Annotated in this window: 36 protein-coding genes and 4 CRISPR repeat arrays (1 of these 40 running past the window's edge); of the genes, 6 read left to right on the plus strand and 30 right to left on the minus strand. The window is 43.8% G+C overall.

Annotated elements, in window-relative coordinates; translation table 11 throughout:
- From FD04_RS08265 to FD04_RS08285, 5 genes are all read right to left on the minus strand, one after another.
- A partial coding sequence (locus FD04_RS08265) for a KxYKxGKxW signal peptide domain-containing protein (protein ID WP_156660427.1) occupies positions 1-4,919 on the minus strand: 4,919 nt, incomplete at its 3' end.
- A 518-nt stretch (positions 4,920-5,437) separates the two neighbouring features.
- The gene (xylB, locus tag FD04_RS08270) at positions 5,438-6,946 is read right to left on the minus strand and encodes a xylulokinase (protein WP_056948227.1); all 1,509 of its coding nucleotides are present in this window, start codon (positions 6,944-6,946) and stop codon (positions 5,438-5,440) included.
- 199 nt (positions 6,947-7,145) lie between these two features.
- Positions 7,146-8,492, minus strand: coding sequence for a xylose isomerase (xylA, locus tag FD04_RS08275; RefSeq protein WP_054700478.1), 1,347 nt, complete (start codon positions 8,490-8,492; stop codon positions 7,146-7,148).
- A 1,029-nt stretch (positions 8,493-9,521) separates the two neighbouring features.
- Positions 9,522-11,357 (minus strand): sensor domain-containing diguanylate cyclase, encoded by a 1,836-nt coding sequence (locus tag FD04_RS08280; protein WP_235805686.1) that lies wholly within the window; start codon positions 11,355-11,357, stop codon positions 9,522-9,524.
- Positions 11,358-11,436: 79 nt separating this feature from the next.
- Complete coding sequence (locus tag FD04_RS08285) at positions 11,437-12,618, minus strand: ROK family transcriptional regulator (RefSeq protein ID WP_235805675.1); 1,182 nt, start codon at positions 12,616-12,618, stop codon at positions 11,437-11,439.
- A 479-nt stretch (positions 12,619-13,097) separates the two neighbouring features.
- Between FD04_RS08285 and FD04_RS08290 the strand changes: the two genes are divergently transcribed.
- Both FD04_RS08290 and greA read left to right on the plus strand, forming a co-directional pair.
- Positions 13,098-13,652, plus strand: a complete 555-nt coding sequence (locus FD04_RS08290; RefSeq protein ID WP_056948229.1) for a cysteine hydrolase family protein — start codon at positions 13,098-13,100, stop codon at positions 13,650-13,652.
- A 12-nt stretch (positions 13,653-13,664) separates the two neighbouring features.
- On the plus strand, positions 13,665-14,132 hold the full coding sequence (gene greA, locus FD04_RS08295; protein ID WP_054700469.1) for a transcription elongation factor GreA: 468 nt from the start codon (positions 13,665-13,667) through the stop codon (positions 14,130-14,132).
- Between the two features lie 734 nt (positions 14,133-14,866).
- Here greA and FD04_RS08300 read toward each other — a convergent pair.
- The 5 genes from FD04_RS08300 to FD04_RS08320 all read right to left on the minus strand — a co-directional run bounded on the left by FD04_RS08300 (position 14,867) and on the right by FD04_RS08320 (position 20,877).
- A complete protein-coding gene (locus FD04_RS08300) occupies positions 14,867-16,147 on the minus strand; it encodes an O-acetylhomoserine aminocarboxypropyltransferase/cysteine synthase family protein (RefSeq protein WP_056948231.1) in 1,281 nt (426 codons plus the stop codon).
- 1,334 nt (positions 16,148-17,481) lie between these two features.
- Positions 17,482-18,132 (minus strand): ABC transporter permease, encoded by a 651-nt coding sequence (locus tag FD04_RS08305; protein WP_054700466.1) that lies wholly within the window; start codon positions 18,130-18,132, stop codon positions 17,482-17,484.
- Positions 18,132-19,064 carry an osmoprotectant ABC transporter substrate-binding protein gene (locus tag FD04_RS08310; RefSeq protein WP_056948233.1) on the minus strand — a complete coding sequence of 311 codons (933 nt, stop codon included), beginning with the start codon at positions 19,062-19,064 and terminating at the stop codon, positions 18,132-18,134. The genes FD04_RS08305 and FD04_RS08310 overlap by 1 nt, the downstream gene beginning before the upstream one ends.
- 11 nt (positions 19,065-19,075) lie before the next feature.
- A complete protein-coding gene (locus tag FD04_RS08315) occupies positions 19,076-19,705 on the minus strand; it encodes an ABC transporter permease (RefSeq protein ID WP_054700463.1) in 630 nt (209 codons plus the stop codon).
- Positions 19,702-20,877, minus strand: coding sequence for a betaine/proline/choline family ABC transporter ATP-binding protein (locus FD04_RS08320; protein WP_054700460.1), 1,176 nt, complete (start codon positions 20,875-20,877; stop codon positions 19,702-19,704). Before FD04_RS08320 ends, FD04_RS08315 begins: the two co-directional genes overlap by 4 nt.
- Before the next feature lie 876 nt (positions 20,878-21,753).
- Here FD04_RS08320 and FD04_RS08330 point away from each other — a divergent pair.
- Both FD04_RS08330 and FD04_RS08335 read left to right on the plus strand, forming a co-directional pair.
- Positions 21,754-22,161, plus strand: a complete 408-nt coding sequence (locus FD04_RS08330) for an organic hydroperoxide resistance protein (protein ID WP_056948236.1) — start codon at positions 21,754-21,756, stop codon at positions 22,159-22,161.
- 367 nt (positions 22,162-22,528) lie between these two features.
- Positions 22,529-22,939: an aggregation-promoting factor C-terminal-like domain-containing protein gene (locus FD04_RS08335; RefSeq protein ID WP_056948238.1), complete on the plus strand. Its 411-nt coding sequence runs from the start codon at positions 22,529-22,531 to the stop codon at positions 22,937-22,939.
- 112 nt (positions 22,940-23,051) lie between these two features.
- Here the strand turns inward: FD04_RS08335 and FD04_RS08340 are convergent, their stop codons facing one another.
- The gene (locus FD04_RS08340) at positions 23,052-23,474 is read right to left on the minus strand and encodes a hypothetical protein (protein WP_054700453.1); all 423 of its coding nucleotides are present in this window, start codon (positions 23,472-23,474) and stop codon (positions 23,052-23,054) included.
- Between the two features lie 326 nt (positions 23,475-23,800).
- Between FD04_RS08340 and FD04_RS08345 the strand changes: the two genes are divergently transcribed.
- Together FD04_RS08345 and FD04_RS08350 are read left to right on the plus strand one after the other, a co-directional pair.
- Entirely contained in the window at positions 23,801-25,171 is a 1,371-nt protein-coding gene (locus FD04_RS08345; RefSeq protein ID WP_056948240.1) for a sugar porter family MFS transporter, read from the plus strand.
- 158 nt (positions 25,172-25,329) lie between these two features.
- On the plus strand, positions 25,330-25,548 hold the full coding sequence (locus FD04_RS08350; protein ID WP_054700450.1) for a hypothetical protein: 219 nt from the start codon (positions 25,330-25,332) through the stop codon (positions 25,546-25,548).
- Between the two features lie 335 nt (positions 25,549-25,883).
- Positions 25,884-27,253: direct repeats of the CRISPR family, unit length 28 nt; unit sequence GGATCACCTCCGCATACGCGGAGAATAC.
- Positions 27,254-27,476: 223 nt separating this feature from the next.
- On the opposite strand, the gene FD04_RS08355 is transcribed toward FD04_RS08350, so the two are convergent.
- The 19 genes from FD04_RS08355 to FD04_RS08445 all read right to left on the minus strand — a co-directional run.
- A complete protein-coding gene (locus tag FD04_RS08355; RefSeq protein WP_056948242.1) occupies positions 27,477-29,996 on the minus strand; it encodes an AAA family ATPase in 2,520 nt (839 codons plus the stop codon).
- Positions 29,997-30,015: 19 nt separating this feature from the next.
- Complete coding sequence (locus FD04_RS08360) at positions 30,016-30,663, minus strand: hypothetical protein (protein WP_054700448.1); 648 nt, start codon at positions 30,661-30,663, stop codon at positions 30,016-30,018.
- Positions 30,664-31,032: 369 nt separating this feature from the next.
- Positions 31,033-34,063: a CRISPR direct-repeat array (repeat unit 28 nt; unit sequence GGATCACCTCCGCATGCGCGGAGAATAC).
- 107 nt (positions 34,064-34,170) lie between these two features.
- Positions 34,171-34,377 (minus strand): hypothetical protein, encoded by a 207-nt coding sequence (locus FD04_RS08365; RefSeq protein ID WP_054700447.1) that lies wholly within the window; start codon positions 34,375-34,377, stop codon positions 34,171-34,173.
- The gene (locus FD04_RS08370; RefSeq protein WP_156660428.1) at positions 34,374-35,630 is read right to left on the minus strand and encodes a DUF6883 domain-containing protein; all 1,257 of its coding nucleotides are present in this window, start codon (positions 35,628-35,630) and stop codon (positions 34,374-34,376) included. The genes FD04_RS08365 and FD04_RS08370 overlap by 4 nt, the downstream gene beginning before the upstream one ends.
- The gene (locus tag FD04_RS08375; RefSeq protein ID WP_054700442.1) at positions 35,548-35,934 is read right to left on the minus strand and encodes a phage portal protein; all 387 of its coding nucleotides are present in this window, start codon (positions 35,932-35,934) and stop codon (positions 35,548-35,550) included. The genes FD04_RS08370 and FD04_RS08375 overlap by 83 nt, the downstream gene beginning before the upstream one ends.
- A gap of 4 nt (positions 35,935-35,938) precedes the next feature.
- Positions 35,939-36,515: direct repeats of the CRISPR family, unit length 28 nt; unit sequence GGATCACCTCCGCATGCGCGGAGAATAC.
- Positions 36,516-36,544: 29 nt separating this feature from the next.
- Positions 36,545-37,435, minus strand: a complete 891-nt coding sequence (cas2e, locus tag FD04_RS08380; RefSeq protein ID WP_056948246.1) for a type I-E CRISPR-associated endoribonuclease Cas2e — start codon at positions 37,433-37,435, stop codon at positions 36,545-36,547.
- Positions 37,432-38,385, minus strand: coding sequence for a type I-E CRISPR-associated endonuclease Cas1e (gene cas1e / locus FD04_RS08385; protein ID WP_056948248.1), 954 nt, complete (start codon positions 38,383-38,385; stop codon positions 37,432-37,434). The genes cas2e and cas1e overlap by 4 nt, the downstream gene beginning before the upstream one ends.
- Positions 38,386-38,388: 3 nt before the next feature.
- Positions 38,389-39,051: a type I-E CRISPR-associated protein Cas6/Cse3/CasE gene (gene cas6e / locus FD04_RS08390; protein WP_056948251.1), complete on the minus strand. Its 663-nt coding sequence runs from the start codon at positions 39,049-39,051 to the stop codon at positions 38,389-38,391.
- Between the two features lie 12 nt (positions 39,052-39,063).
- Positions 39,064-39,753 carry a type I-E CRISPR-associated protein Cas5/CasD gene (gene cas5e, locus FD04_RS08395; protein ID WP_056948253.1) on the minus strand — a complete coding sequence of 230 codons (690 nt, stop codon included), beginning with the start codon at positions 39,751-39,753 and terminating at the stop codon, positions 39,064-39,066.
- On the minus strand, positions 39,734-40,813 hold the full coding sequence (gene cas7e / locus FD04_RS08400) for a type I-E CRISPR-associated protein Cas7/Cse4/CasC (RefSeq protein ID WP_162255760.1): 1,080 nt from the start codon (positions 40,811-40,813) through the stop codon (positions 39,734-39,736). Before cas7e ends, cas5e begins: the two co-directional genes overlap by 20 nt.
- Positions 40,803-41,411, minus strand: a complete 609-nt coding sequence (casB, locus tag FD04_RS08405) for a type I-E CRISPR-associated protein Cse2/CasB (protein WP_056948257.1) — start codon at positions 41,409-41,411, stop codon at positions 40,803-40,805. The genes cas7e and casB overlap by 11 nt, the downstream gene beginning before the upstream one ends.
- A 5-nt stretch (positions 41,412-41,416) precedes the next feature.
- The gene (locus tag FD04_RS08410; RefSeq protein ID WP_056948259.1) at positions 41,417-43,138 is read right to left on the minus strand and encodes a type I-E CRISPR-associated protein Cse1/CasA; all 1,722 of its coding nucleotides are present in this window, start codon (positions 43,136-43,138) and stop codon (positions 41,417-41,419) included.
- A complete protein-coding gene (locus tag FD04_RS08415; RefSeq protein WP_056948261.1) occupies positions 43,122-45,881 on the minus strand; it encodes a CRISPR-associated helicase/endonuclease Cas3 in 2,760 nt (919 codons plus the stop codon). The genes FD04_RS08410 and FD04_RS08415 overlap by 17 nt, the downstream gene beginning before the upstream one ends.
- Positions 45,882-46,115: 234 nt before the next feature.
- On the minus strand, positions 46,116-46,304 hold the full coding sequence (locus tag FD04_RS08420) for a hypothetical protein (protein ID WP_054700437.1): 189 nt from the start codon (positions 46,302-46,304) through the stop codon (positions 46,116-46,118).
- A 295-nt stretch (positions 46,305-46,599) separates the two neighbouring features.
- Positions 46,600-49,989: direct repeats of the CRISPR family, unit length 28 nt; unit sequence GGATCACCTCCGCATGTGCGGAGAATAC.
- Between the two features lie 212 nt (positions 49,990-50,201).
- Complete coding sequence (locus tag FD04_RS08425; RefSeq protein WP_056948263.1) at positions 50,202-50,591, minus strand: hypothetical protein; 390 nt, start codon at positions 50,589-50,591, stop codon at positions 50,202-50,204.
- Positions 50,592-50,886: 295 nt separating this feature from the next.
- Positions 50,887-52,698 carry a hypothetical protein gene (locus FD04_RS08430; protein WP_056948265.1) on the minus strand — a complete coding sequence of 604 codons (1,812 nt, stop codon included), beginning with the start codon at positions 52,696-52,698 and terminating at the stop codon, positions 50,887-50,889.
- Between the two features lie 405 nt (positions 52,699-53,103).
- A complete protein-coding gene (locus FD04_RS08435; protein ID WP_054700422.1) occupies positions 53,104-54,399 on the minus strand; it encodes a DNA cytosine methyltransferase in 1,296 nt (431 codons plus the stop codon).
- On the minus strand, positions 54,389-57,049 hold the full coding sequence (locus FD04_RS08440) for an SNF2-related protein (protein WP_056948267.1): 2,661 nt from the start codon (positions 57,047-57,049) through the stop codon (positions 54,389-54,391). The genes FD04_RS08435 and FD04_RS08440 overlap by 11 nt, the downstream gene beginning before the upstream one ends.
- Positions 57,049-57,671, minus strand: partial view of a ParB/RepB/Spo0J family partition protein gene (locus tag FD04_RS08445; protein WP_056948269.1) — the 3' portion only. The gene runs 625 nt beyond the window's last position; only the last 623 of its 1,248 coding nucleotides appear in the window; its start codon lies beyond the right edge, outside the window; the stop codon is at positions 57,049-57,051. The genes FD04_RS08440 and FD04_RS08445 overlap by 1 nt, the downstream gene beginning before the upstream one ends.

Genomic DNA, 57,671 nt, shown 5'->3' on the forward strand with positions numbered 1-57,671 from the left:
TCCTTGATCGTTACGTTAGTGCTTGGCGTTGTCTGGCCAGTTACCGTGTAATCATCATCCGTACCCTTAGTAATTTCTGCGCCAATCACATCATTAGGCATCGTAACTTGAGTCGTGACAGCAGCATCACCAGTACCAGCCGTAACATTCACAACTGCGCCTGGCGCTACATTGCCATCAGGGATAGTAGCTGTAAAGGCACCAGTCTTTGAATCTGCCTTAACCTTAATTGGTTGCTTATCAGCGCCAAGGATTGGGTCACCATTGACATCAGTCAAGGTTACCGTGGTACCAGGAGTTGCTGTTCCAGTCACATCATAGCCTTTATCAGTGTCATTATGCATAACAGTCACACCAGTCATATCTGATGGGACAACAACTGGTGAAGGTGTAGCATCATCATCCGTCAGGTAAACGGTTTCCCCTGGCGTTACAACACCAGCTGGAATGTTAACCGTCACTGAACCATTGCTGTCACTAGGACCAGTAACTTCGTTTCCGTCGCCATCCAAGATAGCCTTGCCATCTTTATCAGTCAATGTGACGATAGTGTTTGGCTTTGCCAATCCTGTCGCCTTGTAAGTGCCATCATTAGTGCCATCTGCGCCAGTGTTTGGCGTAATCTTAGCACCAGTAACATCATTTGGTAACGTCACTTTAGTTGGCGTAGTTCCTTCAGAGGTAACGTACGTCGTATCAGCTGGTTTAAACATTCCTGCTGGAATATTTAGTGTAACGTTACCAGCACTATCAGCGGTACCAGTAATTGCCTTACCGTCTTTACCAGTAACTGGATTGCCATTTTGGTCTGTCAAACTAACCGTGGCACCTGGTGCGGCGGTACCAGTAACGGTATAGCCGTCAGTTGTCGTGTCATGAGTTGTGCTTGTAACGGCAAATTGTTGTGGCACAGTAATCGTTTTAGCAGCACCACCCTTTGGTGTCACTGTAATCACGTCGCCTGGTTTAACTTCGTCATCAGCAGTACCAGCCGGCAAGTTCATTGAGAAGTCACCATTTGCATTTGAAGTAGTTGTAAGTGCCACTTTAGATGGTAACGTGATGGTAACCTCAGTATTTGCAGTTGCTTTACCAGTTAACGTGAAATTACCTTCAGAATTTGGTGTGATCTTTAAATCGTTCACTTCAGTCGGCACAGTTACCATCACTGCGTCCCCACCATCAGGCACGACTAGTAATGTTTCACCGGCTGTAACTGAATCACCAGGTACAGTCATTTTAACGGTGTAAACTGGGTTGCCGTTAGCATCGTTAATTTGGTTACCATCTGCATCTAGACTTGGGGTAACCGTACCAGTAGCAAACGTTTTAGAGTTATCAGCATTAGTAACTGAAACTTTCAAGGTCGTGTCTGGTGTGTCGCCACCAAAGCTGATGTCAGCTGTAACAGTGTAATCATCGTCATCTGGGTTCGCCGTCATTTTAGGATTTGAAGCTTCTGGCTTAACTGAGAGGACAACGTTACGGGCAACTGTGAAGGACTCTTGAGGGTCTTGCCCCAAATACATGTTATTGGCATCGACCGCATTGTCACCAGTTAGCGATGGGTTAGTCACAGCAACGTTATACAATTGAGAAGCCGTGACAGTTGTATTATCAGCAGTTGTTAAAGTTTGTTGCGGAACAACGTTTTGCAAGCCAGGTGTCAATGTAACGCCAGTTTGCACGGTAGTTCCCGTAATTTTGCCAATTTTGGTACCAACAAGGGCTTTATCATCTGCAGATAATACTGCTAATGGATCACCAGTATAACCATCAAACAATGTATCGGCCCCGGTCGACACACCGCTAGCATCCGTGGTCCAGTTAGTGTAGACAATCTTGCCCTTAACAAGGCTGGCAGTCCGATAGACGTTTACTGTGCCAAGGTCATGATCATTTGGCACTGTGACAGTAATTGTCTTGCCAGAAGCGTCCTTGGTCGTTACAGTCGTCACTGTCTTGCCAACACCATCTGCAGTATTGAGCACTGTGACATTTCGGGTACCACCAGGTAGATTATATGAAAGTACTTCATTTACCGTACCATTCAGATAGTTAGCGGTTAGGCCTTGTCCTTGACCTGGGTGAGTTGGTGTGAAGGTATCTGACTTCACTTGAATCTTGATGGTTTCACCTGCAGCAGTCAAATTCAAATTAATCGTTGAACCAGCTGGGTGAGCAGCATCGTCAATCAAATAGTTAGTAGGTACCACAACTGTGTAAGTCTTGGCGTCACCAACATTACCAACGATACTCGTGCTGCTGACAACATCGCCATCCGCAGTCACATAGTTAATGGTAGCAGTGGCTTTTTCAGGGGTAGCATTTTGCAAAAGCTCAAACATGTTTTGGTAATCAGCAATATTAATCGTGTACGGTGAAACTGTCCCGTAGTCTTGCGTACTGCCGATTTGACTAGTGTACCAACTCTTTGAATCATTTGTTGCTGCAGGGTTCTGCCATACAAATTGTCCGGCAGTACCGTCTGCGACAGTTTCCAATTCATTGGTGTAAGTACCATCATTCAATGCTTTTTGAGTAATCTGGTAACTCTTCATCTGACCGCCGTTATTGTAGTCATAAATGGCTTGGGTGACCGCTTTGTATTCAGCGTCGTAGATTGAGTTAATGAGACTGTTAGTTGGGCTCAATTTATCATTGTAATCCTTAACCTGACCATTCCACCCGTTGATAATGGCATCCGAACCTGTATTGGCTTCGCTTAGGTAGAACTGACTTGCATCTTCCTGTTGACCATTTACAGCAGCAGTCAAAGCTGCCTGCTTAATTTGGCTCAAATACTTATCAGACATGCGGTAGACACCATCATGAGATAGGGTCGTATTAGCAGTGCCAGTGTAAGTTGTGAAGTCCAATTTATTGGAAGTATTAACATTATTTGTGGTTGTAAACGTACCATTATTATCCGTAATGGAATTAGCAGCGTTCAAATAATCATTCAAATAATCGTTTTCACCGTCAATACCAGCCACATAATCAACACGTTCGATTGCGGCACGGATCGCGGTGTACACTTTTGTAACGTATTCTGAGAAAATTTCTTGTGGGAAGTTGATTGGACCTAACCAATCACCAATTTTAATAGCGCCTTGGTACCCATAGTTAAACCCATTCATAATGGTAAAGGTGATATCTGCAAATGTTGTGCCATCATTCAAGAATTGCACATCAAAGTCATTTTGACCGGCCAATGAGACCGGGTTACTCAAAATCGAACGTTGTAAATATGATTGAATCAATGGTTGGAATAACGGAATATAGTAATCCCAAACTTTGGTTAAATCATTCATATTCTGTGAAATCGCCTTAATCGCAGCAGCGTTGGTTGTGTATGCCAACGAAGTAGGATCACTCAGTGACGCGATTGCAGCTGCAGTTGCACCCGTGTAGATAGCATATGCACCTTTATAATCATCCGAAAGTTTTTTATTAACTGACGTTTCCCCAATTCCAAGTGTGTTACCGATTGGAAGTGGAATCGTCGTACCATCCTTGGCGTAATTGTATTGAATAGAATTAGCATACGAAGTAGCATTATCGCCCATGCCACCGGCCAAACTATCATAATAAACATCTGTAGCTGCAGCCCATTGCTTGATAAACGCCTTGTATCCCTCTTGGTACTGGGCGTCTGAATTATTAGAAGCCGTATTAATTAGCCATGAGCTAAAGTTAGTAACATCAATGCCATATGGCGTTGTTGTCTTGGCAAAGTTTGAAATATTAAGTCCAGTCACCTGGTTTTGATTTACGAGGTTAAGCAACCCGCCTTTGTCTTGTTGTTGAACGCCGGTAACATTGTAAAAAATGTCTTTTGAGACATCAGCGCCATTGGCAATTCGACCGACTTCATAGACCTTACCTAAATCAAAAAGGTCACCTAGCATTTGATAGCCAATAACAACACTACCAAGTGCATTACCAATCGACGAAAGCGTAGCATAGCCCTTGTTACCCTGTAAGTCTGCAGCCGCGGCCGAATAACCAGCCTTATATTGTGCGCTGGTTGGATCTGCAACAACCGCAGAAACCACGTTAATGGTTTGGGCAACGCCGGTCCGCTTATAAAGCGCAACAGCGGCAGCCTTAGCATCCTCGATTTGTTGGTTGCTAGGGTTAACCAAGGTCGTGACGTTTGGTGCCGACGTTACCGCGGCAGCTAACGTGGTATTCAGGGCAGCAACTTGTGCAGCTACCCCGGTGTTAGCCGTCTTAGCCGTATCAGAAGCAGATTGGGAGGTTGTTTCTGATGCTGTGTCGCCGGTCACTTGAACCGTATCAGTCACGATTGTTAAGCCATCAGTTGAGTTATCAACTGATTCAACAATCTGACCTGTGAGACCACTGGCTTGTGTTGAGGCATTTACAGCCGCCTTAACCGCATCATTACCAGTCTTAGCGCTAGTAGCTGTGCTCGTTGAATCAGCCTTCGTGATATCACTGGCTGTCTTAGCCGCACTACTATCGTTTGATGCAGCACTACTGTTGTCAGTTGCAGCAGTAGTCGTTTGTTTCGATTGATCAGCTGTTTGCGTAGCTGAAGAATCGGCACTAGCAGATGCAGTGTCGTTGGCATTAGTTGTAGCTGTTGCAGAATTTGCATCAGCTGCAGGTGTTGTTACTGCTGTACTGCTAGTTTTCAGTGCAACCGATTGTGCATTTGTGGTTGACGCTGAACTTTGAACCCCATCGGTACTACTTGTGTTCTCATCGCTAGTGCTTGAGGCCGTCGTGTCGGCTTGTGCGACTGACGTTCCCATCCCCAAGGTGGCTAACATAAACATCCCAGCAAAGAGCCAAACCGTTTTCGCTTTATACATCTTAAAGCTAGTTTGCTCTTTTTCTTGACGGATTAATCCGTTGTTCTTTGAGACTTTTCTATAGTCTTTCTCCAAAGTAAATTCCCCCTTTATGTAACTAAATATATCTTATAAATTATTAATTATCAACCATATTTGTCTAATGAAAATAATTCGGAAATCAGCGAAATTTTTTTCATAAATGTTACCTTAATTTTTAAAATCGGTGTTTGCTTACGGGCGTATAAAGCCCGGCGTTTCATAAATAAGTGCACGTGCACCTATTTCTTTTTAATTCTTTTAAGTATCCTGTTTTGTAAAGTTTTTAAAAAAATTTATTATATAGGGTTAACTAACACGCCAATTTAATTAACCCCATTAAGTTCTTTTTATATAAGTTAAACTAATTATCCTTTATTTATAGGTAAGTTATTAATTACTTACCTATACTTATTTTTAATTTTTCGGACATGTATCTCTACTTCCTCACAGAATCAGGCTACTCAAAACAATCATTTACAGATAAAAACGGCCCCATACAAATCCAGAATCAGGATCTATATGGGGCCGCTTTATACACTAATCTCTAGGCGCATTGCTTCGCACCTTATTTCCTAATCATTTTCCCGTCGATAGTCCAGTAACTCGTGACTGATCTCTTTGGTTTGTGCGTACACCTTTGCGTAGATTTTGTGTAATGTATCGTATTTCTTGGCATTTTCAGGGTTAGGCAGGTAAGCTTTGCCGAAGTGCACAAATTTCTCGGCACATTCTTGGAAATCTTTGAACCAGCCCAAACCGACTGCCGCCATCATAGCAGCACCCATGCCAGGCCCTTGCTCGTTGGTCAAGCTGACAACCTTCTTGTTGAAAATATCAGCTTGAATTTGGAGCCAGAGTTCACTCTTTGCGCCGCCACCAATGGCAACGACAGTGTCAAAATCATTGTTGTGTTCGTCATAAATATCCATGATGTCGCGGAATGAGAAGATGATACCTTCCAACACAGCACGAACAAAATCATACTTCTGATGGGTACCGTCTACACCAGTAAAGCTCCCACGAATGTCAGCATCCGCGTATGGTGCCCGCTCACCCACGATGTAAGGCGTGTACAACAAGCCGTTGGCCCCTACCGTTGATTTGGCAGCACTGGCCACCATGTCGTTAAATGAAACGTCTTGGGCAAACGTCCGCTTGAACCAGTTCAGTGAATAACCGGCAGCTAGCGTCACACCCATTGAGTAGTATGAATCAGGAATGGCGTGATCTTCGAACTGCAAGACACCATGGTAGTCAACAGTTGGGTCTTCCTCGTATTTCAAAACCACACCAGAGGTCCCGATACTTGAAAGGACCATGTTGGGTGACAGAATACCTGCACCAACCGCACCAGCAGCGTTGTCAGCAGCGCCACCGAAGACTTCCGTGTGCGTATCTAGGCCAGAGAAAATGGCGTAACTGTCTGAAATTTTACCAGCAGAATCAATTGACCGCATCAAAGGTGGGCACATGCTGGTTGGAATATCAAAGGCTTCACAGATTGTCTTACTCCAGTCACCGGTCTTCACGTCCAATAACACCGTCCCGGTTGCATCGGAATAATCCATGGCTAGGTTGCCGGTCATGCGGTAACGAACGTAGTCTTTAGGGAGTAAGAAAGTCTTAGCTTTTTCCCAAATATTTGGTTCATTTTCCTTTACCCATAACATCTTAGGGAGTGTGAAACCTTCCAGTGGCTGGTTCTTCGTAATTTCAACGAATTCATCACCAAGTTTGGCTTCGATTTCTTCACGCTGCTTCGTGGTCCGTGTATCGTTCCACAAAATGGCCGGACGTAACACTTGGTTGTTTTCATCCAGTAAAACCAACCCGTGCATTTGACCAGAAAAACTGATCCCTGAAATTTCTTCAGCCTTAATATGATCGTTCAAAATCAGACGCACAATGGCAACCGTTGTACCTGAAACCCAGTCTTCAGGGTTTTGTTCACTGTACCCAGGACGCGCCTGAATCAGTGGATAATCGTAACTTTGTTGGGCAACGATCTCGCCCTCGCGATTCATAGCGGAAACCTTAACGGCACTGGTCCCAAGGTCAACGCCTAAAACGTATTCGTTCATGATGGTGTACTCCTTTAATTATTGGTTAGTTTAATAATGTTTTTCAAATATGACTGACAGCCAAAATGAAAGTTTTCTTCTATTATATAAAATACTTTTCATGGTACTACTGCGCTATCACGATTGTAACGTAGCATAGTAATAGCAAAAGCAGCCAGCAGACAATGAGGTCTACTGGCTGCTTCGTCAAATCGTAAAATTATTTACCTAAAGTGTTTACGATGTAGTGGTTAATCGTGTCCTTAACTTGTTCCAAGTGATCTGAACTCGTAGCAGCACGTAATTCAGCTTGGGTCTTGTCAAGTGAGTAGTTTTCAAGGTCAGCCATAGTTGCCTTGCCTGATTCGATATCAGCACCGATACCACTCTTGTATGAGCTGTAACGATCGGCAACAAGGTTATCAAGGTAGCCGTCTTCTTGCATCTTAGCAGCAACACGGAGGCCGGCAGCAAAGCTATCCATACCTACGATGTGGCCGTAGAACAAGTCGTTAGCTTCAAATGATGAACGACGAGGCTTTGAATCGAAGTTCAAACCACCACGAGGGCCAATGCTACCTTCTTTGAGGACTTCTGTCATAACGGCAGTGGTCTCGTACAAGTTTGAAGGATATTCATCAATGTCCCAACCAATTAACTTGTCGCCTTGGTTAGCATCCAATGAACCAAGTAAGCCGGCTTCACGGGCAACGCGAACTTCGTGTTGGTAAGTGTGACCTGCCAAGTTGGCATGATTACCTTCAAGGTTCAACTTGAAGTCTTTGTCCAAACCGTATTCCTTCATGAAGGCAATGGTAGTAGCAGCATCAAAGTCGTATTGATGAGTCGTTGGTTCCTTTGGTTTTGGTTCAAGCAACATTTGTGCATCGTAACCAATTTCGTTAGCGTAGTCCTTTGACATGTGGAACAGCTTTGCAGCATGTTCTTGTTCAAGCTTCATGTCAGTGTTCCAAAGTGATTCGTAACCTTCACGACCACCCCAGAAGACATAGTTTTCAGAGCCGACACGCTTACCAATTTCAAGACTGTGCTTCAATTGAGCAGCTGAGTAAGCAAAGATGTCAGCGTATGGTGAAGTACCAGCACCGGCAACGAAACGAGGGTTAGTGAACATGTTTGAAGTGTTCCATAATACCTTCATCCCAGTGGTCTTTTGGTATTCAACGATCCGGTCAACAACTTTGTCCAAGTTAGCGTTGGTTTCACGTAAAGTGTCACCTTCTGGCGCTAAGTCACGATCATGGAAGGCTAAGTAATCAACACCGAGCTTACGGTAGAATTCAAAAGCGTAATCAACCTTAGCTAAAGCACTGTCCATTGGATCACTGTACTTGTCGTAAGGACGAATAGCAGTACCATCACCGAATGGGTCAACCAAACGTTGGTCAAATGTGTGCCAGTAAGCAACTGAGAAGCGAAGCCAGTCACGCATCTTCTTACCTGCGATTACTTCGTCAGGGTTGTAGTAATGAAATTCAGCACCTGAACCATTACCTTTGTTGCCAACGTATTCAATATTCTTCATGTCCCATAATTCTTCAGCCATTGAAACAGCCTCCTCAAAATTTTTTAAAGTTAAATTCAATTAGTTTGTTCAAACAACCAACTCACAAGTCATAGTATAGCGCTTACATCTAAAATTGCAACCCCTTCCATGTAAAATACTTTTGATTGTTTCGTTGAGTCCCTGTTGTTACGGGCTTTCAATGGACTAAAATTTTACTGAAACTTCTTTTCTTTGGGAGACTTGCTTATCAAGCTGAGGTTAACTATGCTAGTTTCGCATCACGGTCACTTCACTCCGGTCTAGCGACCTTTGCCGACTGCTCTGGGACCGTCTTCAACCGCTTCGCGTTTTACGACTCGTCTTTGAGCCTAGCAAACTTCGCTAGGCTCAAAGACGTCCAGTCTGACTAAGCGCGAAACGCGCAAAGTCAGACGTATCAGTGCAGCCAGCAAAGTTCACTAGCCCTCCGTTACGTTACATCATCAGTTGAGTGACACTGCTACATGACAGTACTTCACATTGATACACTTGGATCGTCAGTTATTGTTTTTTAATACAGTACCTATTGAAAAATAGGTGCATGCATAGAAGCTGATTAGCCATATATATTTCACCTTTTGAAGTGAATGGCACTAATCAAATGCACCTATTATTAAATAGGCACTGTATACTTTTGATGAACTTGAATACGCCATAATCATTGCTTAATCCAATAATTTACAACGCTATACTGCGATTAAATAAATTCACGCAATCTCTAACGTGGCTATAAATCACTACTACGTAAGCCGTAGCGTCGCCAGTCGTTGCTGGGAGCTGTGACAGTGGAAAATGTTGTTAGGTCGAAGTAAGTCACGGCCCCATCGTGGCTTGCTTCGGCCTTACAACATTGGACGCTCCTGAGACTTGCCCTTCAGGCTCAGGAGCGAGGCGGAAGACGCGTAGCGGCTGCAGCCGGTCCCACAGCCACAGGTCCCAGCAACGACTGGCGGCCGGAGGCGGCCTTAACACAACAACGCAAAAAGCACCCAATCTCAACAACAGAGATTAGGTGCAACGAACAACAACTTATTCAATTCGCGGCAAAACAGGTCGATCGAAGAAATAACCCTGCAGGTAATCCGCTAACTGATTTTCAACTAACCAGTCAACCTCCTGCTGGTTTTCAATGCCCTTAACAATCAGATACAACCCGTTTTGGTGAGCAACCTCTGACCACACGACCAGCGCATCGCGGACCTTTTGCTGATGGGTTTCCTGGGTTTTCAAACTGAATTTCAAACCATCAACGTAGTGTAACACGGCGTCAAATTCGTGTGCTTTAGATGTGGCCGTAATGGTATCAATCACCAGCTGAACCTGTAACTGGTGATACTTAGGTGCCAAGTCAATCAAAACATCGCGTGATGGCATCCGCTGCATTTCAATCACAATGTTGGCCAAACTAGGGTGTTGTCTTCTAAATGTTTCCAGCAAGACAAGGGTTTGCTCTGATTGAAACTGAAATTCGTTCAAGTTTACGATTACCGTGTCAAACTGGGTCTCTTTAATCAGGTAAGCTAGCATCCGCAATTGAGTCGCAACGGTCACGAAGAAGTAGCCGGGTTCCACCCACCGCTTGTGCGCATAATCGTAATACCGTACTAACAACTCACTTGCCATGCAATCTAGCTTACCATTCATGGGCTTAACCACCCGTTGCGGGGAGAACACATAGGTTGCCACAGTCGTATCGTGCTGTTTGCCACCCAGCGTCTGCCCGTCAATGGTGACCGCATCCCGCCCGTTTCGTTTGCTTTGATAAAGGCTATCATCTGCGCGACGATACAGATTTTCAACTGTATCCGACTCATGAGTCATCGCGGTTACCCCAATCGAAACCGTGACCTTCACATCGTAGCCACGGTAGTCGAAGCGTTGTTCACGAACTGCTTGCCAGATAGTTTGGACCATTGATCGAACTTGTTCGGCGGACCGATTCTGAAATAAAATGGTGAATTCTTCGCCACCGGTTCGGTACAAGTAGCGATCATCGCCACTCTCCTTGAGCACGTTCATTAGCGTTTCAGCTACACCAGACAACACCGCGTTACCCGCCAAATGCCCATAGGTATCGTTGATTTGTTTGAAGTGGTCCACATCCAGCGTTGCCAATGTTAAGGCTTCGTGATTTTGCTGGGCTAAATTAAATAAATGTGTGATTTCTTCCTGATATAGGGTGTAACTCTTAGCGTTAGTCAACGCGTCGTAGTTAGCTGAGTGGGCAATTCGCGCATTCACTTGGCCAACGTGGTAGCGGTGCACCCAGTAACTGGTGGCGACAATGTCCATCACCATAAACATTAGAATCGCTTGCCAAGCAATCTTAGTGCTCATTTCAATCCCGGCAGAAAAACGCGGGAGTAACAGCCAAAACGCCATCGCCATGTAAAACATCATCCCAATGTTGAACCAACGCCGGTAACGCAGACGCTTCCCGTACCACCACATCATGCCAACGCCAATCAGTAATAGCACGATTGAAATGGCAAACTGTGGTCGGTCAAAATTACCCGCATGGTGCATGGACCAAACCGCTAGTAGCGCAACTATGCGTGTCCCAAACTCCCACCAAGCCATATCCGTGTCAAACAAGGTAAATACCAGCAGGAATAGTCCCATGTTGTGAAACATCATCGCGTTAAGAACGACGTGATAACCCATTAAATGAAATAGCGTGCCGATTCCAATTGAGGCCAGTAGCAACAGCCAACGTCCCGCAAACCGTTTCATGTGACTGGTCTGTTGTTCAACAACGTGGCCTAGCTCTTGGTAAATCGAGATGAAGCCCGCCATAAATAGACTTGAAATGATAATTTGGGTCGCTAAAAGCGGCCAGGTGAGTAACTGCAGATTCATCGTCATATTCAAGTCAGCTGATCCCCCTTACACAATATGTAACGGCCGACCAAGCTCCCCATGAGCTTGCCTCGGCCGTTGGTGCTTAAAGCGCTTCTTGCGCTGCAAAATTCAGTTGGAAATCTTCCATTTCAAGGACTTCACGCGTTACCAATGCGCACCCGCCTAAGAGGGTCGCATAGTGCGAATTCTTAGTCACCTTGATTGGAATCGATGCCGAAGTCACCATCCGCTGGTACGCCATTTCAATACTTGGCATCAACTCTGGCAACGCCTCAATTAGCGGTGAGTTCAAGAAAACCGCGTCCGGATCAAAGCTGTTGGCGGTATTAATAATGATCTTCCCAACGTTATCCGCAAAGGCCGCTAACGCCCGCTTAGTGACATCATCGTCTTGCTTAAATAACTTCACCACGTCCTGGCGGTTTAGCGGAATATTAGCCTTTGCCTCGCTGATTTGGTTAATGATTGCATCTTCTGAACAGTAATCTTCGACCTTCTTTGGTGCTGACACGACGTTTGACCCAATTCGTAGTGAACGGCCAATTTCACCGGCTTCACCGTGAGTACCACGGTATAAGCGCTGGTTGATAATCAAACCGGCCCCGATGCCTCGGTGAATACTGATTGTCACCGCATTGTTCACCGTGTGGCCAGGATCGTTAAAGTCGCGTTCGTAAACAGCCGCTGCGTTGGCTTCGTTTTCTAGCAATACCGGTACTTGATACTTGGTTTCGAAATACTCAGCCAAGTTAACATCTTCCATATCCAAGAAAGGTGAGTAGGTCACTTGATTGTCATCCACAGTCCCATGAATCGCAAAGCTGATGCCTAACAAACCGTGACGGGTCTGATCGTAACCGGTGACCTTTTTTAGTTGTTCATCGATTAGCGGCAAAATTTCTTTAATGGTTAAATTTTTGACGTTCACCTGCGTGTACGCCATCACGTCGCCTGATAAGTTGTTTTGCATCACGTGCAAGTGGCGGTAGCCAAAGTCAAAATTCATAGTGTAGCCGTACCGCCGATTGATAGCAATCAACACGGGCTTGCGGCCACCAACTGTGGAAGCCGCACCCTCCCCAAGTTCTTCGACGTACCCCTGCTCCTTTAAATCGTTGTACAGTGAAGAAACAGTGGACTTATTAAGCGATAAATTCCGAGAAATTTCAATTCGTGAAATTGGTTGGTGATTGAAAACCTGTGCGAGCACAGATTGGATGTTTTGCTGATGCAACTGCATCCGGTTGCGAATTGTGTTCGGCACGCGAACACCTCCCTATATTGTTTGTTGTACTAATTATGTAGCACAGTTGTTTAGTCTATGTGAGTTAGTTCTGAACTGGCGCTGTTGCGTATCGCAAAGTGGCTTGGCCACGGTTAACAGCACGGTTGTCGAGCGATTAGTTACCCAAATCTGGTCGCTCACATATTGCATTATAAACGACTATTGGTTTAAGGGCGACCCCAACCGTTAAAAAGTTAGCCATTACTGACCCCCAAAAAAACGGCACATTAATTCATACCCCTAATTGTACACTAGCCAATGATTGGAACGAAGCCTCTTTCGATGAATCTAGTCCCGAACTTTTTGATTCTACCGAAAATAACTTGTCATTGACGAGCGTTTTGACTTGCCAGACCAACTTGTCATAGCGTATTGTACTGTTAACGTCACGTCATGTAGGCGTTTCTCATGATATTTTTTGTTTGAACATCAGTCTTAATTTCTCGGAGGGAATCAGAATGGCAGCTAATGAAGCACTATTGATTATTGATTACACCAACGATTTTGTTCACGATAAGGGGGCTTTGACCTGTGGCGGCCCCGGACAAGTTTTGGAACCAGAAATTATTTCACTCGCAGATGCAACTGAAGCTGACGGGGGCTGGGTAATTTTACCAACCGATGTCCATATGCCGAACGATCCGTATCATCCAGAATCAAAGCTCTTTCCCCCACATAATGTTCGTGGGACTTGGGGACGCGAATTCTATGGCGATCTCAAGCCATGGTTTGAGGCCCACCAAGATGACGGCCGCGTTTACATGTACGACAAAACGCGTTATAGTGCCTTTGCAGGGACCGATTTGGACCTGCGCTTACGTGAACGGCACGTGGACACCTTACACTTAGTCGGTGTCTGCACCGATATCTGTGTGCTCCACACCGCCGTTGACGCCTACAATTTAAATTACAAGATTATTGTGCACAAAGACGCTGTGGCTGCTCTGACCCCTGCTGGTCAGGACTGGGCACTGGATCATTTCGAACACGTGTTGGGTGCACAAGTCGTTTAAGGATGATTAGGGATGCAACCGTATTTTAACAAAGTCACACAACAAGGTTATGACAAAATCGCCGCGGAAATTGAGGCACTCAAGCAAGACCGCCCAGCTAAAATTGCAGCGTTATCGGCCGCTCGCGCCTTGGGCGATTTATCTGAAAACGCCGAGTACAGCGCCGCCAAACGCGATTTACGTCACCTCGAAAGCCGACTGCGCTTTTTAGACAAGCAACTCCGGTACGCACAAGTTTATGCGCCCACTGACAATGCCGTGATTGAAATCGGCAAACACGTGACGTTGCAGTTTCAAGACGATGGTTCTGAGGAAATTTTCGAACTGGTCGGTAATCCTGAGGCTGACATTGGCGCCAACAAGGTGTCGCTGTCGTCGCCGATTGGTAAGGCGTTGCTCGACCACACTGTTGGTGACGTGGTCACAATTGCTTCGCCCAATGGTGATTATCAAGTTAAGATTCTTTCAGTTACTTTGTAGCTCACTTTCTGGCTGTCTTTTTAGGCGGCCTTTTTTAGTCTAAGAAACACTTGCGTGTTCTGTCACTTCACTCCGGGTTAGCGGCCTTTTCCGGCTGCTGTGGGACCAGCTGCAACCGCTCCGCGTTTTCCGCTTCGGTTATGAGCCCAAAGTTCAGTCTCATAACCGTCCAGTACGACTAAGCGCGAAACGCGCTAAGTCGTACTTATCACTGCAGCCAAAAAAGGCCGCTAACCCTCCGTTCTCGTTACATAGTGCGCATAATGCTTCTATTAAATTAGAAAACCAGCCTAGAAATAATACGTACTAAGTCTTGTTTCTAGGCTTTGTCGAAGCTCATGGAAGACAACTATTCGACAAACTGTACACCGTTAAGTCCGATACTTGTTCATTAACTTCAGTAGCCGTAGTGCCAGAAGCAGACTGGTTGGCGGGTGGTGGCAGTGAAAAATGATGTTAGGGTGAAGTGACGCAAGAAATGTACTTCTTCTTGGGTTACTTCACCCTTACATCATTGGACGAATCAGAGACCTGCCTTTTGGGCTCTGGTTCGAGGGTGAAAACGCAAAGCGGTTGAACCCGGTCCCACAGCCACTACTCGCCAACCAGTCTGCTGGCGGCCGGAGGCGACAGTAATGAAAAAACGCCACGTAGCAAGATACCACGTGACGTTAAAAGTATTTCGTCAATCAATAGTTCAATCTGAGAAATCGGCACTTCAATTGACGCACTTCCTAAATTTTGTCTAGCGCTTGCTTAAGATCAGCAATCAAATCATCCGCATTTTCAATCCCAACCGAAATCCGAATTAAGTCCGGTGTGATCCCCGTTTGCTTCAATTGCTCTTCGTTTAATTGCGCATGGGTCGTTGAAGCCGGGTGAATGATCAACGAGTGGGCATCGCCAACGTTGGCGAGCAATGAGAACAAGTCCAAGTTTTCAATCAGTTTCTTGCCGGCTGCTTCGCCACCCTTTAGACCTAACGTGAAGATGGAACCGGTGCCCTTTGGAAAATATTTCTGAGCCAATGCATGGTACTTACTATCTTTCAAGCTTGGATAGTTGACCCACGCCACTTTAGGATGGTTGCTCAAAAATGCTGTGATTTTTTCGGTGTTGGCCACGTGGCGTTCAACCCGTAGTGATAGTGATTCAAGACCCTGAATCAATAAGAACGAGTTAAATGGACTGATGGCGGCCCCAGTGTCACGCAAAGTTTGGGCCCGAACCTTAGTGGTGAAGGCAGCTGGTTTCAGGTCGTTCCACACGATGCCGTTGTAGGTTGGGTCTGGCGTGGTGAAGTCCGGGTATTTGCCACTGGCTGCATAATCGAACTGGCCATTCTCCACAATGACGCCACCCATAGTTGTGCCGTGGCCACCGATGAATTTGGTGGCGGAATGGACGACAACGTCTACGCCGTGATCCAGCGGTTGAATGAGGTATGGGGTGCCAAACGTGTTATCGGCAATTAAAATGATGCCGTGTTCATGTGCAATTTTAGCAACAGCTTCGATATCAATGATGTTGATACCAGGATTGCCAATCGTTTCAATGTACAATGCCTTGGTATTATCGTCGATGGCTGCCGCGAAATTTTGTGGGTCATCTGGATCAACGAAGGTCGTTGTGATGCCTAATTTGGGTAAGGTGACACTGAATAAATCATAAGTCCCACCGTAGAGTGTGCTGGCAGCGACAATATTATCACCGGCATTGGCGATGTTTTGTACCGCAGCAGTTACGGCGGCAGCACCGGTTGCTAAAGCGACCCCGGCTGTCCCGTTTTCAAGGGCAGCAACCCGTTGTTCAACAACGGCAGTCGTGGGATTGGTCAAACGGGTGTAGATATTCCCCGCATCCGTTAACGCAAACCGACCAGCAGCTTCGGCCGCATCCTTAAAGACGTACGACGTGGTTTGGTAAATTGGCACGGCACGTGCACCCGTTTCATCAACCACTTGGCCAGCGTGAACCTGTTTCGTTTCAAAGTGCAATGCGTTATTTTCTGTCATAATGATAATCCCCTTTAGTCGTGTATTTTTATCAAGCTCGTTTGTCATATGTGTATAGCGTCCGAAATTCAAAAAAGCGTTCGCCCCATACCAGCATTTAGCTAGTATGGGACGAACGCTCGTGTTACCACCCATTTTCGCGATTCACTTGCATAAATCGCCTCAACGACACCTGTTGATGTCTGGGATCGTAACGCATCCTTGCGAGTTAACCGCGTGAACGGCCAACCTTCAATTTGGGTTCATTCGTCGACTTAACACTCTCCTGCCTTTCACTGGCCACAGGTCGCTTTGTGAGGTCTTATCGCTTACTATTCCCATCCGAATTTCATTTTCTAATTGCTATTTAATGTACACTTGATTCTTTTGTTCGTCAATAGTTTTTTTGAACTAATTTTTGTTGTTGGTAAAAAATACTACTCAGTGGGTTGTTTGTCGCCTACGGCTTTACGTCAGTCGGGTGGCGTGGTCACTGCTATGGGGCCGGGTCGAGCCCCAGAAACGGTCTCGACCCTCGAATTCAAGCCCCGCCTAAGGTCATTGCGGGTCTTAAATTCGTCCCCGACTGCGTTGCAGTCGTTTCACAGCAGCGACCACGCCACCCGACTGACCGCCTGCGGCTACAAAGAGTCATGCTTTTACATACTGAATTGAGTAGATTACTGACACGAAATTGGGAATTAGTCTGTTCTAGTTTGACCACCCTATTTTGAAAAATTGCAGACCGAATACATTAAGAATTACTCAATCACACAAAGCATTCATTTTCGTTGCTACTGTTGAACGCCTTCATTGAAGAATAAAATAGCCTAGATAACGAGTTCAAACAACTAAGGTATCATTTCACACTCATGTATCCATAAATCCACTACATGTAACGGAGGTGACCGGGCCTAGTTTACCTGTGGTGAAGGTGCCGTTAGCGGCTTTAGCGCTTACGGCACGGACGTTTCTGAGACTTGCGGGGTTGGCAAGGCTCAGAAGCGAGACGGAAGACGTGGTTTTCGGCTGCAGTCGGTCCCACTTCAGGTAAACTAGGCCCGGTCACTGGAGTGGGCGGATTGTGGGGTGGTGTTTACTTAGTGGTTAAAGTTGAGGGCTCGACTTTTACATAGCCGAATCGGGCTATACCAACCAGAGAGTTGCACATAACGAGCCCCTGCACAAAGCCAAATTCGGGCTTTATGCAGGGGGTATATACTCGACTTTTATATTGCCAAATCGGGCTACACAAAGCAGAAACTTGCACATAAGGCCCCCAAGCAATAATACCAAGTTCAGGTCTTATTGCTTGGGGGCCTTATGCTCCAGTTTCTAAACGCTTTGTTCCGCACCTAAGCCGTTGGATCAACCTTCTTCTCCACCCATGCCAGGGCGACATCAAGAATAATCGCCATGAGGGCAGTTGGTAACGCACCGGCTAAGATGATGGCGCTACCGTTAGTGGCATTGGTGCCTCGGATGATGATGTCCCCAAGACCACCGGCGCCAACGAAAGTCCCGATAGCTGTAATACCGATGGCGAGCACTAACGCATTTCGTAAGCCGGCCATGATCACCGACATGGACAGTGGCAGTTCAACTAACCGTAGCAGTTGTAACCGCGTCATGCCCATCCCTTTCCCAGCATCTAGCAGGCTAGGGTTCACGTTACGCATGCCCGTATCCGTGTTTTTAATAATTGGTAACAGAGCGTATAAGAACACAGTAACAATCACCGTGTTCACACCCAGGCCAAGACCAATCATGATGATGGACAGCATCGCCAGTGATGGAATGGTTTGAATCACGTTAGCAATCCCAATCACCGCACCACTCAACTTACCATGGTGGGCAATGAAGATGCCGATTGGAATTCCGACAATCGCCGCAATCAGCACCCCGTAAACTGAGATCAAGAAGTGCCGGCTAAATTGTGATAGCACGTACACGCCGTTGTGTTGGTAATAGTACAGGAGTTGTTCCCATAAATTCAAGTGTGCCATTAGTCGTCACTCCCTTCAAAGTAGTTGTGTTGTTCGAGGTACTGCTTGGCAACCACTTCAGGCTCCATCAAGTCGTTATCCACCTTGTAGTTCAACGTCTGCATGGTCTTCAAACTAATTTTGCCGTTTAATTTCGCAATAATTGGTTTCAATTCCGGGTGCTTCTTGAGCACCTTGTTAGTTGCCACTGCGCTGGCATCGTATGGTGGGAAATACTGTTTGTTATCCTTGAGCAATTTCAAATGATAACTATTGATTCGGCCATCAGTTGAATACCCTAAAACGGCATCCATCTTACCAGCTGCCACGGCGTCATAAACCAACCCAATCTGCATTGGGTGGACTTGACCAAAGGCAAAGCCATAGGCCTGTTTGAAGCCGTCATAGCCATCACCCTTCCGGTTCAACCAGATTTGGTCGATCCCGACGGACATCTTACTGGCCTGTTTCTTCATGTCACTCACCGTATTTAAGTTATACTTTTTAGCGGTTTGCTGCGTCACCATCCAAACGTAGGTATCTGCAAACCCGTATGATGGGAAATACGTCATGTGGTATTTCTTATCAAAGGTTTCACGCACGTGGTTGGTGGCGCGAGTTCGGTTACGGTCAACGTTCTCACCCATAATGGTGGTTAAGTCGGTTCCTACGAACCGAATTGATGAGATATCAGCTTGGTTATTCTTCAGAGCGTTAAAACTCACAGTCCCAGAACCCAGGTTATTGATAATTGTTGTGTGTAGTTTTGAATCATGTTGAATCATATCTTGTAGCATGTAAGCCATAATTTGCTGCTCAGTTGTGTTTTGTGACGCGATGCGAATCGTGTCGCTACTGCTGCCGGATAGACCGGGGAAGCCACAACCGGCTAAACCAATGACGCTCACCAGGGAGAAGCCCAACATGAGCAGCCATCTTTTGATGTGTTTCATGTTATCTCCTCCTATTCGTGGGTCGTCCTGGGCGTTAAGGCGACTTCTAATTTGCCGAGTAACCAGTCAACGATCAGTGCTAACAAAATCACTGGAATCGACCCACCCAAAATCAAGTCAGTTCGGTAGAGGTTTAACCCGTTAAAGATAAAGTCACCTAACCCGCCGGCACCAATGTATGACGCCAGGGCTGCCCAAGCAATGACGTAGGTCGCGGACAGACGAATACCAGCCATGATCACGGGACCGGCCAACGGCACTTCCACCTTAATGATGGACTGCCAGTTGGTCATCCCCATCCCCTTAGCTGCATCCTTCAGAGATGGATCAACGTCATTCATACCTAAATAAGTGTTACGCAATATTGGCAACAACGAATAGATGAATAACGCCACGATGGCTGGTGTGGCACCAATCCCAAAAATTGGAATCATGAAGGCTAACAGAGCCAGCGCCGGAATCGTCTGTAGCATACTGGCAATTGAAACCACCACGTTGGCAATTTTCTTAGCGCGGGTCAACAATACGCCAAGTGGTACGGCGACAATTACCCCGAGGCCAAGCGAAATCGCTGAGATGTACAAATGTTGCCACGTTTTACCCACCAATTGTAGTCCGTAAACGGATAAAAAGTGCATCATTTGGCATCACCACCTTGAGCCGTGGCATCCTCTCGTTCATCAGTTTTATCGGGTTCACCCCAAAGGGCATCGTAAACGATATCCACTAAGGCGGCCCGGGTCACGATCCCCACAAGCTTATGTTGGGCGTCAACCACGGGCACGTTCTTGAAGCCCCGTTTCAAAATCCGCTCAACCGTATCACGAATCAGCGAGTCGGACTTCACGTAAAAGACGTCGTTATGCATGACATCGCCGACACTGGTGGCTGTCTTAAAGTTGTAGTCGATATCTTCAATGTCGAGATAGCCCTTCAAGTTACCACCTTGGTCAGTGACCAGCAGCGAATCGACACGCCGGTCATGCATCATCTTCAGCGCTTCTCTCAGCAACTTATCAGGTGTGATCGAAGCCACGTTTTTCAACATAACTTGGCCAACGGTGGTGATACTTGGTCGCGCTTGAATCAGACGATCCTTACCAATCAAGTTCTCCACGAATTCGTTAGCTGGGTGCCGCAAAATTTCATCGGGTGTCGCCACTTGCATAATCTTGCCACCGTCCATGACGACAATCTTAGTCGCCAAAGTCAGGGCTTCGTCCATATCATGGGTCACGAAAACCACGGTTTTACCCAAGCGAGTCTGCAAGTCCTTAATTAAATCCTGTAGAGACTCCCGCGTAATTGGGTCCAACGCGCCGTATGGTTCATCCATTAAAATTAAATCTTGGTCAGCTGCCAAAGCCCGCACAACACCAATCCGTTGTTGTTGGCCACCTGACAGTTCTGAGGGATAGCGGTCGAGAAATTCAGTTGGTAATTCAACCAACTTGATCATTTCTTCAGCGCGCTGATCCATTTTAGCTTGTGACCACTTGAGTAACTTCGGCACAATCGTAATGTTTTGCCGAATGGTCATGTGCGGCATTAAGCCGATATTTTGAATCACGTACCCAATTTTACGACGCAATTGGACCGGATCCATGTCACTAATATCCTTACCGTTTAATTTAATCGTCCCAGAAGTCTGCTGTAACATCCGGTTAATCATTCGCATAGTCGTTGTTTTACCAGAACCTGACGTCCCGATAAAACAAACAAACTCGCCCTTTTCGATTTCTAAATTGAAATCATCAACGGCCACTTTACCGCCGCTGTAGGTCTTGTTTAGATGCTCCATTGATAAAAACATCGGTGTTATCCCTTCCTCTCCGTTTAAAACGTAAACAAGTGTCCTGTATGTCCACTCACTTCATTGTAACACGTTTAGTTTTTGGGCTTAATGGCTGGCCTTGAAATGATCGTTACTTCATTATAATAATTTTCTTTGTGCGTGATGGCTTTAGTAGTGACCAAAGTTGTAGTTGACGCCGCCTTCGGCCGCTGGTGGGAGTGGTTGGTTGCTGCGGGACCGGCTTCAACCGCTTCGCGTTTTCAGCCTCGCGCCAGAGCCTTGCCAAAACCGCAAGTCTCTGACCCGTCCAAGGTTGTAAGGCCCAAAACGGGTGCAATAACCCCGCACCCGCCTTGGACCTAACAACCTTTTTCGCTGCTACCAACCACCCCCACCAACGGCGCTACGGCTAACATTGTGTTGTATCGACCTCAAGAATTACATTTGGATACGCGAGATTGCGCATAATTGAGCCATGACCCTTTAATGTTTCTAACGTTTGATGTTATCACCATTTTTGATAAAATCGGAAATCAGTCCATTATTTTGCTCATCACCAGAATGACGTTTAAGCAACTTAATTATTCATTGTAACGGAAGCGGAAGTTATCAACCTTGGCCAATAGCAGTGACTAGTCCTTGTTAGCGCGCAGCGGTTACAAGGACTGGACGGGTTTGAGACTTGCGAACTTAGCGAGGCTCAAATCCGAGGCGGAAAACGCGAAGCGGTTGAAGCCGGTCCCACAGCAATTGGCCAAGGTCGATAACTGGAGCTGAAGTGACCTGCAAAAAGCAAAAAAATAAAAAATGTATGCGTTTACCTTGGCATTTTAAAGGTGTTACGTTATAATTAGATTGTACACAACCTAATTAATAAAAAGCGAGGTAATTTCAATGGCTAAAAAACTCTACACGACAACCATGACCAACACCGGTGGCCGTAGCGGTGAAGTTTGGTCCAACGATAAGAAGTGGGACTTTAAGATTGGCACTCCAGGCGTTGATAAGGATTCAACCAACCCTGAACAGCTGTTTGCAGCCGGCTACGCATCGTGTTTTAACGGTGCGCTTGAAATTGCCCTGCAGCAAGCCGGCGTTACGGCACAGCCCACTGTCCGTGCAAAAGTCTCGCTCTATCAAGAAGGTGACGGGCCTGACTTCCACGTTGGTGTTGAACTCTTTGGCCACATTGACGGCCTAGATGACGCAGAGGCTGAAAAATACATGGCGCAAGCAGATCAAATTTGCCCATATTCAAAAGCAACGCGCGGTAACATTGATGTAACATTAAGCGTTGAATAACATTGGTTTTCCCACTATAAGCTCATATTTAACCGATTTCGAGGGGAATGGGTTATCTATGAGCTTTTTAATTTTGATGAGGATTTCAAGCCAACCAGTAATAAATAACGGGTCCATACTGCGACGTTTTCATCGTTATCAATCTGGCCACGAAGTCGATAACCATGGCTTTCCAGCAATGTGCCTTAGCACTTGTTTTTCATGATTATTTCACTGCCATTTATTTCTTAAGATTTTCTCACGGCTCTTGCTCTTCGTGAAAAATTGTGCTTTGTTTCTCACATTTAACTCGCGCTTAACACAACTGAAACATTCCCCGTGTATGCTAATAGACAGTGAGATACACGAATAAGGGGATTTTAAATTTATGTCAAAAGCCAATATAAAAATTAAACTCGCATCATTATTATTAATCTTCGGGTTCGCCTTTGGAATGGCTACCGACGTGACCTCTAACTTTGAAGGTCAATCTCAAACGACAACGGCCCAAGCTTCAACTAAGGTGACCGCTAGCCAAGCTAAGCAAATTGCGAAGATCAACAGTTCATTATCTAAAACTCAGAAAAAAGCCAAAAACTGGATTGCCTACCGCGAATCTGGCTACAACTACACTGCTCGTAACGGAAACTGTTACGGTCGCTACCAGCTCTTAAAGTCATACCTACACGGTAACTTGGGTGCAGTCAACCAAGAAAAAGTTGCTAACGCATACGTTTCAGGTCGTTACGGTACCTGGACTAAAGCCAAGAAGTTCTGGCAAAGCCACCACTGGTACTAAACTGTACCCGTGGTCACTACGCAGTGTTGCGTAGGATTACCTACATAATTGAATCGCAAACACCCCGAATCGATACTGATTTGGGGTGTTTTTTGTGATGTTCAAATTTTGACTATCTTCTAAAAATAAAATTCGTATAACGAGGATTTGCAAAAGTTAAATCCTTTGCATAAATTTTATGGGCATTGTAATACTTAATCTTATACCGCCATGGAATACCACCCTCTGGCGCATTTCCATAAATCCGTCCGACCAAGTAGTAAGTATGCTTGCCTAAGTATTTATACTTCACTTTGTAAGTTGTATAAACATCGATGGCAAAAGCCGGCGTATAGCGCATCGCCTTTGTCCCAAATTTAATTGAGGCATGACTTGCGAGCCCTTCCTCATGAAATGTCTTGGCCTTGTAGGTTTTGTTCCGAAATACTTTAGGAATTCCCGTATGTACTTTGGCTGCACTGGCAGTTATTGTGCTGCCTCCCAAAACACCAAACATCCCCATACCGACCGCAAGTGTCACCATTATTTTTTTCATAGTTTTCCCTCCCGATAAACTCATATTACACTTTTAAGCGAGCATTGACACGACCAATTTAATTTTTTGATCACTAGTTAAGTCACAACTAATTGCGCTGGTATAACGCCAAAAATAATTTCACTCGCTCACTCGACTCGTTAAGCCCCTATACTAATACCCATCACGCCTTCACAATCTTGAAAACGGTTACTTTAAAAATCAGAAACCGCTTTCTTTTTCTGAAAGGAGTGCTATACTAATCCACGTTAGTTGCTCTAGTATACCAACTTGATACTCAAACAACCCCAACTCACACAATTTAATTCATAAAGGGGACTCATTTCATGCGAAAAGTATCGACTGGTTTTGTCTACTTCTTTGGTGCTTTGGGTGGCTTGTTGTTCGGGTACGATACCGGGGTTATCTCCGGTGCGATCCTGTTCATCCAAAAGCAACTGCACTTAGGCTCATGGCAACAAGGTTGGGTCGTCAGTGCCGTGTTACTCGGTGCCGTGCTCGGGGCCGCAATCATTGGCCCATCATCTGACCGCTATGGCCGTAAAAAATTACTACTGCTTTCTGCCATTATTTTCTTCATTGGTGCCTTAGGGTCAGCGTTTTCACCAGAATTCTGGACACTGATTGTTTCGCGGATCATCTTAGGGATGGCCGTTGGGGCTGCTTCAGCTCTGATTCCAACCTACTTGGCCGAATTAGCGCCCGCTGATAAGCGTGGGACCGTTTCATCGCTGTTCCAATTGATGGTCATGACAGGTATCTTACTAGCCTACATCACCAATTACACGTTCTCTGGTATGTATACTGGCTGGCGTTGGATGCTGGGCTTCGCTGCCATTCCAGCCGCCATTCTCTTCTTAGGTGGTTTGATTTTACCCGAATCACCCCGTTTCTTGGTTAAGTCTGGTCGTGACGAAGAAGCCAACGCCGTGTTGTTGAACATGAACAAGGGTGACAAGTCAGCCGTTGACGCTGAACTGGCCCAAATTCAACAACAAGCTGCCATCAAATCTGGTGGTTGGAGTGAACTCTTCAGCAAGTTCGTTCGCCCTTCCCTCGTTATTGGGATTGGCTTAGCCATTTTCCAACAAGTCATGGGTTGCAACACCGTGCTCTACTACGCACCAACCATCTTCACTGACGTTGGCTTCGGTGTTTCTGCCGCCCTACTTGCCCACATCGGTATCGGTATTTTCAACGTGATTGTCACCGCTGTGGCCGTGGCCATCATGGATAAGATCGACCGAACCAAGATGCTCATCGGCGGGGCCATCGGCATGGGCGTGTCACTATTCATCATGAGTTTCGCCATGAAGTTCTCTGGTGAATCTCACGCTGCCGCCATCATCTGTGTGCTAGCCTTGACCATCTACATCGCCTTCTTCTCCGCCACTTGGGGCCCCGTCATGTGGGTCATGATCGGTGAAGTCTTCCCACTCAATATTCGTGGGTTAGGCAACTCATTTGCATCCGTCATCAACTGGGGTGCTAACATGATCGTCTCACTGACCTTCCCATCACTGCTTGACTTCTTCGGTACTGGTAGCTTGTTCATCGGCTATGGTGTCCTGTGCTTCGTCTCTATCTGGTTCGTTAAGAAGTACGTCTTCGAAACCCGGAACCGTTCACTGGAGGAAATCGAAGCGACCTTACGTGAAAAGGACGATGAAGTCGAAAACACCGTTACCACTCATTAATCTCGTTAACCTTTTTTCTAAATAACCCAATAAGACCACCTAGTCTATGAGCTAGGTGGTCTTATTTTGTCTGAAATACTCTGTAGAAATGCCCTTTTTTCAGTGATGTGCGCATTGTTCATGGTACGCTTTTGTCATCATAACCACGAGGTGATTTCATGTTTCGAAAAATGCTACGCATCGCCTGGGAAGCGGTAGATACCCGTGTTCATCCAAAAGGCTTGATTCTTGAACAACTGATATTTTACAACGTGGCACTTCTGGTTGCCCCCTACTTTCCCGGCAGTAAATGGCCGCTGTTAATTACCATTACCCTAAGTCATTTTATTGGCTGGTACGATGTTTATTTGCAGTGGCGGGAGAAGCATGGCAAGTAGGCTGGCCATCCTGGTAGTATATGGCGTTCATTGTATCTAATACTGGGTTGTGCTAGGATTTGAGCTGTAGGTGGACGATTTACTTCCTTGTCGTCTATCCGCCTTTACCTTATTTAGTGGCACCGTTTTGGTTGGCGGTGCTATTACATGCACATTTGCCCGTAATCTCTTCGTTGGTTGGAGAGATTACGGGCAAATTTTTGTCTTACTGTTGAAGATGCTTCTGATGGTAAGAAAGACTGTAATTGTATTGTTGACCCAAGTCTGTCCCTTTAGATTGCCTCCGTATGTGCGGAGAATACTTGAGATAACGAACCTGGTCGAAGGTATTGATGGGATTACCTCCGCATACGCGGAGAATACATCGGATGACATTTTGAGCAAAGCAGCATGATGGGATCACCTCCGCATACGCGGAGAATACCTACAAGTCCCACCAAGAAGTGGCCCTGCGATAGGATCACCTCCGCATACGCGGAGAATACACATCGAATTTGATGGAGGCGGGATGAATGAAAGGATCACCTCCGCATACGCGGAGAATACTCAAGAAACAAGGACTCAATGATTTGATTCGTGGGATCACCTCCGCATACGCGGAGAATACATTCACTTTTACGTGCGATAACGAGATCAGTTGGGATCACCTCCGCATACGCGGAGAATACTTTAATTGAACACGTCAAAAAAATGGGGGTTCGGGATCACCTCAGCATACGCGGAGAATACTGTACTCATCAAACCATGATTGACGCTCATGTGGGATCACCTCCGCATACGCGGAGAATACATTAACTGCTTTGATAATGTGTTCAGCGACTGAGGATCACCTCCGCATACGCGGAGAATACATATTTCGATGCGACCTTTCACGATGGGTCGCAGGATCACCTCCGCATACGCGGAGAATACTTCCCAAACTCATCAGTAGTTAGTTCCTTGTTGGGATCACCTCCGCATACGCGGAGAATACAACATCAGTGGTGAAGCCATGAAATACAAGCTGGGATCACCTCCGCATACGCGGAGAATACCCCTTGGCCAGTGGGCTAGTCGCGCTGACGTAGGGATCACCTCCGCATACGCGGAGAATACACGCCTTACTTGCCGATACCCATGTACCGTTAGGGATCACCTCCGCATACGCGGAGAATACTATACGCGCAACACTTAGACCATAAAATTGAGTGGATCACCTCCGCATACGCGGAGAATACTTCATCTGAGCTTTAGTCATATCCGGTGTATAGGGATCACCTCCGCATACGCGGAGAATACCAAAATGAGCATGAATTCATTCTGGCATTCATAGGATCACCTCCGCATACGCGGAGAATACCAATCCATTTAAAAACTTCCACCCGATCAAAGAGGATCACCTCCGCATACGCGGAGAATACTAGATTATAGTGACATCAACGGCGACCTTAACAGGATCACCTCCGCATACGCGGAGAATACTGCAATTTGGTTCGGTGGTGAAGACAACATCAGGGATCACCTCCGCATACGCGGAGAATACCTCGCAGGAGTGATAGTAAATGAGGCCTAGCTAGGATCACCTCCGCATACGCGGAGAATACTGATTGAAATATTGCGAAAGCCAGTTTTATTTGGGATCACCTCCGCATACGCGGAGAATACGATTTAACGCCGATATCGTTCGTGACATGGCAGGGATCACCTCCGCATACGCGGAGAATACACTAAATAATCACCGTCACATCAGCATTTCTAAAATAGAATAAGCGTCTTTTTAATCACTTTACACTTTTATCATACCACCATGACTAAAAAATCTGTCATCTCGTTCATGAATGGACTTGTAAAAAAACATTTCATTTTGAATTTAAAAAACAGATTTACTAGCTAACCATTGTACGTAACGGTTAACTAGTAAATCTGTTTTAAGTTTCTACTAAAGTTGGTTATTCCCAGCTCATGCTATCAAATAGCAAATCATCAGAGATTGCAGTGACTTCTTCTGTATCTGGATGTTCGCCAAGCCAAAGTTTATGCTGTGCAATCAGCTTGTCAGCAAAGTTACGTGCCCAACGGCCGTTACTTCGTTCAGCATCCGGTAATTGCTTGTATTTATTAACGACGATGCTCTTAAGTAAACCGTCATTGAAAGTCCAATCCTTCTTTACGATTGCAACAACGATTTCAGCAATTTCTTCAGGAGTATAATCTTCAAATTCAAGTGTCAATGGTACACGTGAGCGTAAGCCCGGGTTAGCTTCCAAAAACTGATTCATTTCATCAGTGTAACCCGCGAAAATGGCAACGAACTTATCTCGATTGTTTTCAAGTTCAGTGATAAAAGTCTCCACTGCTTGCTTACCAAAGTCATTTTCAGAGTTCACCTGTGTCAGTTGATAGGCTTCATCTACAAAAAGAACCCCACCCATTGCATTTCGGATTGCCGTACTTGTCTGTGCTTCAGTTTGACCAACATATCGCCCGACTAGATCTGCTCGAGAGACCTCGCTAACTGTGTCCTTAGGTAAAATGCCCAAGTTATAGAACAGTTTTGCAATAATTCGGGCGACAGTCGTCTTACCGGTACCTGGTGCGCCAGCAAAGACCATGTGGTATGTTGGGCGATTACTTTCTGGTAATTTATCTTCAAGTAATTGTTCAACTCTAATTTGTTCAACTAAATCCGCCACATAATCCTTAACGCTGCGTAAACCAATCATGCCGTTCAACTCTGCAAGCAAATTATCAACTTCATTGGCCTTACTGTCATCGTCACCACCAGTTAAATCATCAATATCAGCATTCAAAATAGTATTGAGATCTCGTTGATCGTTGTCCATGGCGTTCATAGCAACCGTACGAATCAATTGATCATTAAAGTTTCGAACCCATCGACCGTTACTGTGGTCGACATCCGCTTTAAAAGCTTTTTTGACTGCTTCTTGATAATGGTCTTCGTCAAAAATAAACTGCTGACTACGCAGTCCCAGAACACCAATACGAGCAACCTCTTCCGGCGTGTAATCCTCGAAAGTAAAGACATTTGGTGCTCGCGAAGTTAGACCTGGATTCATGTTCATGAAATCTTGCATTTCTTTAGTATATCCCGCGAAGATAATCATTAAATCGTCTCGATGATCTTCCATATACTTCAAAATCGTATCAACGGCTTCTTGACCCCAGTTAGTCCCACCTTCTTGATAAAGTGAGTAGGCTTCATCAATAAAAAGTACGCCACCTAAAGCCGCATCCAATACCTTTTGCGTCTTTAACGCTGTGCCACCAACATTTTCAGAAACCAAATCTTGTCGACTAACTTCAACGTAATTGTTCTTTGGCATAACGCCATTCTCAAACATCGCCTTGGCCACAATTCTAGCAACAGTCGTTTTCCCAGTCCCTGGATTCCCAAGAAAAAGTGAATGTAACGATTGCGCAGTGGTCTTTGCACCCTGTTCTGCCCGTTGTTTAGTAAACGCTGCAACCTTGATAAAACTATCGATTTGTTTCTTTAGTTCAGTCAAACCAATCATTTCGTGTAACTGATCAATGGCTGGCTTTTCAGCAGGTTTGGGTTCTTCAGTAGGCGCTTCAGCTTCTGTTGGCGTCTCTTCAGTCTCCGGTTGCTCAGTTGGTTTGTCCGTCGGTGCTGGCTGTGGGTTACTGGTTTGTTTTTGAGGTTCTTTGATTTCGGCATTAGTGACATAAACATCAGAAGATTCCTCTGATAGAATCGTTAGCTCATGTAATGGATCAATATTGGTTTGTGGAATATTAATCCGACTCGCAATAACATGCGCATTAAAATTACCCTCAGGAAGTACAAGCCCATCAGCAGTAAGAACTGAACCGTCGGCAATTGCTGCGAAATACCAATCATCAATCGCATCGGCTAGATAAAGCGTGTCCGAAACAACCTCACTATGATCATCAACACCCAGAAAATGTCTTATCTGACTAGCTTTAGTTTCTAACCGTGACGCATTCACTTTTACAACTGATAAATCACTTTGTGAGGCTAGAGCATAACCACCTGCCGCAATGTAAAGACTCGTCCCTTTTTCTGAACTATGCTTGAGTTCACAAGCAGTAAAACCGGCGTTACCGCCATCTAAGTAAACTGTTGGATACTCATCACTATGATTGTTTGAGAAAACAACCCGCTTTGCAATTAACTGCGCGCCTGACTTGACCATACAGGTGTTATTGTCTGTCATTTCGCCAACTACAGTTAAATTTTCGAGCTTCAACGTGCCATTTTCTTTTACTGTAAATTTTGTATGAATAATAACGTCGCCAGGTGTATTACCATTACCACGAATTTCAATATTTTTAATGCTATAGCCATCCGTTGCTTGATATTCCCCAGGATCAATAACAACCACATCACCAGCCTGACTTGACGTTATTGCATCCTCAAGTGAGTGCTTTCCAAATCCCATTCCAACTGAAATTGCATGTCGCATTTTCTAACCTCCCAACTCTTTACAAATCCATTTTCTTAGCTTGACTAATCATATAAATTAAACCAATCACGCCAATGAAGACACTAAACAAGAACTTCATCATGAAAATGAACCAGCGAATCAGTGCGTAAATACCAATCCAGATGAGTGATCCACCAACTGCGCCAACAGAGTAACCGAAGAAGAAGGCCCATAAATTGCCACCTTTACCCTTTGAACCACGACCAATTTCTTGTAAAATCGTGACCGTAAATGGGTAGAACAGTGCATCTAAAATGAAAAAGCCATTAGTTGATGCGGTAACGTCCGTCACGATACTAATCATCATGAAGTAAGCAACAATAGCAAATGCATACTGTTTCAGCCAAAAGCTAACCGGTTGCATTGAAAAGATACTCTTCAACCAATGCCCAATTGATTTCCCTTCTGTATTAGCTTGTGGATGCACGCTATCAGTACCGAAGTTCGGTGTGTTGTCAGCTGATTCTGCAGGATTAACAGTGGTACCGAACTGTGGCTGATCTTGGTTAGGCGTTGATGTTGCCTCTGTATTTGCTGCCCCAGTCCCAAATTGTGGTTGTTGTGAGGAATTCGGCGTGACTGTTGGTTCAGTCGGCTTGTCCTCTGGTGAATCTGCGTTAATTCCAAACTTTGGCTTATTATCCATAACTCTATTTCCCCTTTTTTGAAAATCCCTAAGATTTGCTATTCATCCATTTTACCGCATTTGTTAAATATTTTTATCGTAAACTTAATTTTTAATTATTACAATTTGTTGACAGTTCACAATGCGACACTGAATGACCGAATTAGCTTTTAGATTTAACCGATTACTTTAATGTATTGATTTTTGATGAACCAAGCCGCACCATCTAGTTTTTTGTTAGATAGTGCGGCTGATGTTTAAAGAAACATAAAACTGTACGCAATCACAACAATCATAACCACCAAACATTTCTTCTGATATGCCACAGTCACAGTACTCACTAAATTACACCAACCTATAAAAGGCTAACTTATGGTGATTTAAGTGATGTATTTCCCTCCGCATGCGCGGAGAATACTTGAACGATATTGGTGTTGGCACTCGGTACACGGGATCACCTCCGCATGCGCGGAGAATACTTGAAAAAGTCATCGCTATCCACGGGGCTGACGGGATCACCTCCGCATGCGCGGAGAATACCACACCAGAAAAGCAACGGAACATGGCTACTGAGGATCACCTCCGCATGCGCGGAGAATACAACATTGGGGTATCCGTAGCCACATCAATCAGGGGATCACCTCCGCATGCGCGGAGAATACCACTTGCTTACCCCAACCACTTTTGAAATAACGGGATCACCTCCGCATGCGCGGAGAATACACTTTTTTGAACTTTTTTACCATCATATTTTAGGGATCACCTCCGCATGCGCGGAGAATACTTTATTAACGGAATTATAATAATAGGCTTCTCGGGGATCACCTCCGCATGCGCGGAGAATACATAACAACTCACAAGGTTATCTTAGATTTATTGGGATCACCTCCGCATGCGCGGAGAATACTTTACGGTTAAAATTGAGCGCCTACCAGAGCCGGAATCACCTCCGCATGCGCGGAGAATACGTTACCGTGATAATTTTGTTTGAGTTTGGCATGGGATCACCTCCGCATGCGCGGAGAATACGAACTACTTAACCAGAATGGACAACAACCAAAGGGATCACCTCCGCATGCGCGGAGAATACCCGTTTAAATAAAATTACAGTAAGTTACACCAGGGATCACCTCCGCATGCGCGGAGAATACAAATCGTTAAAAAATTAAATGATACTCACGTTGGGATCACCTCCGCATGCGCGGAGAATACCTTATTCTACCAAAAACGCCCCGTTTCAGGGCGGGGTCACCTCCGCATGCGCGGAGAATACCTAAAACCCTATTTAAAGTTGGTCAATCAGTCGGGATCACCTCCGCATGCGCGGAGAATACAGACTGAAATCACCATGCTGAGCAATTGGAGTAGGATCACCTCCGCATGCGCGGAGAATACAATGTGACCAAACCCAGACATAAGATCACTTCCTAGTTTTTGGGATCACCTCCGCATGCGCGGAGAATACGTCTGGACGGTCTGAACATTGGTAACCGGGTTAGGATCACCTCCGCATGCGCGGAGAATACTTTTAGAAACAAAATGAGCCGTAAGCCTCATTAGGATCACCTCCGCATGCGCGGAGAATACCCGGCCCATGCACCTTTCAGCCAACCAGTGATAGGATCACCTCCGCATGCGCGGAGAATACATAAGTTCCAATTGGTTCGGCACCTTGACTTGGGGATCACCTCCGCATGCGCGGAGAATACTATGGGCTATCTCGAAACTTCTCAGCCCACTGAGGATCACCTCCGCATGCGCGGAGAATACCGGAATGCGTCCCGGTGAAGTTGGCGGGTTACGGGATCACCTCCGCATGCGCGGAGAATACCGCTTGCCACGTTTAGTTTCGTACACGTAGATAGGATCACCTCCGCATGCGCGGAGAATACAGCTTTATCATGATTGGTTGGTTGAAAATGATGGGATCACCTCCGCATGCGCGGAGAATACATGAACGCCATCATTGACGCCGAACAACAGTTAGGATCACCTCCGCATGCGCGGAGAATACTCTTAAAAAACTTGGCAAGTGCTACAATGATGGGGATCACCTCCGCATGCGCGGAGAATACTTGTGCCAGTACCGGTAAGAGAATCCAACTGAGGGATCACCTCCGCATGCGCGGAGAATACTCGGTCAATTCGCTACCAAGTAACGCCAAAAAAGGATCACCTCCGCATGCGCGGAGAATACACGGTGGTAATGGTAAAGGAACGTTGTTAGAGAGGATCACCTCCGCATGCGCGGAGAATACTGACGGAAAGTGGCCGTGTTCATCAAGATTTGGGGATCACCTCCGCATGCGCGGAGAATACAGAGATTGATGAAGATGTTCGTGGAGTAATCTGGGATCACCTCCGCATGCGCGGAGAATACTGATTATGATACGTATAAAATCATTAAAACAGAGGATCACCTCCGCATGCGCGGAGAATACTTTAATGTATGAAACATTGCGGGTTAGGCGTAAAGGATCACCTCCGCATGCGCGGAGAATACTCATTTATCAACAAGGTGATTTTTGCCGAACCGGGATCACCTCCGCATGCGCGGAGAATACCCGTGTGCACCTTTCCAGTAAGTGTACGCGATAGGATCACCTCCGCATGCGCGGAGAATACCCTTTTGAGTGGTACTCATGCCTTTCATTTGCTTAGGATCACCTCCGCATGCGCGGAGAATACTGACCACGGCTGCAGTCACAAGTAAGTCGGTGTAGGATCACCTCCGCATGCGCGGAGAATACCTGAATTTTGCCAGTCATAAATCATCGTGTTAAGGATCACCTCCGCATGCGCGGAGAATACTTTGAATGTAGTGAGTGCTGACATCTTTAGTCGGGATCACCTCCGCATGCGCGGAGAATACTGCCCTGCAATAACTGGATAAGGGAATTGCACGGGATCACCTCCGCATGCGCGGAGAATACAGTTTCACACACAACCGAAGCTATCAAGCAAGGGGATCACCTCCGCATGCGCGGAGAATACTTGCTGTGACAGTGATCGTACCATCTGCTGATGGGATCACCTCCGCATGCGCGGAGAATACCTTCAACCATATCTTTATCACTCACACCATGCGGGATCACCTCCGCATGCGCGGAGAATACTGCACTGGCTCAACGTGGGCGATGCCATGAGCAGGATCACCTCCGCATGCGCGGAGAATACTGCAGCCACTTTTGCCACTCTTTGAAGCTGATGGGATCACCTCCGCATGCGCGGAGAATACATCTCTGTTTTGGCTTTGAAGACTGTTGGTAGAGGATCACCTCCGCATGCGCGGAGAATACTTGTCAAAGAAGAAGCTGGCAGTATCAAGTTCGGGATCACCTCCGCATGCGCGGAGAATACTTCACTTAGATCAAATCTTAGGTTCTGACTGGAGGATCACCTCCGCATGCGCGGAGAATACGCATTTAAAGTCGTGGGAGACTAACTCAGGTTGTTCTTTAAGGCCCGCAACACACGGAAAAGGGCATAAAAAAAACACTCACAATGGAGTGCTAAAGCAGTATGTTTTTAGTTATCTTGTTGAACGACATGGGTTACATCCTTACGCGGAACGTCAACCTGCACATAATCATCGCCTACTTGGAGATCAACAAGCAGACTATCCGTCGAGATTTCTAATACTGTACCCCACACCAGCTTTTTATGATATGGGAACTCAACCGCGTCCAGTTGAGTGATTAATTTTGTTGGGTCAAGCTGGTTATCAGTATTCATCGTTTTTTCTCCTTTACGTAAAGTGATATTAGTCGAGGAATGCCCTTTTCATTGACCATCCACGCAGTTCGAACCTTATGTCGTTGCCCGTTAGGTCCTTTTAGAGGAATATCCACTGAATAACGGGTACCCCATTTGTCGGTGGTACCTTGAACAGCGTTAAACTTACCGACATTAGCATAGATATTGTCGATTAGGTGTTGGTAATCAGCTTTAGTATAACCCAGTGCGCTCTTAAATACACGTGCCTTGTCCTTGCCTTTTAGGCTGCCAAAATTCAAAACATAATCTCTAATTTTGGGTGTTGGAATTGTTGCTTTCTCAAAGTTTGGTAGCAATTCATTCGCAACAAATGGCACCTTTATACACCGGCAATTTGGGTGTGTATCACCAGGAATTGATGGTACGTCATCAATATGATATGGTCCTCCACTGGCAATACCCGCACATAAACTACAGGCGGTTGGCTCAGCAAGCCAGGTTATCCATGTAACCTTTTGCATTCGGAACGTCGTCATATCTACTTCATCAACTAAACGAGCTGATTCAGTACGAACAATACGTTGAGTATTGTATCGTTCTTGAGCGATTCGGTCAGCTAAGGATTGACGTGGTTTAAACTGATCTTTGTTAGCATGTTTGGCTAAACCATCTTGGAGTTCAACTAAACTTGCGCCATGTTTCAGGTATTGGTTAACCAGGTTCTCCACATCATTTGCTAATCCGTCATGATTCGACCATAATCGTGAGCTCCACTGCTCCGTATTCGATGGGTCGGTAATGACACTGCTCACCTTTTTAGCTTGCTTAGATGTCAATTTATAAGCTTTTTTCATCCGCTTAATTTCTGCTTTGCCATCTTGGCTAGTGCGCGTAATTATTGTTCGCTGAGTCTTGGTGGTAGCGCCAAGCAATCCTAAACCGATAATCGCTGTGAGCATGTGCGATTTGTTAATGCCAGCCATCGCGCCGTATGCTTTGGCACGAATGGTGGCTTCTTCTGGCCAGTCTGACATATCCATTTGGCTGATTGCCTGCTGCCACTGCTTCAAGTCCCATGTAGAGACACGGGCACTGGCTTGTGCAATCGACAACCTATTCTTATCAGCATATTGCTGATAGAACTGTAGCAAATGGTCGCGAATATAGGCTAATGCCTCATCGTAATACTCATCTGTTTTCTTGTCCGTTTGGTTGTCCAGCCGAATCAGTTGATTCATCCGTTGCTTTTGCTGCACTATCGTCAGTGGCATTTGCTACACCACCCTTCTGTTGGTCAGTCAGGTAGCTTTGCACGACATTGGCTGTCGTTTGTTGGTCGTGTTCTTGCTGCTCGTGCAGTCGGTCAACTTCCTTTTGTGGATCGTCGATACCAGACAGGTAGCTCAACTTGGTTGGGTCACTGACTTGTCCGTTCAGAGTAGCCACAATCGTAGCTTCCTCACTCACATTGTGTGGAATTGATTGCTTATGGTCGAACGTCAGGTCAGTTACTTCACCAGACCAGTTGTTGTATGCAAACACAATTTTAAACAACTGGCGTAAAGCGCGGTCCATTTTGGGATCACCTCCGCATGCGCGGAGAATACCTCATACCAGAGCCAACCAACTCTTGCACGATAGGATCACCTCCGCATGCGCGGAGAATACAGCATGGGTGACAAGCTAAAGTACACGCAATTGGGATCACCTCCGCATGCGCGGAGAATACGTAAGACGAGTGATACTGGTAAAGGTGCTGCTGGGATCACCTCCGCATGCGCGGAGAATACAGGCTGATGAACAAGCTGATGCACCAACTAATGGGATCACCTCCGCATGCGCGGAGAATACAATTCTAGTGTCAATTTCTCATCCCCTTACATAGGATCACCTCCGCATGCGCGGAGAATACCTCAGATCACAAGCCTGCGTTGATCCTGAACCAGGATCACCTCCGCATGCGCGGAGAATACTCACTCGATTTGAGCTGACCAATGGGCTGTTTAGGATCACCTCCGCATGCGCGGAGAATACATAGATAAAGTTAAGGTTGTCGTCAACCTTTAGGGATCACCTCCGCATGCGCGGAGAATACTCCACCTATTTTTCTAAGGTTGGGACGTGGTGAGGATCACCTCCGCATGCGCGGAGAATACACTAAAAAATCCCTACAACCACGCCATTCTTAAATTTGCAAATTGCCATTTTCAATCAGTTTGGTCGCCAATTTCAATGTTGCTCTCGCATCCGAAAGTGCATGATGTGGTGACGGATTTTCAATTGAATAGTTTGATAAAGTCGTCATTAATCGATAGTTATCTAAAAATTGATTAGTTTTCTTTACCACTGGCAACAAATCGATTCTACGATTCGTCAATTCGGTTATGGCGTTTTTTTCAAATCCAGTCGTTAAAAATTCATCATCAAACCGCAAATTATACCCACAAATAGGTAAATCACCAACAAACTGCTTCAATTGTTCTAAAGCAGATGTTAATGATATGCCCTGTGAATCTAAATCATGATTTGATATTCCCGTCAACTCTGTAATGGCTTCCGGAACGTCTAATTTAGTTTTTACTAAAACATCAAAATCCTCAAATTTACCTGTCTTACCCATTTTTACAGCACCGATTGAAATAATTGCATCTTTTGTTACATCTAATCCAGTAGTTTCAACGTCCACTGCCACAAGTTCAACTACTTCGGTAGCATTCACTGCTTTGTTAACTTTCTTAGACATTTTCTGAGCCATTCGCCGCTTAGCTGCGTCACTAAAGCCGCGTTTTCTAGCAGTAGGTGCTTGTTTCAAATGTTTCATTAGTGGGACTCCATCAAAATCAATCACCTGATAATCATTTCGTGTTGTCCGAAATTGATAGCCAAATTCATTTTTAGCATTGTAAACCATGGTCGCTTGACCCTGCCCAATATCACGGCAAATTCGCTTCCAAACCAAATCTCTAACTTTAGCGCTCACATTCCCAACATAAACACCTGTTTGGACTTCCTGATACCATTTCGTTAAAACACCACGTAATGAAGCCGGCACTTTGGTCAAAGTAATGACAATCATTGGCTTTCGACCTTCTCTTCTTCGTGATACTGAACGCCAAATTTCTGCAGTCCTTCACGGTCGTCCCATAAGTTCATGGTTTCGACCGGTTCATCATCGGGATCTATGCCTAATATTGATTTCAAATCAGTCACCATTCGAACGAGTAACTTGCCGTCAACAAAAGCATCTCGCATTGCTAGACGCGTCAGTCGTCCAATATTGGCATTCTCTTCGGCGTTCTTCACGACTTCAAAAGCAACCGGAATGGAAACTTCCGCCTTATACAGGTCCGCAAAATCATAGACAAACGATAAATCGTGTCCTGTGTGTACAAAACCTAACCCAGCCGAGGCACCTAAAGCAACGATAACACTATAGCTTAATCCATACAGCGCCTGGTGTGCTGCGGTTAGCGCCTGATTAATTGGCGTACTAGAATCAAAGTCATCGGGCCGATAAGTCCTTTTTGTCCACGGCACCCCTGTTCTCTCCGAAGCTTCTTGATAAACTCGACGAACGCGTGCACCCTCTTTGCCACGTAATGCTTGCATACTATAATGTGAAACATCCTCGTTAGGAAATCGCATCTGATACATCTTACGGGCAACCATTAACCGCGAACGCTTATTAGAAACTAACTTTGCTTGAGCCTCAAGCAATAACGACGAATGACTTAATGCGCGACCGTGGGCATACTGTCGCACGCCACGTTCGCCTACCCAGATGACACTCATACCGGAATCGCCCATCAATTCCATTGCTCGGTGAGTCACCTCAACGCCGGGGCCCAGCATCAACACGCTAATAATTGCAGCGGGTACGAAAACCGTTCCCTGACTATCAGTTACTAAAATTGCGCTATCCTGTCGATTTAACCTTGCATGTTCCAGATACAAAAAAGTTGTCCGATTTCGAACTCTCTCTAATTCGGAAAGGTCAGTTTTCTTGGCACCAGCTTGATTTTTCATAAGCTATCCCTCCGGAATAACCGTCATTAATCCCATTCCAAACGCTTTTTCACGACCGATACCCTGTGTTAGAGCTTGTTTAAACAGTTCAAGGTCATCGATTTTTAATTGGCCCTCAAATGTCACTTGGCTAAGTCTGATACCTCGTCCCGATTTGCGATGCAGTGGGACTCGCTCACGACTGACAACATCAAAAGTAAAATTATCCGTTCCATCTGAGTTGGCTTGACCTAATACTTTAAATCCAGCTTTAGCAGACTTATTTACCAACCACTGTCGCTGTTGTTGAACAGTAACATGCGGATAAACTTTGCCGCGATCACTTCCGGGTTGCATAACTGCATAGGTCGGATTGGCGGTCAATCGAAATCTCATCGTCTGCCCCTGAACTAAGGATGCTAGAAAACGATCATATGATTTTATTTGTACGGTACCCTCAACGCCATACGTCACTAATTTTTGCGGATTGGGTTGTGAGTCACTTAGCACAAGCAAGTATTGCTTGCCATGTAGTGTATCAATTCGCCATAAATGCCGATTTCGAATACCCGCGGCCATCTCATCAGGAAAACTCTCTTCAACCCAATTATGATATGCGCCCAAATGCGTCAAGTCTTTAATTTTTTGACGATTTTTCATATCTATTTCTACTCTAGATAAGAACATAGCGACTCCTTTCTACAGGTATGACAATGGATCATGCTCTTGGTACATATGATTTTTGAGTTCAACATTCGTTCTAGCTTCACTGCGAAAACCATATCGACGTCCTCGCTGATCGAACGAAATCACCTGATCCTTGATGACGTAACTCCGACTTCCAGAAAGTAACTTAGCATCAGCAATTAGTTCTATTGAAATAGTTTCGTGATTATTATCTGTTTGATACCATTTTGCTGCTTGCCACTCTATCTCTCGCAATGCATCAACCGGATTTTTATCGGCAATTATGTGTGTCTTCAAGATCCCAGCTGGTGCGTTTGACCGTCTACCTAAATACAGTTGAAACTTTGGATGTTTTAATGCTGATTCAAGTTCATCTACAAACGCATCGTTTTCACTGCCAATGGCGACCACAAACACTGCGTCCTGCAAGTAATCCCGGTACGTGATTTTACGTGTGTCTTTTTTCCATTCTACCGTCTGAAATTCATGCAATACCTTACCAGGTTGATCAATACGCACCGCAAACAACAAGTCATTCAAGTCGGTAATACGTTCATCATCCCGATGATAACCAAGTGCAGCTGCCAGCATGCCAATTACCGCACTTTTTGAAGGATAATCATTGGTCGTTCTCCGCGTAAACGTCGCTTCGTTGCCAAACGACTGTAGTGGTGCCTTAAAATTAATCGCTAAAGTTTTCATCCTGCACCGCCTTCTTCAGACCGTCAGATACTTTGTTGAGCAAATCATCCACGTTAGTTGCCGAAACGACACCGTCAAGATCTTTAGCCTCAAATTTACTCAATACTGCGGTAAGTTCAGGCTTTTCAACATATTGGCTAGTTGAATCATATTCGGCCTCAAGTCTTTTAATTGAAGCCTCTACATAACCATCGTTTGACTTGACCGGTTTTTCAAACGCTGACACTAAGTTGACGGGTGTGTCCGTTCTCAAACTAACCATTACATAATTAGGTAGTGTTTTATTGGCATAACTATTTTGCTTACCCGTTGGCATCGAAAGTAAGAAGCTCTTAATATAATTCAGTGCACCGTCAATTGCAGCCTCTTCACCAATATTATGCATTAATTCATGCAAATTGAGGTTGGCATATCGGTACAAGGTGGCCGAATTGTACTCCGACGTTCCAAGCATTGCTGCACCGGTATTATCTTCGGGTTGATCATCATCTAGCGCAGTATAGTAATCAAATTCAGGAATAATTTCGTGCGTCGAAATGGCATGCGCAACTTGTGCAGATGCTTCAACATTCAATTCTGGATTATCAGCCACCATCCGACCAAATAACGCTAAGTCCAAGGACTGGTTACCTTTTAGTACAGCCTTGACTTCTTTTTTATCCAATTCATCGTGCGAGAGAGCGTACTTAGCTAACTGCTCCAACTGGCCACGACTGACCATCAATAGTGCACCAGTTTGACGGTCTTTAGTTAATTTAACCCCAGCTGTTTTGAACACTGCATCAACCTTTGCAGTCACATCATCTTCAGATAATGAACTATCTAAATCTGTAATACTTTCAGCCAACAATTTTGCGGCATTCTTGGTCCGTAAGCCTTCTGAGACCTTCTCCGCTTTAAATACATCTCGCATCGCATGTTTCCAACTTTGAGACGAAACTCGAGCACGAGTTACGCCACCGTACTGCGCAGTTTTTGGTGCACCAGTGTCGTCGCGGTTAATGTTTGAAGAAGGTACAGTTTGTAACACGTTAATATCCACATACAAATTACTCATGATCAGTTATCTCCTCTGCTTTTTGTTGACTATTTTCTGTCCGATAGTATTTTTGACCCCAACTCAACTTAATGCGGTTGGCGTATTCAAAGTTGGCCTGGAACCAATATAAATCCTCTGCAAGTCTTGGAAAATCAATGGTGCCGGTTTTGTCGTTTGACTTCACAATATTGCCCAGTGAAACCAAGCTATGAATGACACTGTCCACCGTAGTTGCCGACACTAACGTTTGAAAACGACGATCAAGCGCATCCGAGCTCTCAGCAGTACCACGTAACTTAGCTAATCTTGAAAAGAAATTCAAGTTTGAATTCGAATCATCTTTTTTCATTAAATAAACCGGTGTTTCTCGTCCTTGTTGCTGGTTGGCAAACAATCTCAATGCGGCAAAAATCGCAACTTCTGCATGTGTCGGCGTCCCATCTTCGCTTAAATACTTACGATCCAATGCAGCAAAGATGATTGGCCAAACCGGCTGAGCTTTTGGACTGGTGATTGTTGCCGCACCTCGTAAGCTTGCTAAAGCTGCTCGATTAAGATTTCCATCAGCATACAACCGTCCAATAATTCGTTGTGTTACTTTACCAATTTCAAAACTCATCTAACTCACCTTTTTCCCAATTCTAAATCTTGGCTAACCCAATAATTCAGTTGATTTTTGGCAGTAAAAATATTTTCCAACTTTCTATTATCGTTTTTATCAACAATCGTGATGCCTTTAATATCTCGTGGAGAGGCTTCCTTCATGAAAGCATCAGTTTGTTCATTTACAATTTTCCGCAACGCTTGTTGCCATTCCTCCGATTTCTTATCCCGATCATCCTGGTCCGTTAATGACTGTAGCCATGCCTTGAATGGCTGATTTAAGCGATCATAAAACTTCGCACTTTCAGTATTGGCAAAAGCTTTAGAATCAATATTTCGAATTTGCCCGATTTTAGCCACAAATCGCCAATAATCAGACCCGACTTTTTGCGTTCTATCAATCAAGCCCATAATTCGACCAGGCCAAAAATCGTCGCTGTCATCAAAAAGAATCCCAGCACTAACACTCATATCATCGACTACTTCTGCAACTGGTGCTTGGGATGTCGCGTTACCATCACTAATTAATGCTGTGGACACTAGGTTAATCTGCTGAGCATCTGGAATGATGTCCGCGTCATCCAAGGTATTTAACCACTTAACCAACCCCGGCTTAAACTGACTGTCTTCTTCACTCGTTTTAACGTATGACCCAAAATTACGCCACATTGCGATGCCAAGTGAGCGGAGGCCCTTAACGGCTGGTTTAAAGTTCTCAACCGTCGCGTGTTTATCACTTTTATCAATTTTCCAGACAGTCATCGGCTCCAAGAAGCAGTTGATACTACTAAACATCGGCAAACCTGCACTAAAAATGGTTGGTTGGTCTTCTTGCCACTCAATATGGATCACACGTGACCATGCCGTATACAGGAACGCTAAATTAGTAGGCGCTTGTGCCAACTTACGTTCTTCAACATACTTGATTACGGTGTCATATTCCCAAACTGGTTTTTGATTCTGATAAATCTGATCACCGTCTGTTTGCACAAGCACCAAATTTAACATCAAGGTATCAAATAACGTTTGACCTTTAGCGAACACCGGATTTAATCGATACAGCCAGCCAGCTGGGTTAGAAAATTTCTCTTCCATTTCAATTTTGGTTTTGTCCGTGACGCCGGTAAAGTTCTGATACGAAATAAGCCAGCGGACCAATTCTGGAATGGTGATTTGGTCCTTAAATTCAGCAACTTTGGGTGAAAAGATTGCTGGTGTATTACCACTCTCCGATACTTGCCGGTTAATTTGTTTGACCGAAACAGTACCGGTTCCAGTCGCAATCTTCTTTTTGGCGGGAACCAACTGGTCGTATTCGTCAGCGGTCACTTGATAAAACGGTGTTCCACCAAAAAAATCAAATTTTGACTGATACAGTTTCAGATATTGCACAACAACGTCAGAAAACTTACCAGATTGATATAAATCATCCCAAGTATCCAATAAATCATCAGGCTGGTAAGCAAAATCATCTACTGCAGCCTTAACCTGCATTGAGTCTGAGTCAAGTTCTAGCCAACTATACGGTTCATTGTTGGCGTCGAAACGTGAGTAGACCGTGTGCAAAACTGCCAGTAGCAGCCGCATAATTACTAAATCTTGGGTTTTCATCTCACCCGCTAATTGTCGATACTGTTGAGCATGTTCGAATAGCGTTGTGAGTGAAACCGTTTGTTCTTCACCGGTTTCAAGTTCAAGCACTTTAATCCAAGGATCTGTCACCAAATTAAATTGTTGTACCATCGTCACCCTCCCTTTCGTAGCTGAGTCCCCGTTCAATTGAATAGTGCAACTGCCAAGCGCCAAGTTGAGCGTCGTTGTTATCATCTAAAGGCAATGCAAGTGCGCCTTTCAGCCACTTACTAGCCTGCCAATCTGGGAAAAGACGACTGGTTCGGCGCTCTAATTCTTGAATCGCACTATCGATGTCTCTCGTCACTGCTGCCGGAATGCGAATTAACTGTGTCGCGATTTCCTTTGACTGGCACTCTTTCAAGGGTCTGCCGTCCAATAGAAAATTGCCATCTGACGTATGTTGAACAAGAATGACTTCCAATGTTTCTTGAATATCCCGAACAGCGGCACTAGCACGTTGTTCGCTTTGATCGACATTTTTTTGGCTACGGCTTAACCAACCGTGTAAATTATCACGTCGGCCAAATTTAGGTCGATCAATTCGAAACACTTTTGCTTTGTCTTCTTTTTGTTTCAAGTCGTGTTCAAAGTCCCGTTTAGCAGCTATGATACCGGATTCATCGGGGTCCTGATTAAAATTGTAAACCTGTTGCACCAATTTTGAAATATCACCAGGTAAATTAATTGACTTGTCTAATACTTCATCTGTCTTCATCAATAAGTATTTACCGTAAATCGACTCATTCGCATCACCATACTCACCCATCTTTTGAATACCCATTACAACAAGCTTTGGTTCTTGCAATTTAATCGGTCGTTCAATCTGACGACGATGCAATCGGCCGGCACGTTGTAGGATTAGATCCATCGGAGCAATATCCGTATACATCACGTCAAAATCTATGTCGAGTGATTGTTCAAGAACCTGGGTACCAATAACTACGAGTTTTTCAGGTCGTTTGCCTTTTTTCCCAATCAAGTTTTGTAAATATTGTTCACGCTTAACTCGCTCCGGTGCCAATAAGGCTGAATGAAGTAGCACACATTCAATATCTTCCGGTAAAATTGCCGCTAATTGTTGTGCACGTTTGACCGTATTTACAATAATTCCGGCCACTCCGCCACCATCAATATCAGTTAATACCTTTTGAATTAACGCTTCATCATCTATGTTCAGTCGTTGAACGTTTAACTGAAGTGGTTTTTGATCAGAAACACCTGGGAATTCGGTTGTTTGCTTAACCTGTTTACCATCCAAAATTGTAAGTAGTGGATAAGCTTCAGAATCACGCCAATTATCTGGGACCAATGATTCATCAACGTTGTTGAAATTAGCATTATATTTACCTTCGAAGTAAGCCTTCAACAGGTTATTGCGAGTCTGCTTAGGCAAAGTTGCTGACAGAATGACCACTGGTACGTGATAAATACCTAGCCAATTTAAAGCCCGGTATAAGAACTGGTCCATAAAGCAGTCGTATGCGTGAGCTTCATCGAGAATAACTACCTTATCACTCAGACCAATATGCCTCAAAAACAGATGTCGCTGTTTTAACCCCATCAATAATAAATTATCAACAGTACCCACACTGAATTTGGAGAGAATCGATTTTTTACCAGAAAACCAACTATTAATCGTTACAGCACCGGTATCTTGAACGTTGGCTGCGGTTGGAAGACTTTGGTAGTTCGGATTGAACTTCGATTTTCCATGCATCAAATTAATCGAAAAATTAGTGTCCTGCCGTTGCGCTTGCCAAGACAACCAGTCATCCACCCGATCAAACATTGCGTTAGAGGTTGCCTGAGTTGGTAGTCCGAAGAAAAGACCGTCGCTACCAGTTTTATAGGCGAGCTGTTCAGCTGCCACCAAGGCAATTTCAGTCTTGCCTAAACCCATCGGCGCCTCGACGACGATGATACCTGGGTCCTTACAATCATTAATGGCCGTTGTCATAGCTTTTTGAACAGGCCGAGGTGAAAATCCCCAGCGGGCTTCATAGGGATCCTGATTACCATTACTAATGTTTTGTGGTTGCCACTTGTCATCAAGTGACCAAGTTAACATTGCAGACTGAAAACGACTGGTTTCATCAATATCATCAAACGATTCGTCAATACCAATTAGTGGAAACATGACTTTATCAGTGTCATTGCCTAACCACTCACTGGAAGCTAACCAATCAGCAGTGATTAATAGCCCTTCTAAGATTACAGCCTGTGGTTGAGTCACATTGGGTACTTCGTCTACTGATTCATATCCAGCTTTTGATAGTGCCATTTCGACTAACGCACGTTGGACGTCTTGCCAAGGTTTTTGGATTTCAGGGTCCTGATCGCTCTGCCAATAATTGGCTTTATAGTCTTTGATTTGTTTTTTCGGCTTATTCTCATCTGGCATCCCGTGATGGGCCCCAATGATTGCACCGATTGATTCTGGTACGCCATATTCTTCTAAAATCGCCTCACCGGCTCTACCATGTGGTGACTGTTTTCTCGCTGCTAAATCCGTTTCGTCTAAACCGGTAAAACCACTCTGAATGAGTTGTTCAATTAAGCGACCATCAATTTCTTGCTCATGTCCATATGAGGGCTGCGTCTGAAATGATGGAAGCGCTTTCCCAAGATCGTGGCTGAAGCCGATAAATTTAACCAGTTTTTGAAGACTTTCTTCGTTTAAATTAGTCAATAGAAGTCTTTTTTGGCTATCACTGAGCCAATGATTAAATAGCCAATTGATGGTTAGTTCCGCATCCTCCAAATGAGTCAGTAGCGGGAGCCACAGTTGTTGCCCATCTTCCGTTCGTTTCTTACCCCAGAGTGCTTTGATTTGTTGATTGGTGTTTGCCATTTCGTTTGTCTTCTTTCTGGTAAATACAATGTTATCTAAATTTACCTAAAGCATAAACAACTATCGCTAAAATTTCAAGTATTTATACCTGAATTTCGTTAATAGTTGTTTTCAACACCTGCTAATGCAGGGAATACTTTCGCTCTAGTAAAAACAATTGGATCACCCTCGCACAGCGAGGAACAACATATCACAAAATGAGTATATCATTATTTTGATTAGGTTGACTAATTTTCAATAATCAATACCAGGTTCTATTACCGGTTCAAAGGGTTTTCCAGTTAAAAGCGCTTCACGAATGTGGTGCACAACATCGGTATCATTTAAATAAATTGGATAAGCAATGCTGAAAAATTCGCAGTACGCAAAAATTAATTGCTCGTCTGGAATTGCTGCTACTTCAGCGGGACTCATTGGCCGCATAGACCCACCTCCTTATTGAATTGTATGGAAAACACGATTCGTGTGCGTTTGCAGTGGTGATTGAATCGCCTCCGCATTTACGGAGAATACATTGCACTGGTTGTCTTCGCTACCCCACCTTTGGAATCACCTCCGCATGTGCGGAGAATACGAGCTTGCTCTTTTTGCGACGGTTTTTGGGGGAGAATCACCTCCGCATGCGCGGAGAATACCGCTAGACACCGCCAAGCTGACCACGATTGAGAGGATCAGCGGAGAATACATCTGGAAGCAGCTCAAAATGACCGCGAGGCTAGGATCACCTCCGCATGTGCGGAGAATACTTGATGTGGAGACCGTGAACGATTCCAGGCATAAGGATCACCTCCGCATGTGCGGAGAATACTCACACAAGCCAACTGAAACTGGTTCAATACTGGGATCACCTCCGCATGTGCGGAGAATACCGACCATGGACCAACCTACTACCAAAACCGTCGGGATCACCTCCGCATGTGCGGAGAATACACTTAATCGATTTGTTATTGGTGATGGTGAGCTTGGGATCACCTCCGCATGTGCGGAGAATACAGCTCGCCCAGATAGTGACGATGAGTTTTTGCGGGATCACCTCCGCATGTGCGGAGAATACTCGCTATGAAGATTAAAGAAAACACTGCCCTTAGGATCACCTCCGCATGTGCGGAGAATACTTGCAGGCCTGTCTAAGTTGGTTAAGTGCCTCGGGATCACCTCCGCATGTGCGGAGAATACACCCGAAAAGGCCGTCATGTTTAGCCAGTACCTGGATCACCTCCGCATGTGCGGAGAATACATCGACGCCAGCAAGCAAGTAGCTGGCAACTGGGGATCACCTCCGCATGTGCGGAGAATACCAGTGACTAAAATTCTACAAACTGAACGGTTTGGGATCACCTCCGCATGTGCGGAGAATACACTTTCGCAAACCAACGGCGGCCGCTACACGTAGGATCACCTCCGCATGTGCGGAGAATACTAATTGTGGTAGAACGAGTTTGAAGACAATTTGGGATCACCTCCGCATGTGCGGAGAATACCCTGATAGGTCTTACTGCTGGATAGCTTTTTCAGGATCACCTCCGCATGTGCGGAGAATACAATGGTACGAGAACTATTTAAGGAAAAAGTGTGGGATCACCTCCGCATGTGCGGAGAATACAAAAAGATACCGCCTAAGCCCAGTGCAACAGGGGGATCACCTCCGCATGTGCGGAGAATACCGCCTCAGCATCCTCATCAACCCAACCCATCGGGGATCACCTCCGCATGTGCGGAGAATACAATGAAAAGATGTTTCTTAGATAATATTTCCAGGGATCACCTCCGCATGTGCGGAGAATACTGAATCAACAAATTAGCCCGATGCCTGAGTTTGGGATCACCTCCGCATGTGCGGAGAATACTGTGTATCTTAGTCCGGTGCCAAGTTTGTTTGAGGATCACCTCCGCATGTGCGGAGAATACCGCAATGAACCAGATAATGAAAAGATTGTAGCAGGATCACCTCCGCATGTGCGGAGAATACGACCTAAATAAATACGGTACTGTTCCGGGAATGGGATCACCTCCGCATGTGCGGAGAATACGGCATTTGTACCCCAAATGTTCCCCAAGATATCAGGATCACCTCCGCATGTGCGGAGAATACTGCCTTCAAGTTCTGAATCGTATTTTAGTAGGTAGGATCACCTCCGCATGTGCGGAGAATACTTCTTTTTGCTTTTTACGCTTGATATACAGGCGGGATCACCTCCGCATGTGCGGAGAATACTTAAGTTCAAATAGTATTCAAAATCTTTAGCAGGGATCACCTCCGCATGTGCGGAGAATACTTTGAGTGGCACCAAATCACGACTGATCAATCGGGATCACCTCCGCATGTGCGGAGAATACTCACTGGCAATTCGCTTGCCAAGTCCGTTATCGGGATCACCTCCGCATGTGCGGAGAATACCAGGGCGAAGCTGACTTGTATTTCAAACTGTTAGGATCACCTCCGCATGTGCGGAGAATACATTGCCTTATGATGTTCAAGACGCTAATCGCAAGGATCACCTCCGCATGTGCGGAGAATACCTCAAGAACGTGTTGTCGTCCATCTCAAAGTGGGGATCACCTCCGCATGTGCGGAGAATACGTAAGTGTGTAGGGTATGTATGGTTGTGACGGGGGATCACCTCCGCATGTGCGGAGAATACAAATTACTGAAGAAAATTATAGCGATTATATTGGGATCACCTCCGCATGTGCGGAGAATACTTGAAAATGTATTAGTTTCAACTACGATTTCAAGGATCACCTCCGCATGTGCGGAGAATACTTCGAAAAAGATTCAAAATTTGATACATTTTGGGGATCACCTCCGCATGTGCGGAGAATACCTCAGTATGCTGCTAAACCGTTCGCTGCACTGGGGATCACCTCCGCATGTGCGGAGAATACACAGCGGGAAAAGATACCGTGACGGCGGCATTGGGATCACCTCCGCATGTGCGGAGAATACTAGAGAGGTGATGATAATGAGGCGATATACTTTAGGATCACCTCCGCATGTGCGGAGAATACACAGCGGGAAAAGATACCGTGACGGCGGCATTGGGATCACCTCCGCATGTGCGGAGAATACCGGTTATTGAGTGGCTGGAAGGAAGGTGAGCAAGGATCACCTCCGCATGTGCGGAGAATACCACGGTAAGTCGCATCAGCTGGAATCCGCATGGGGATCACCTCCGCATGTGCGGAGAATACTCTGTAATGTTTTCCCAATTATTTGGTGTTAAGGGATCACCTCCGCATGTGCGGAGAATACACTGACACCAAGACACAGGCCAAGCAAGCTGAGGGATCACCTCCGCATGTGCGGAGAATACAGGGACAAGCAACGGGGGCGAAATAGATGGCAGGGATCACCTCCGCATGTGCGGAGAATACTATTTAGACGATATGTCGATGCTGGGACAGATGGGATCACCTCCGCATGTGCGGAGAATACCAAGTCATCCGGATTGACGACATAAGCGTCAAAGGGATCACCTCCGCATGTGCGGAGAATACTTGGCAAAGAATTACCAAAGGTTGGTTCACGTAGGATCACCTCCGCATGTGCGGAGAATACCAATCAACAGATAACCGCGCTGATGCCGATTAAGGATCACCTCCGCATGTGCGGAGAATACTATACCAGCATCTTTAAGCTGCTGAATTGTGTGGGATCACCTCCGCATGTGCGGAGAATACTTAAAAGCAGAACCAACTGGTCCACTAAAGTCAGGATCACCTCCGCATGTGCGGAGAATACATCGCGCAAGCTTGGATGCCTACCCTGACTAAGGGATCACCTCCGCATGTGCGGAGAATACATATGGCCTCGGTATCATGGACCACTGATAACGGGATCACCTCCGCATGTGCGGAGAATACTCAACCTCAGAAGTACCCGGTTTAAAAAAACAAGGATCACCTCCGCATGTGCGGAGAATACCGGTATGAGCTTTCCCACAAATCAGTTTCACCGGGATCACCTCCGCATGTGCGGAGAATACTGGCCGATGCAGTCAAAGATTCAGCTGAATTAGGGATCACCTCCGCATGTGCGGAGAATACAACGACTAGCAATGGCGTTAGCAGGGTTACTCAGGATCACCTCCGCATGTGCGGAGAATACACTAAACAAATCCCATTATATCAACATTCTAAAATTGCCAAACACACTTTTTTAATCAGTTTCGTTCAACTAATTTAGGCTATCTCTTAAAACAAGTATATTACAACATCTTTTAAATCCATCAAATAAAGATCTCGACACTTAATCCTCACAATTAATAACTACGTAAATATATCCAACTTAATTTCCCAACTCGTAAATATAAAAAACTATTATTCACCAAAAATCGACTCCCCTAACAAATCAGCAGCATATTTCCTAACACTCGCAGGAAAATGCACACTATTCTTAACTTGACGTAACCACTGTTTCTTATAGGCTAACGCGCGATGAGCAGCGAAGCCATACAGTTTTCGAGGATTTTCATTCTTATTCGCAGTTATCATTTCATTCTTCAATCGAGTTAGTGTTGGCATAATCAACTGTCTTAGTTGTAAGTCCGTAGTTGCAGACTTACTCAACGACCAGGCCATGTCGAGTTGCTGGCAATCCGGATAACTCATTCTCGAACTTTGGGCATCCGCTATGAAATTGGTTAATACTTCCCCAGGATTCGTTGTTAATTCTACAAGTTGATGATCTAAGTAATAAATTGAGCTCATGTCAAATCTCCTTTTGTAGTTGGCTTAAAGTGCTATGCAGCATATCAAAATATGTACCAAAAATTGCCGAAGCTACGAAAAAGGCCATGCAAATGCACGACCTTTTTCTTCCGCAGTCTGCATCCTACTATGGTGGGGCACGTTGCCGCTCTCACGGTACGTTGCCGGTTGGTCATCGTGCATAGTCACTCGCAACACTCTTGATACATATATTATTTCTGAGAATAATTCAAATTTTCGAGGTTGTAAAATATAATGAACACAAGAAATATTCGAATTACAGGGAATGGTTCAATTAATTCTTCGAATTATTTAATAATCTAATACGCTCTTTGTATGTTTTACCCGATCTGACTTCAATATTCAAATCTATAGCTAATTTTGCCCATTCAATAGCCTGATTCTTATTTATTTTTTTAAAGTAAATAAAAAATCTAAACCATGCCACCTGCATTGGATAGTATTCTCTTTCTAAATATTTATGGTAAAAATCTGTAGGAGCTTCAATTTCAGCCTCAATGTCACGAATTCTACTTTTTAAAGATTTTTTCTTTGGTAGATTTTGCACACTTCCTGTTATACTCTCTTCATCAATTAGTCCCGAATACTCTCTTCTTAATTTGCCTAGCTCTTTTAACCTTACTTGAATAAAATTATTTTTCCTCAAGACTATATCTCGAGCTGGGAAAAATTTTTCTTTTAAAGGCATTGATATTGCTTTTTTCGTTAATATATCTTGCTCTTCTTCGAATTGATTATCGCAAACATTTAATTTATTTTGTAAATCAATACCTTCTGTTAATCGAATAGAAAAATTTTTAAAATCCAAATTTTTTTCGTATAATTTTTCTCGTATTTTTTGTAACATGGATAATTTTTCCTTGTACGTATAAAGTACTGCATCCCTAGTTTTATTCATTCTCTGATATTTTCTAATGTTTTCAGAAAGTTGACTGTATTCATCTTTTCGATTAGGTAATATTTTTATTCGTTTGATGTATTTATTCACAGATAAATCGCATTCACTACAAATACTGCTAATTACTTCTTTTATCATGTAGTTAGGCATTATTTCAATTAACTTAACATTATTAATTTCACTAATTTCTTTTTTCCGTTTATCTCGCTCTTGAGCATTTTTAAGACCCGCTTCACCACCGAAAATGCTTATCGCCTCGAAATGCTGCGCGCCTTGATATTCTAAGGCAATTTTATATTTTGGAAAATAAATATCATAGTGTTGCAAGCCTAAAAAATCGGGAGAATAATGTTGTTTTACAATTTGATCATCAAAAATCAATTGTATTTCTCTAAATAATAAAGTTTCGCTAATCCATCCGGCTCCAACCAACGGTAAATTTTTGCTTTTTCTAAGTTTATTTTCACTCAAACGAACAAGCTCTTTAAGTTTTTTATTTTTCTCAGTATTCTCTCTTACTTTGTACGTCCTAACCTGTATTGCACCATGTGCACCATTCGAATTAGGAAGCCCTAATTCAAAGTAAGTAACATCTCTGTACCGATATAGCCAATTAATCTCAGACTTACTTGACTCCTTTTTTAATTCAATTAGGAGTAACTCTTCAATTTCATCAATAAACATTTTACCAACGGTAGTTAAGAGGCTCTGTATGGAAATAGTTTCAAAAAAATCCCTTTCTTTTAAATTATCATTCATCTCAGGCCAACTATACATTAAAATATCCATTGGAGTAATTCCACTGATCCCTAATAAATATTTTTTAGAGTACTGTATCCATTCCGTAACAATCTGTTTATTACCAATTAAATTCCCCATTTCACATATCCAACTCGAAGCATACGCAGCTAATTTGGGAACCCTATCTGAATAAGTTTCTATCAACCATTTAAAGTCTGGTTCAATTCTTCTAACAGTTTCAATAGATTGATCTAAGTAAAACTGATCAAGTTTTTTCCATAGATAAAAAAAATAATATGAGGTGTTCTCACATTCAGATGTACTCACCTGCACTTTTTCATGATTATTCCACTGTTTTTCTAGCCATCGATAATAATTTTTTACTTTTAAACTTGCGCTCTCAAAGTCGTTACCATATTTATCGTTCCATTCTGGAACATTTTTCAAATTTTTAATTTTTTAACACCTCTACATCTGAATTATTCTCTCTTTTTAATTAATTTTTCCTCTATTTCTGTGATAAAGCCTAAATTCATCCTTACTAACCATGGATTAAAAACTCATCTACTGTACACAAAAAGAGGCGTGCAAATGCGCGACCTCTTATTTACGTAGACAGCATCCACTATGATGTGAACGTTATCGTTTTCACGGTGCGTTGCTGATTAGTCGTCATACATAGTTAGCTGCAACAATTTCGATATAAAAGTAAGTTTTTATATAGCTTTAGCTACACAGTTGTTAACCCGCTTCTGTTTGAACGCTCTTACATCTGAGCTTTAATAAACTACAATTTCCGTTAAAATAGATTAATATGAAATTCGACTAATTCTTTAGAAGATTAATAATCCACTAATGAGTAACGTAGTCAATTTTCCTATTGCTTCTAAAGTGTCCTTTTTGTGGTTCATCATTAATAATTTGAGACAATTCTTTCCCAATCTCTGTAATCAAATCAACCACTAATGCGTTGCCCATTGTGAAGTATCTCTCGGTATCTGAAATGCCCTTAAAATTCGTCCAACCTTCAGGAAAAGTATTTATTAATTCGGCTTCTTCAGGTGAAATCAACCTTAATTTACCATTTCCTGGATCCCTGACTACATGACTCATCCGCGATACCGTATGTTCGGAAGTCACCATAGTTCTCGCTGGTTTATCTAACGGATCTGGGAAACTTATGGCCCCCATCCCATATCTATATGTGTACTCTCCAGACTTTGAGATTTTATGTTGTTGTTGAAACCCACCTTTTAATTGTTTGAATTTTTGAATTTTTTCACTATCCAAATATAGACTCTTAATTGCGTTGTTTGGCTTAATTATCTCTGAAAGTGTTTTTGGAGGCTTACTTTTAGGTAAATAGTCAGCCATATAAACATGTCCATCTACCATAAGTCCAGTTTTTCTAAAACCTCGCTTTAATTTAAACTTTGAAGAAAATTCATCTAAGTTCTTAAATTCATTTAAATTAACTTCTTCAACTTCTTTAACTTCTTGGACCAGCAAAGAACTCGACAAAGGTGCAATTGTTTTTAACACATTTGAAATATTTGTATTTTGAACTAATTTCTTCAACATTGCTTGATAACTTGTGTCTTCTCGTGAAGCAAAAATAAAAGTTCTTCTTCTTCTCTGTGGGAAACCATAGTCGGCAGCGTTTATGACTTTCCAGGTCACGCTGTAACCAAGATCTGAAAGCGTTCGTAGAATCATTCCAAAATCTCTACCAGGCTGTTCCTTTGTCACCCCAGGAGATGTTAACAATCGATCTACATTCTCTAAAAGAATAAACTCTGGCCATTTTGCCTCAATTACATCCTTAATATCCCACCAAAGAACACCCTTTTTTCCAAAAAGTCCCTTTGCACTGGAAGATGCCACTGAATAATCCTGACAAGGGAATCCCCCCACTAAAAGATCCATCTGTGGAATTTTTGACTTATTTACCAATGCAATATCCTTGGGCGAAAGATTGGTACCCTCGAATCTTTTCTGATAAATTTCATAAGCAAATTGATGCTTTCTACCTGGTTCAAACTGATTTGCCCAAACTACATCAAAGTTAACATCCGCATGCTTCAGACCTATGTGAAAGCCTCCAACACCAGCGAACAGCTCTGCAACCCTTATCTTTTTACTTTTCATGATTAACCACTATTCGTTTTCTCTCTTTATCTATAATTTCAATTGCTTCTCGTATCTCAGACTGACTATATTCGATATGAAGAGTATTGTCATCGATTGCTCCATACATAATTTTTTCCTTGTCCTTCAATCGACTATATATTTTTTCGTCAATATATCCAGGCCTATCGCTAGACATTTTTTCGCTTTTTGTTTGTAAGTAATAATATCTAGTATACTGATTTGAAGGTAATCCTAGCCGATGTATTCGATCACGAGATTGAAGCATATGCGTCAAATTAAAGTCATATTCAAAGTATACCGCATCGTGCACTGTTTGATGCAAAGAAATAGATTCTCCCAAAGTTTGTGGGTTAGAAATTAATACCTGAACATCGCCATCTCTAAAATCATCAATAAGTTCTACTCTTGAAAGTTTATTAGTACCACCATACACTAAATTAGCTTTTATCCCATTTGACTGTAGTTTATCAAATATTTTTTCCAATGTATTCACAAATATTCCCCATACCATTACTTTCTTCCCTTGAGAAACAAGCTCAAGTACAAGATTTATTCCCTCACTAAACTTTGGCGATACAATATTATCCAAGTCAAGATTTTCATATACTGACTTATTCACTGGGCTAGGTTGATCCCCCAACAATTCGTTAAATTCTTTTTCTCCAATTCCTTTAATTTCACCACTATCATCATAAGTCATCATATCATCATAATTGATTGCAGTATTCAATAAAGCTGGGTTGGTCGAGGCCTGAATTAATCTTATTAAAATAGCCAAGCTTGATGTTTCGTTAAAATAAATCGCCTCTGCTATATTTGATTGAACAGGACTTGGTGAAACACTTTTAATAATATCTGGATCTGCTAGTGGAACACCCAAATCATTCTTATTAGTCCTCCAAAAAAAAGGATGGATTTTTTGATTTATAACACTAATTTCTCTCATTGATGGGTTAATAAGCTCTCTAGTATTCCATCCAAAAAACGAACTATATTCACTTCCATAAAGAATATGCAAAAAATTATAAATATCTTCGTAAGTGTTTGGGATTGGAGTTCCAGTCATCACAAATTTAAACTGAGGAATCTCAGAAATTTGTAAAGCAGCTTTAGCATATTTTCCCTGAGGATTTTTTATTCGATGTACTTCATCAAATATTAACATGGTCCTGTCATCTAACACCCTTAAGACAGAATTAATGTGTGTTGGCAATGCTTCATAGTTAATTAATACAAGATTACTAATATTCCAATCTGTCTGTAATTGATTGTCGAAGTCAGTACTTGTTTGAAAATTTATGACCCTAAGCTTTTTTTTATTACCAAAAACAAGTTTGAATTCACGTATCCAACTATCCATGGCATTAATAGGGCAAACTACTAACATTCTATCAATTTTTTCGTTTTGTTGAACGTCAACTCTATTAAGAAACGCAAAAACGCCTAATAGCATTGCGGTTTTACCAGCACCAGGGACAGAAAAATTAGCGGCTTTAGCCATTTCATACTCATAGTAAGAAGCGCGTAAATGTAGGTTACGAAGTGGTCTTACTACTTCACTTTGTACAATTTTTGAAAACTCTTGAAATTCACTTTGTTTAGACTCCGGAAATTCATTTAGATTACTTTTATATAAGTCTCCTAAAATTTTGTATTGTTCTATTGAATACTTATTTCTGGCGAGAAATTCCTGAACTTGTTGAGTTACTAAAACTTGAATATTCTTCCTATGTGCACGATTCTTTGTTACATCAATAATTCGTTCAATATCCTTATAATTTGAATCATTTAATATATGTGCATTATCTTCCGCAAAAAAATTTGATATATCACTGCCAGCACGTAATTTTCTATCTTTTTGAGTTAAATGTATATCGCTTGAGTCAACTCGTACAACCGTTTTTCCTTCCATCCGAAATAAAATTCCGTTAGCCAACATCTGGTAATCAGATTTATCTTCTGATGGTTCAATATCTTTAATAGTAGTTTGATCCTGATACTTTGCGATAGCATCATACGCCAAATCTGAAGCTTCAATTACATTAACATTTGGCTCTTTATTGTTCCATAGCCGTAGAAATCTTGCAGCGTTCGCTTTAATTCTTGATTGGACATTTTCACTCTCATCCCACGAAACATCAACTGAGATACTTTCGTAATTTTTAGAAATCCCATTTTGAGTTTCATTTGCTGACCCGTTGAAAAAAATTTGTTCATTATTTGAACTGATAATTCCAAATTTATCATGAAAAATGCCTACCTTAGTCAGGGCAATCTTAACTCTGGCCTTCCCCATCGCAATCATGAAGGCCAAGTTTCCAAGTTTCCGTTGAGTATCCGGATTTAGTTTTTCATTTCTCTGGGCCATCCTTAACGGTTTTAACTCGGATAACAACTTATACCCACTTTGAATTTTTTCAAAATCTTCAGCACTAATCTCCTTTGATACAATAAATTCTACTTGACCAGAGTTCTTAGCAATTTCCTCAAGGCCATCCGCATACAAATCTATTCCGGCGCTCGAAAAAAAGCCAGATACTCGTTGATATAAATTTGCTTCCCTTAACACAGGTTTGTAAAATCCATCTACTATATCATTTGTATATTGTGATTTAATATTATCTTTCAATTCGTTAGAAAATGCCATTAATTTAAAACCTTTCTCAAATTATACAGAGTTGCATGAATTTTCTTGAGTACTTCTTTAGCCTCAAAAAAATCATCTTGATTTAATTCATCAAAATCCTCAGGCTTGATGCTTTCCAAAGACTCACTGATATCTTCAAGCCGCACTAATGCCTTTTTTCTTTTAGAATCCGTTTTCCCCTTATAGATGAGTCTATCGGTAGCATTTTTTAATTTTTCTGCCTGATTAGTTAGATTTGGATCGTTTGCAACAACTTTTTTTAAATCGCCCGCAGTAGTAATTGGGTTCTCCTCAAACGCATCTATTACCGTGTCGACCTTATCATCAACTGCTGAAAGATAGTGATTTAAATTATCAGGATTTTTCAATACATTTGTCTTTAATTGACGCATCACCAATTTAGGTTCTAATTGATAAATATCCGATTTTGCCACCGCTAGCTGTACGAGTACTGCTTCAGTAATTGATTCTTTATCTGAATCATCCATTTTAGAAATTGTGCTTTCAATTTCTTCTATTGGTCCATCTAATTTTAAATCTCGAGCTAAATAAAATTTATCAATCGCTTCACCACCAGGCGAAACAATTTCAATAAATTTCAGAATGAGCTTAGCTAATCTAA

This window comes from Secundilactobacillus odoratitofui DSM 19909 = JCM 15043 (assembly GCF_001434895.1).
GTDB lineage: Bacteria > Bacillota > Bacilli > Lactobacillales > Lactobacillaceae > Secundilactobacillus > Secundilactobacillus odoratitofui.

Excerpts from the sequence above, each read along its gene's own strand:
- FD04_RS08355 (WP_056948242.1), bottom strand. The coding sequence starts at position 29,996 with ATGCGACATGCAATTTCAGTTGGAATGGGATTTGGAAAGCACTCACTT.
- FD04_RS08375 (WP_054700442.1), bottom strand. The coding sequence starts at position 35,934 with ATGGACCGCGCTTTACGCCAGTTGTTTAAAATTGTGTTTGCATACAAC.
- FD04_RS08410 (WP_056948259.1), bottom strand. The coding sequence starts at position 43,138 with ATGGTACAACAATTTAATTTGGTGACAGATCCTTGGATTAAAGTGCTT.
- FD04_RS08310 (WP_056948233.1), bottom strand. The coding sequence starts at position 19,064 with ATGAAACACATCAAAAGATGGCTGCTCATGTTGGGCTTCTCCCTGGTG.
- FD04_RS08370 (WP_156660428.1), bottom strand. The coding sequence starts at position 35,630 with ATGCCACTGACGATAGTGCAGCAAAAGCAACGGATGAATCAACTGATT.
- xylB (WP_056948227.1), bottom strand. The coding sequence starts at position 6,946 with ATGAACGAATACGTTTTAGGCGTTGACCTTGGGACCAGTGCCGTTAAG.
- FD04_RS08280 (WP_235805686.1), bottom strand. The coding sequence starts at position 11,357 with ATGACGATGAATCTGCAGTTACTCACCTGGCCGCTTTTAGCGACCCAA.
- FD04_RS08305 (WP_054700466.1), bottom strand. The coding sequence starts at position 18,132 with ATGGCACACTTGAATTTATGGGAACAACTCCTGTACTATTACCAACAC.
- cas5e (WP_056948253.1), bottom strand. The coding sequence starts at position 39,753 with ATGAAAACTTTAGCGATTAATTTTAAGGCACCACTACAGTCGTTTGGC.
- FD04_RS08320 (WP_054700460.1), bottom strand. The coding sequence starts at position 20,877 with ATGTTTTTATCAATGGAGCATCTAAACAAGACCTACAGCGGCGGTAAA.
- FD04_RS08330 (WP_056948236.1), top strand. The coding sequence starts at position 21,754 with ATGGCTAAAAAACTCTACACGACAACCATGACCAACACCGGTGGCCGT.
- greA (WP_054700469.1), top strand. The coding sequence starts at position 13,665 with ATGCAACCGTATTTTAACAAAGTCACACAACAAGGTTATGACAAAATC.
- cas1e (WP_056948248.1), bottom strand. The coding sequence starts at position 38,385 with ATGAAAAATCAAGCTGGTGCCAAGAAAACTGACCTTTCCGAATTAGAG.
- FD04_RS08440 (WP_056948267.1), bottom strand. The coding sequence starts at position 57,049 with ATGGCATTTTCTAACGAATTGAAAGATAATATTAAATCACAATATACA.
- cas6e (WP_056948251.1), bottom strand. The coding sequence starts at position 39,051 with ATGTTCTTATCTAGAGTAGAAATAGATATGAAAAATCGTCAAAAAATT.
- FD04_RS08365 (WP_054700447.1), bottom strand. The coding sequence starts at position 34,377 with ATGAATACTGATAACCAGCTTGACCCAACAAAATTAATCACTCAACTG.
- xylA (WP_054700478.1), bottom strand. The coding sequence starts at position 8,492 with ATGGCTGAAGAATTATGGGACATGAAGAATATTGAATACGTTGGCAAC.
- FD04_RS08315 (WP_054700463.1), bottom strand. The coding sequence starts at position 19,705 with ATGATGCACTTTTTATCCGTTTACGGACTACAATTGGTGGGTAAAACG.
- cas2e (WP_056948246.1), bottom strand. The coding sequence starts at position 37,435 with ATGATTGTCATTACTTTGACCAAAGTGCCGGCTTCATTACGTGGTGTT.
- FD04_RS08300 (WP_056948231.1), bottom strand. The coding sequence starts at position 16,147 with ATGACAGAAAATAACGCATTGCACTTTGAAACGAAACAGGTTCACGCT.
- FD04_RS08335 (WP_056948238.1), top strand. The coding sequence starts at position 22,529 with ATGTCAAAAGCCAATATAAAAATTAAACTCGCATCATTATTATTAATC.
- FD04_RS08345 (WP_056948240.1), top strand. The coding sequence starts at position 23,801 with ATGCGAAAAGTATCGACTGGTTTTGTCTACTTCTTTGGTGCTTTGGGT.
- FD04_RS08350 (WP_054700450.1), top strand. The coding sequence starts at position 25,330 with ATGTTTCGAAAAATGCTACGCATCGCCTGGGAAGCGGTAGATACCCGT.
- FD04_RS08435 (WP_054700422.1), bottom strand. The coding sequence starts at position 54,399 with ATGAAAAGTAAAAAGATAAGGGTTGCAGAGCTGTTCGCTGGTGTTGGA.
- FD04_RS08415 (WP_056948261.1), bottom strand. The coding sequence starts at position 45,881 with ATGGCAAACACCAATCAACAAATCAAAGCACTCTGGGGTAAGAAACGA.
- casB (WP_056948257.1), bottom strand. The coding sequence starts at position 41,411 with ATGAGTTTTGAAATTGGTAAAGTAACACAACGAATTATTGGACGGTTG.
- FD04_RS08340 (WP_054700453.1), bottom strand. The coding sequence starts at position 23,474 with ATGAAAAAAATAATGGTGACACTTGCGGTCGGTATGGGGATGTTTGGT.
- FD04_RS08425 (WP_056948263.1), bottom strand. The coding sequence starts at position 50,591 with ATGAGCTCAATTTATTACTTAGATCATCAACTTGTAGAATTAACAACG.
- FD04_RS08420 (WP_054700437.1), bottom strand. The coding sequence starts at position 46,304 with ATGCGGCCAATGAGTCCCGCTGAAGTAGCAGCAATTCCAGACGAGCAA.
- FD04_RS08360 (WP_054700448.1), bottom strand. The coding sequence starts at position 30,663 with ATGGATAATAAGCCAAAGTTTGGAATTAACGCAGATTCACCAGAGGAC.
- FD04_RS08290 (WP_056948229.1), top strand. The coding sequence starts at position 13,098 with ATGGCAGCTAATGAAGCACTATTGATTATTGATTACACCAACGATTTT.